The organism is Kitasatospora sp. NPDC004289 (assembly GCF_053602875.1).
The window spans coordinates 1-48,255 of sequence record NZ_JBSGEL010000059.1; the positions used below are offsets into that span (position 1 = coordinate 1).

At 72.8% G+C, this 48,255-nt stretch carries 46 protein-coding genes; 31 read left to right on the plus strand and 15 right to left on the minus strand.

Translation table 11 applies throughout. The annotated features are described in order from the left end of the window. Positions 1-135: 135 nt before the first annotated feature. Positions 136-390 carry a hypothetical protein gene (locus ACWEPF_RS30340; RefSeq protein ID WP_345282420.1) on the minus strand — a complete coding sequence of 85 codons (255 nt, stop codon included), beginning with the start codon at positions 388-390 and terminating at the stop codon, positions 136-138. A gap of 66 nt (positions 391-456) precedes the next feature. Between ACWEPF_RS30340 and holA the strand changes: the two genes are divergently transcribed. After that, positions 457-1,452, plus strand: a complete 996-nt coding sequence (holA, locus tag ACWEPF_RS30345) for a DNA polymerase III subunit delta (RefSeq protein WP_452175080.1) — start codon at positions 457-459, stop codon at positions 1,450-1,452. A 90-nt stretch (positions 1,453-1,542) separates the two neighbouring features. On the opposite strand, the gene ACWEPF_RS30350 is transcribed toward holA, so the two are convergent. The 3 genes from ACWEPF_RS30350 to ACWEPF_RS30360 all read right to left on the minus strand — a co-directional run bounded on the left by ACWEPF_RS30350 (position 1,543) and on the right by ACWEPF_RS30360 (position 3,285). Beyond that, positions 1,543-2,262 carry a hypothetical protein gene (locus ACWEPF_RS30350; protein WP_452175081.1) on the minus strand — a complete coding sequence of 240 codons (720 nt, stop codon included), beginning with the start codon at positions 2,260-2,262 and terminating at the stop codon, positions 1,543-1,545. A 313-nt stretch (positions 2,263-2,575) separates the two neighbouring features. Then, positions 2,576-2,833 carry a 30S ribosomal protein S20 gene (gene rpsT / locus ACWEPF_RS30355; RefSeq protein WP_345282430.1) on the minus strand — a complete coding sequence of 86 codons (258 nt, stop codon included), beginning with the start codon at positions 2,831-2,833 and terminating at the stop codon, positions 2,576-2,578. Positions 2,834-2,979: 146 nt separating this feature from the next. Beyond that, positions 2,980-3,285 (minus strand): antibiotic biosynthesis monooxygenase family protein, encoded by a 306-nt coding sequence (locus tag ACWEPF_RS30360; RefSeq protein WP_345282432.1) that lies wholly within the window; start codon positions 3,283-3,285, stop codon positions 2,980-2,982. A gap of 109 nt (positions 3,286-3,394) precedes the next feature. Here ACWEPF_RS30360 and lepA point away from each other — a divergent pair, with 109 nt between their 5' ends. Further along, a complete protein-coding gene (gene lepA, locus ACWEPF_RS30365) occupies positions 3,395-5,266 on the plus strand; it encodes a translation elongation factor 4 (RefSeq protein WP_452175105.1) in 1,872 nt (623 codons plus the stop codon). Between the two features lie 54 nt (positions 5,267-5,320). On the opposite strand, the gene ACWEPF_RS30370 is transcribed toward lepA, so the two are convergent. Genes ACWEPF_RS30370 through ACWEPF_RS30380 form a run of 3 tightly spaced genes read right to left on the minus strand, consistent with a single transcriptional unit; the run spans position 5,321 to position 7,895 of the window. Beyond that, a complete protein-coding gene (locus tag ACWEPF_RS30370; protein WP_452175082.1) occupies positions 5,321-6,409 on the minus strand; it encodes an NAD(P)/FAD-dependent oxidoreductase in 1,089 nt (362 codons plus the stop codon). A gap of 56 nt (positions 6,410-6,465) precedes the next feature. Beyond that, on the minus strand, positions 6,466-7,365 hold the full coding sequence (locus tag ACWEPF_RS30375) for a sigma-70 family RNA polymerase sigma factor (RefSeq protein ID WP_452175083.1): 900 nt from the start codon (positions 7,363-7,365) through the stop codon (positions 6,466-6,468). Positions 7,366-7,382: 17 nt separating this feature from the next. Then, entirely contained in the window at positions 7,383-7,895 is a 513-nt protein-coding gene (locus ACWEPF_RS30380) for a MarR family winged helix-turn-helix transcriptional regulator (RefSeq protein WP_452175084.1), read from the minus strand. 61 nt (positions 7,896-7,956) lie between these two features. Between ACWEPF_RS30380 and ACWEPF_RS30385 the strand changes: the two genes are divergently transcribed. Then, positions 7,957-8,892 (plus strand): EamA family transporter, encoded by a 936-nt coding sequence (locus ACWEPF_RS30385; protein WP_345282438.1) that lies wholly within the window; start codon positions 7,957-7,959, stop codon positions 8,890-8,892. A gap of 40 nt (positions 8,893-8,932) precedes the next feature. On the opposite strand, the gene ACWEPF_RS30390 is transcribed toward ACWEPF_RS30385, so the two are convergent. Together ACWEPF_RS30390 and ACWEPF_RS30395 are read right to left on the minus strand one after the other, a co-directional pair. Further along, positions 8,933-10,831, minus strand: a complete 1,899-nt coding sequence (locus tag ACWEPF_RS30390) for an ABC transporter ATP-binding protein (protein ID WP_452175106.1) — start codon at positions 10,829-10,831, stop codon at positions 8,933-8,935. A 128-nt stretch (positions 10,832-10,959) separates the two neighbouring features. After that, complete coding sequence (locus tag ACWEPF_RS30395; RefSeq protein WP_452175085.1) at positions 10,960-12,693, minus strand: ABC transporter ATP-binding protein; 1,734 nt, start codon at positions 12,691-12,693, stop codon at positions 10,960-10,962. Positions 12,694-12,974: 281 nt separating this feature from the next. On the opposite strand from ACWEPF_RS30395, the gene ACWEPF_RS30400 reads away from it, so the two are divergent. The 5 genes from ACWEPF_RS30400 to ACWEPF_RS30420 all read left to right on the plus strand — a co-directional run bounded on the left by ACWEPF_RS30400 (position 12,975) and on the right by ACWEPF_RS30420 (position 18,852). Further along, positions 12,975-14,870: an AMP-dependent synthetase/ligase gene (locus tag ACWEPF_RS30400; RefSeq protein WP_452175086.1), complete on the plus strand. Its 1,896-nt coding sequence runs from the start codon at positions 12,975-12,977 to the stop codon at positions 14,868-14,870. Positions 14,871-14,928: 58 nt separating this feature from the next. Continuing rightward, the gene (gene hemW / locus ACWEPF_RS30405) at positions 14,929-16,158 is read left to right on the plus strand and encodes a radical SAM family heme chaperone HemW (RefSeq protein ID WP_452175087.1); all 1,230 of its coding nucleotides are present in this window, start codon (positions 14,929-14,931) and stop codon (positions 16,156-16,158) included. A 169-nt stretch (positions 16,159-16,327) separates the two neighbouring features. Further along, entirely contained in the window at positions 16,328-16,879 is a 552-nt protein-coding gene (locus tag ACWEPF_RS30410; RefSeq protein ID WP_345282445.1) for an RNA polymerase sigma factor, read from the plus strand. After that, complete coding sequence (locus ACWEPF_RS30415) at positions 16,876-17,481, plus strand: hypothetical protein (RefSeq protein ID WP_452175088.1); 606 nt, start codon at positions 16,876-16,878, stop codon at positions 17,479-17,481. Before ACWEPF_RS30410 ends, ACWEPF_RS30415 begins: the two co-directional genes overlap by 4 nt. A gap of 87 nt (positions 17,482-17,568) precedes the next feature. Continuing rightward, positions 17,569-18,852, plus strand: a complete 1,284-nt coding sequence (locus ACWEPF_RS30420) for a glycosyltransferase 87 family protein (protein ID WP_452175089.1) — start codon at positions 17,569-17,571, stop codon at positions 18,850-18,852. Here ACWEPF_RS30420 and ACWEPF_RS30425 read toward each other — a convergent pair. Together ACWEPF_RS30425 and ACWEPF_RS30430 are read right to left on the minus strand one after the other, a co-directional pair. Continuing rightward, positions 18,840-19,679: a DUF3097 domain-containing protein gene (locus tag ACWEPF_RS30425; RefSeq protein WP_345282450.1), complete on the minus strand. Its 840-nt coding sequence runs from the start codon at positions 19,677-19,679 to the stop codon at positions 18,840-18,842. The genes ACWEPF_RS30420 and ACWEPF_RS30425 overlap by 13 nt on opposite strands. Positions 19,680-19,709: 30 nt before the next feature. Next, entirely contained in the window at positions 19,710-20,444 is a 735-nt protein-coding gene (locus ACWEPF_RS30430) for a DUF2785 domain-containing protein (protein WP_452175090.1), read from the minus strand. A 55-nt stretch (positions 20,445-20,499) separates the two neighbouring features. Here ACWEPF_RS30430 and ACWEPF_RS30435 point away from each other — a divergent pair, with 55 nt between their 5' ends. Together ACWEPF_RS30435 and ACWEPF_RS30440 are read left to right on the plus strand one after the other, a co-directional pair. Next, positions 20,500-21,177, plus strand: coding sequence for a GNAT family N-acetyltransferase (locus tag ACWEPF_RS30435; RefSeq protein ID WP_452175091.1), 678 nt, complete (start codon positions 20,500-20,502; stop codon positions 21,175-21,177). Between the two features lie 45 nt (positions 21,178-21,222). Then, positions 21,223-21,684 carry a DUF4440 domain-containing protein gene (locus ACWEPF_RS30440; protein ID WP_452175092.1) on the plus strand — a complete coding sequence of 154 codons (462 nt, stop codon included), beginning with the start codon at positions 21,223-21,225 and terminating at the stop codon, positions 21,682-21,684. Positions 21,685-21,696: 12 nt separating this feature from the next. Here the strand turns inward: ACWEPF_RS30440 and pspAB are convergent, their stop codons facing one another. Continuing rightward, positions 21,697-22,281, minus strand: a complete 585-nt coding sequence (gene pspAB, locus ACWEPF_RS30445; protein WP_449795500.1) for a PspA-associated protein PspAB — start codon at positions 22,279-22,281, stop codon at positions 21,697-21,699. A 17-nt stretch (positions 22,282-22,298) separates the two neighbouring features. Next, a complete protein-coding gene (gene htpX, locus ACWEPF_RS30450; protein WP_452175093.1) occupies positions 22,299-23,213 on the minus strand; it encodes a zinc metalloprotease HtpX in 915 nt (304 codons plus the stop codon). Positions 23,214-23,418: 205 nt separating this feature from the next. Here htpX and hrcA point away from each other — a divergent pair, with 205 nt between their 5' ends. The 4 genes from hrcA to ACWEPF_RS30470 all read left to right on the plus strand — a co-directional run bounded on the left by hrcA (position 23,419) and on the right by ACWEPF_RS30470 (position 29,854). Beyond that, on the plus strand, positions 23,419-24,450 hold the full coding sequence (hrcA, locus tag ACWEPF_RS30455; RefSeq protein ID WP_345282460.1) for a heat-inducible transcriptional repressor HrcA: 1,032 nt from the start codon (positions 23,419-23,421) through the stop codon (positions 24,448-24,450). 83 nt (positions 24,451-24,533) lie between these two features. Beyond that, complete coding sequence (dnaJ, locus tag ACWEPF_RS30460; protein WP_345282462.1) at positions 24,534-25,676, plus strand: molecular chaperone DnaJ; 1,143 nt, start codon at positions 24,534-24,536, stop codon at positions 25,674-25,676. A gap of 30 nt (positions 25,677-25,706) precedes the next feature. Next, entirely contained in the window at positions 25,707-26,456 is a 750-nt protein-coding gene (locus ACWEPF_RS30465) for a 16S rRNA (uracil(1498)-N(3))-methyltransferase (RefSeq protein WP_452175094.1), read from the plus strand. Positions 26,457-26,575: 119 nt separating this feature from the next. Further along, a complete protein-coding gene (locus ACWEPF_RS30470) occupies positions 26,576-29,854 on the plus strand; it encodes a S41 family peptidase (protein WP_452175095.1) in 3,279 nt (1,092 codons plus the stop codon). Between the two features lie 9 nt (positions 29,855-29,863). Here ACWEPF_RS30470 and ACWEPF_RS30475 read toward each other — a convergent pair whose 3' ends face one another. Further along, a complete protein-coding gene (locus ACWEPF_RS30475) occupies positions 29,864-30,091 on the minus strand; it encodes a hypothetical protein (RefSeq protein ID WP_449795495.1) in 228 nt (75 codons plus the stop codon). On the opposite strand from ACWEPF_RS30475, the gene ACWEPF_RS30480 reads away from it, so the two are divergent. The 11 genes from ACWEPF_RS30480 (at position 30,081) to era (ending at position 38,199) form a co-directional block, all read left to right on the plus strand. After that, complete coding sequence (locus ACWEPF_RS30480) at positions 30,081-30,434, plus strand: hypothetical protein (protein WP_452175096.1); 354 nt, start codon at positions 30,081-30,083, stop codon at positions 30,432-30,434. The two genes, ACWEPF_RS30475 and ACWEPF_RS30480, sit on opposite strands and share 11 nt — an antisense overlap. A 116-nt stretch (positions 30,435-30,550) precedes the next feature. Further along, positions 30,551-30,904 carry a histidine triad nucleotide-binding protein gene (locus ACWEPF_RS30485; protein ID WP_345282470.1) on the plus strand — a complete coding sequence of 118 codons (354 nt, stop codon included), beginning with the start codon at positions 30,551-30,553 and terminating at the stop codon, positions 30,902-30,904. A 4-nt stretch (positions 30,905-30,908) separates the two neighbouring features. Further along, positions 30,909-31,826, plus strand: coding sequence for a ribonuclease Z (locus ACWEPF_RS30490; RefSeq protein ID WP_345282471.1), 918 nt, complete (start codon positions 30,909-30,911; stop codon positions 31,824-31,826). A 188-nt stretch (positions 31,827-32,014) separates the two neighbouring features. Beyond that, the gene (locus tag ACWEPF_RS30495) at positions 32,015-33,124 is read left to right on the plus strand and encodes a PhoH family protein (protein WP_345282473.1); all 1,110 of its coding nucleotides are present in this window, start codon (positions 32,015-32,017) and stop codon (positions 33,122-33,124) included. Positions 33,125-33,138: 14 nt separating this feature from the next. Beyond that, on the plus strand, positions 33,139-33,633 hold the full coding sequence (gene ybeY / locus ACWEPF_RS30500; RefSeq protein WP_449795492.1) for an rRNA maturation RNase YbeY: 495 nt from the start codon (positions 33,139-33,141) through the stop codon (positions 33,631-33,633). Between the two features lie 13 nt (positions 33,634-33,646). Then, complete coding sequence (locus tag ACWEPF_RS30505) at positions 33,647-34,978, plus strand: hemolysin family protein (RefSeq protein WP_452175097.1); 1,332 nt, start codon at positions 33,647-33,649, stop codon at positions 34,976-34,978. Between the two features lie 47 nt (positions 34,979-35,025). Beyond that, positions 35,026-35,538 carry a DUF4383 domain-containing protein gene (locus ACWEPF_RS30510; protein ID WP_345282500.1) on the plus strand — a complete coding sequence of 171 codons (513 nt, stop codon included), beginning with the start codon at positions 35,026-35,028 and terminating at the stop codon, positions 35,536-35,538. 97 nt (positions 35,539-35,635) lie between these two features. Beyond that, the gene (locus ACWEPF_RS30515) at positions 35,636-36,625 is read left to right on the plus strand and encodes an aldo/keto reductase (protein WP_452175098.1); all 990 of its coding nucleotides are present in this window, start codon (positions 35,636-35,638) and stop codon (positions 36,623-36,625) included. Between the two features lie 71 nt (positions 36,626-36,696). Beyond that, positions 36,697-37,050 (plus strand): cytidine deaminase, encoded by a 354-nt coding sequence (locus tag ACWEPF_RS30520; RefSeq protein WP_452175099.1) that lies wholly within the window; start codon positions 36,697-36,699, stop codon positions 37,048-37,050. 30 nt (positions 37,051-37,080) lie between these two features. After that, positions 37,081-37,233 carry a hypothetical protein gene (locus ACWEPF_RS30525; RefSeq protein ID WP_380149979.1) on the plus strand — a complete coding sequence of 51 codons (153 nt, stop codon included), beginning with the start codon at positions 37,081-37,083 and terminating at the stop codon, positions 37,231-37,233. A gap of 36 nt (positions 37,234-37,269) precedes the next feature. Then, positions 37,270-38,199, plus strand: coding sequence for a GTPase Era (era, locus tag ACWEPF_RS30530; RefSeq protein WP_452175100.1), 930 nt, complete (start codon positions 37,270-37,272; stop codon positions 38,197-38,199). A 97-nt stretch (positions 38,200-38,296) separates the two neighbouring features. Here the strand turns inward: era and ACWEPF_RS30535 are convergent, their stop codons facing one another. Continuing rightward, entirely contained in the window at positions 38,297-39,298 is a 1,002-nt protein-coding gene (locus tag ACWEPF_RS30535; RefSeq protein ID WP_345282484.1) for a LacI family DNA-binding transcriptional regulator, read from the minus strand. A 133-nt stretch (positions 39,299-39,431) separates the two neighbouring features. On the opposite strand from ACWEPF_RS30535, the gene ACWEPF_RS30540 reads away from it, so the two are divergent. The 6 genes from ACWEPF_RS30540 to pstA form a co-directional block, all read left to right on the plus strand. Next, positions 39,432-40,664 (plus strand): MFS transporter, encoded by a 1,233-nt coding sequence (locus ACWEPF_RS30540; RefSeq protein ID WP_452175101.1) that lies wholly within the window; start codon positions 39,432-39,434, stop codon positions 40,662-40,664. Between the two features lie 38 nt (positions 40,665-40,702). Next, positions 40,703-41,416 carry an alpha/beta fold hydrolase gene (locus ACWEPF_RS30545; RefSeq protein ID WP_345282486.1) on the plus strand — a complete coding sequence of 238 codons (714 nt, stop codon included), beginning with the start codon at positions 40,703-40,705 and terminating at the stop codon, positions 41,414-41,416. Position 41,417: 1 nt separating this feature from the next. Further along, positions 41,418-43,934: a beta-glucosidase gene (locus ACWEPF_RS30550; protein ID WP_452175102.1), complete on the plus strand. Its 2,517-nt coding sequence runs from the start codon at positions 41,418-41,420 to the stop codon at positions 43,932-43,934. 163 nt (positions 43,935-44,097) lie between these two features. Next, positions 44,098-44,484: a hypothetical protein gene (locus ACWEPF_RS30555; RefSeq protein WP_345282488.1), complete on the plus strand. Its 387-nt coding sequence runs from the start codon at positions 44,098-44,100 to the stop codon at positions 44,482-44,484. Next, positions 44,481-45,497, plus strand: a complete 1,017-nt coding sequence (gene pstC, locus ACWEPF_RS30560; protein WP_452175103.1) for a phosphate ABC transporter permease subunit PstC — start codon at positions 44,481-44,483, stop codon at positions 45,495-45,497. Before ACWEPF_RS30555 ends, pstC begins: the two co-directional genes overlap by 4 nt. Then, positions 45,494-48,255: phosphate ABC transporter permease PstA (gene pstA / locus ACWEPF_RS30565; protein WP_452175104.1), on the plus strand; the 2,762-nt coding region annotated here is incomplete at its 3' end. The genes pstC and pstA, both read left to right, overlap by 4 nt.

Sequence of the window (48,255 nt, forward strand, 5' to 3'; positions counted from 1 at the left end):
AGGGCCGCGCCGACGGCCATCGCGCCGGTGAGGTTCGGTCCGGGGGCGCGGGAGAGGCGGCGGGCCAGCTGAGGGGCGGTCAGTGCGACGAAGGACCGGAGCGACGGGGGCCGGTGCGGTGGGGAGTGCCGGGGCTCAGGCCTCCTCCCGCCAGCCCTCCTGGTCGGTGGCCAGCTCGTCCAGGGCGCGCAGCTGGGCCGGGGTCCAGCCGTCCTCGGGGGCCTCCACGGCCACGACCCACTGGGCGTCCTCGGCGTCGTCCTCGCCGGCCAGGGCGTCCCGGGCCACCTCGATCTCGCCCAGGTCGGGCCAGCGGGCGGAGAGTTCCTCGGCGACCTCGTCGGCGGCGTCGCGGTCGGGGAACACAAGCAACTGTCGGGTGTCGTTCATGGTCACGGGGACCATTGTGCACAGCCGTCGGGATGCTGTCGGCAGCGCATGCGATCCTGGTAGGCGATGGCCAGGAAGAGTGCACCCGATGACCTGCTCGCCCCGCTGACCCTCGCGGTCGGCCAGGAGGAGCTGCTGCTCGACCGCGCGGTCGCGGCGGTGGTGGCCGCGGCCAAGGAGGCCGATCCGGACACGGACGTGCGGGACCTCCCTCCGGGCGGTCTCCAGCCCGGTGGCCTGGCCGAGTTGACCACCCCTTCGCTCTTCGCGGAGCGGAAGGTGATCGTGGTCCGCGCCGCCCAGGACCTCTCCGCCGACTCGGTCAAGGAGGTCAAGGCGTACCTGGAGGCCCCCGCCGAGGAGGTCATCATGGTGCTGGTGCACGCCGGCGGGGCCAAGGGCAAGGGTCTGCTGGACGCGGGGCGGAAGGCCGGCGGCCGCGAGGTGGCCTGCGCCAAGCTCACCAAGGCGGGCGAGAAGCTGGCCTTCGTCAAGAACGAGTTCCGCACGCTGGGCCGGTCGGCCACCCCGGAGGCCTGCCAGGCGCTGCTCGACTCACTCGGCAGCGACCTGCGTGAACTGGCCGCCGCCTGCAGCCAGTTGACCTCCGACGTCGAGGGGGCGATCGACGAGACGGTGGTCGCCAAGTACTACAGCGGCCGGGCCGAGGCCACCGGCTTCGAGGTCGCGGACCTGGCCGTCACAGGCCGGGCCGCCGAGGCCCTGGAGCGGCTGCGCTGGGCCCTGGCGGTAGGCCAGCCGCCCACCGGCATCACCTACGCGCTGGCCTCCGGCGTCCGCTCCATCGGCCGCCTCGCCACCGCCGGGCGGAACATGCGCCCGGCCGACCTGGCCCGCGAACTCGGCATGCCGCCCTGGAAGGTGGACCGGGTCCGCCAGCAGATGCGCGGCTGGACGGGCGACGGCGTGGCCGCCGCCCTGACCGCCGTCGCCCAGGCCGACGCGGCCGTCAAGGGCGGCTCCGACGACCCGGCCTACGCCCTGGAGCGCGCCGTGGTCGCCGTGGCCCGCGCCGCCCGCGCGGGCGCCCGCCAGTACTGACGGGGCCCGTCGCCGACCGCTGCTGACGGTCGTTCGGCCCGCCCTTCACCGCGCGGCCCGGTCCTCCGCCTCCGCCGAGGGGACGCCGGATCAGGCGCTGCTCTGCCCCAGGGCGCGCAGCAGGTCCCGGCTGTCCATCAGCAGCGCCTGCCGGATGGTCTCCCGGTCCGGCTCGACGCCCTTGCCCTCCTGGTAGGAGCCGGACCAGCTGAGGTAGTAGGTCAGCGCCCCGTCGCGGACGTAGAGCACCTGGGTGAGGTAGTGCCAGCTCCGGTCCGAGCTGCTGCGGTCGTCCAGGAAGCCGACGTAGGCCTGCTCGCCCAGCTCGGGCACCTCGGTGATCTGGTAGTGGCGCTGCCGCAGCCCGGACTGCTGGGCCTCGAACTCGGCCCGCGGGTCGACCCGCCGGTGCAGCTGGGCCTGCATGTAGAGGGAGGAGTACTCCGTCTCGCCGGCGCTCTTCTTCAGGTACTTGCTGCAGTACATGTCGTCCAGCGCCGCGTGCCGGGTCGAGTAGTGGTACGGCGTGCCGGACTGCGCGGGGTACAGCTGGGAGAAGCGGTTGAGCTTCGCGGTGGTGCACAGGTCGTCGACCACCCGGTAGGCCTTGAGGTCCGGCGCGAGCCCGTCCGGCAAGGCGACCAGGCCCGGCACGGTGAGCACCGCGGCGGCCCAGATCGCCGAGGCCAGTGCGGCGCCGGCGGCGCCCCAGACCAGGTGCCGGCGACTGCGGCGCGGCGGGCGCCGGTAGGGCGGCGGTGGTCCGTACGACCGGTCGCCGTCCGTCCGGGTCGGTACCTGATGCGTCATCTGATGAGCCCCCAAACCGGGATCCGCACGGAGCGCGTCGCACGAACCATATCGGTGACCAGGGCATGGCAGAACGTGAGGGAGCATCAGGTCCGCCCCCGGAAGGGCCCCGGGAACGCCGACAGGCGCCGCGGCCGGAGCCGCGACGCCTGTCGCTGTACCGCACCCGCGTGGCGAACGCAGGCCGCGTGCGGTACGGAGTCACTACGCCTCACGTGTTCCGGGTAGAGGGCCGGAAGTTGACGCGAGGGGAGTTGGGCGGCGGAGGCGGGTAGAGGGCCGCCGGTCACGCCACCCGGGGGGTGCCGTCAGATCAGGCCGCGACGAGCTTGGTGATCGCGGACTTCTTGTTGGCGGCCTGGTTCTTGTGGATGATGCCCTTGCTGGCGGCCTTGTCGAGCGCCTTGGAGGCGACCTTGGCCAGCTCGGCGGCCTTCTCGGTCTCGCCGGCGACAGCGGCCTCACGGGCCTTGCGCAGGGCGGTCTTGAGGGAGGACTTGACGGCCTTGTTGCGCAGGCGCGCCTTCTCGTTGGTCTTGTTGCGCTTGATCTGGGACTTGATGTTCGCCACGAAAGTGCCTCAGCTTTTGTCTGGAAGTTGAACGGGTCGCACCCGGCGGGCAGCTGAGAGGGCATACCTGTGCCGAGTGCAGCGGCCAACGCTACCAAAGCCCCCGCGCGCCCCCCAAACCGGCCGGGCCGTGACCGCGTCCGCGGCTACGCCGTGAGCAGCGCCTCGCCGTAGTGCTCGACCTCGGGGAACGGCTCGTAGAAGTGGTGCAGCAGCCGGCGCCACTCCTGGTACTCGGCCGAGCCGCGGAAGCCCTCGGTGTGGTCCTCCAGGGTCTCCCACTCCACCTGGAGCAGGAAGCGGGAGCCGCGCCCCTGGTCCAGGCAACGCCGCAGCTCCAGCGAGCGGAAGCCGTGCTGCACGGCGATCAGCGGGCGGGCCTCGGCGAAGGCGGCCAGGAAGGCCTCCTCCTGGCCGGGGCGGACGTCGAGCAGGGCACTCTCCAAGATCATGGCCCCTGATCCTGCCCCAGCGGGAGGAGTTGCGGAAGAGCTGAACGGCGGGCCGCACCGCGGCCGTGGGAGGATGGACGGAATCACATCGACCGCCCCGAGGACCAAGGTGCCCGCGATCCCGAGCAACGTGCCAGAGCCCAGCCGTACCGACCCGGCGCTGATCCGCAACTTCTGCATCATCGCCCACATCGACCACGGCAAGTCGACGCTCGCCGACCGGATGCTGCAGATCACCGGCGTGGTCGACCCCCGGCAGATGCGCGCCCAGTACCTCGACCGGATGGACATCGAGCGCGAGCGCGGCATCACCATCAAGTCCCAGGCGGTCCGTCTGCCGTGGGCGCCGAAGACCGGCGACCAGACCGGTCAGACGCACATCCTGAACATGATCGACACCCCGGGCCACGTGGACTTCACCTACGAGGTGTCCCGCTCGCTCGCCGCGTGCGAGGGCACCATCCTCGTGGTGGACGCCGCCCAGGGCATCGAGGCGCAGACCCTCGCCAACCTGTACCTGGCGCTGGAGAACGACCTCACGATCATCCCGGTGCTGAACAAGATCGACCTTCCGGCCGCCCAGCCGGAGAAGTACGCCGCCGAGATCGCGCACATCATCGGCTGCGACCCGGAGGACGTGCTCAAGGTCTCGGCCAAGACCGGCCTCGGCGTCGAGGAGCTGCTCGACCACATCGTCGAGAAGATCCCGGCCCCGGTCGGCGTCAAGGACGCCCCGGCCCGCGCGATGATCTTCGACTCGGTCTACGACTCCTACCGCGGCGTGGTCACCTACGTCCGAGTGGTCGACGGTCAGCTCACCAAGCGCGAGCGGATCGCCATGATGTCCACCGGCGCCACCCACGAGCTGCTGGAGATCGGCGTCATCTCGCCCGAGCCGAAGGTCGCCGACGGCCTCGGCGTCGGTGAGGTGGGCTACATCATCACCGGTGTGAAGGACGTCCGGCAGTCCAAGGTCGGTGACACGATCACCTCGATGCACAAGGGCGCCACCGAGCCGCTGGGCGGCTACAAGGACCCGCGTCCGATGGTGTTCTCCGGCCTCTACCCGCTGGACGGCTCGGACTATCCGCTGCTGCGCGACGCGCTGGACAAGCTGCGCCTCAACGACGCCGCCCTGGTCTACGAGCCGGAGACCTCGGTGGCGCTCGGCTTCGGCTACCGCTGCGGCTTCCTCGGCCTGCTCCACCTGGAGATCATCCGGGAGCGTCTGGAGCGCGAGTTCAACCTCGACCTGATCTCGACCGCGCCGAACGTGATCTACCGCGTGGTGATGGAGGACGGCACCGAGCACACCGTCACCAACCCGAGCGAGTTCCCCACCGGCAAGCTGGCCGAGGTGTACGAGCCGGTGGTGCGCGGCACCATCCTGGCGCCGAACGACTTCGTCGGCGCGATCATGGAGCTCTGCCAGGCCCGCCGCGGCAACCTCCAGGGCATGGACTACCTCTCCGAGGACCGGGTCGAGCTGCGCTACACCCTGCCGCTGGCCGAGATCGTCTTCGACTTCTTCGACCAGCTGAAGTCCAAGACCCGCGGCTACGGCTCCTTCGACTACGAGCCGATCGGCGAGCAGAGCGCCAACCTGGTGAAGGTCGACATCCTGCTGCACGGCGACGCGGTGGACGCGTTCTCCGCCATCGTGCACAAGGACAAGGCCTACAACTACGGCGTCATGATGGCCGGCAAGCTCCAGAAGCTGATCCCGCGTCAGCAGTTCGAGGTGCCGATCCAGGCCGCCATCGGCTCCCGGGTGATCGCCCGCGAGACGGTCCGCGCCATCCGCAAGGACGTCCTCGCCAAGTGCTACGGCGGTGACATCTCCCGCAAGCGCAAGCTGCTCGAGAAGCAGAAGGAGGGCAAGAAGCGCATGAAGATGGTCGGCCGGGTGGAGGTCCCCCAGGAGGCCTTCATCGCCGCGCTCTCCACGGACGCGGACGCCCCCAAGGGCGAGAAGAAGTAGTCCCGCGGTCAGTGCGAAGGGCCCCCTCCCGGCGGGAGGGGGCCCTTCGGCGTCTCAGCGCAGGCCCTTGATGATCACCTTGAGGATCAGGCTCTTGGTCCAGCGGCCGAGCGCGCCGGTCAGCACGGTGTCGCGCATCGAGTCGTCCGGGTGGACCAGCTGCACCAGCCCGTCCCGGCGGCCCAGGCTGATGCACTGGAGCTGGTACTTGAAGGCGAAGGGCTTGGCGGTCTTCCCGGTCAGCAGGTCGCCCAGGTAGCCGCCCTGGGGGAGGGCCGAGACGCAGCCCATCCGCAGTTCGCCGACGCCCTCCACCCTGACCTGGGCGGCGTCGCCGACCACGTGCACGTCCGGGTGCGAGACCGAGCGCAGGTACTCGTCCACCACCGCCCGGCCGTCGGCGGTGACGGCCAGCCCGGCCTCGGCGGCCAGCTCGCGGGGCTCGAAGGCGGCGGCCCAGGCGACCAGGTCGGCGTCGATCGCGCCCTCGTCGGTGCGCACCCCGGCGGCGGTCACGGCGGTCACCGCGCGGCCCTCGTGCGCCTCGACGCCGAGCCGCTCGAAGACCCGCCGCACGTGGGCCCGGCCCTTGACCGAGAGGTGGTGGCCGACCGGGGTGGCCGAGACGACGCGGACCTTCCAGGCGGGGTGGGCCTCGGCCAGCTCGGTGGCCAGCTCGATGCCGGTGAGGCCGCCGCCGACCACCGCGACGGTGCCGGGCTTCGCGGCCGCCCTCATCCGGGCGGCCAGCTCGGCGGCCCGCTCGGCCGGGTAGGCGTGCTCGGCGGCGCCGGGGACGCCGTGCCAGGCGGTGCGGCTGCCGAGCGCGTACACCAGGGTGTCGTACGAGAGCACCTCGCCCGAGTCCAGGAAGACCTTGCGGCCGTTCAGGTCCAGCTCGGTGGCGAGGGCCTGCTTGTGGGTCACCTGACGGTCCGCCAGCACCTCGGCCAGCGCGGGGCGGTGCTCCGGGTGGCCGGCGAAGGTCTCGTGCTGCCGGACCCGGTTGAGGAAGCGGGCTTCGGGGGCGACCAGGGTGACCCGGTGCTTCTTGCCGGCCCGGGTCGCCGCCGACAGGCCCGCGTAGCCGGCGCCGATCACGACGATGTGCTGCTGCTGGGTGGGCTGCTGCTGGGTGGTCATCCCGTCCTCCTGCGGAGCGCTTCTGGTTGCGTACGGCAGGAGGACGGGACAGCCGGTCAGGGTGTGACAGTGATCCGGGTCACATGGGTGAGCTTCTCCGGGTTGACCACGACGTGGGCCTCGGTGATCCGGCCGTCGGCCAGCTCGAAGACGACCACGCCGAAGACGGTGCCCGCCGCGTCGTGCCAGGCCATGCCGGGGACCCCGTTGACCAGGACGGTGGTCCAGCCGACCCCGGGCTCCGGGACCACGTACTTGGCGAACAGGCCCGTGACCAGCCGGGAGACCTTGTCCGCGCCGGTGATCGGGCGCACGCCCGCCGAGACGATGCCGCCGCCGTCGGAGTGCCAGACCACGTCCGGGTCGAGCAGCGCGACCAACCCCTGGATGTCGCCCTGGGTGGCCGCCGAGGCGAAGGCGGAGACCACCTCGCGGTGCGCGGCGCGGTCCACCGCGCAGCGCCGGCCGCCGTTCTTCATCCGGCGCCGGGCCCGGGAGGCGAGCTGGCGGGTGGCGTCGGGGGTGCGGTCCAGCGAGCCGGCGATCTCGTCGAAGCCGATCGAGAACACGTCGTGCAGCACGAAGGCGGTGCGCTCGGCGGGGGTGAGCTGCTCCAGCACGGTGAGCAGGGCCATCGAGACCTCCTCGCCCAGCTCGGCCAGGTGCGCGGGGGAGGCGTCCTCGGAGACCACCGGCTCGGGCAGCCACTCGCCGTAGTACGACTCGCGGCGGGACCGGGCCGAGCCCAGCTGGTCGTAGCAGAGCCGGGTGACCACGGTAGTCAGGAAGGCCCGCGGCTCCTGCACCTTGCTCCGGTCGGTGGCCCGCCAGCGCAGCCAGGCCTCCTGGAGGATGTCCTCGGCATCGCTCACCGATCCCAGCAGCCGGTACGCCACCGAGCCCAGGTAGCGCCGCAGCGCCTCGAACTCGTCCACCCCTGACGTGTCATCAATCACCCGGCCACCGTACCCAATCAGCCGCCGGCCGAGACCAGCAGGCGGCGCAGCAGGTCGTTGAGGGTGGCGGTCTCCTCGGGGGTGAGCACCGCGATGGTGCGCTGGTAGACGTCGACGCCGGGGCCGACCGCGCGCTCGACCATGCCCAGGCCCTCCTCGGTGAGGGTGATCCGCAGGCCGCGGCGGTCGTTCGGGTCGGGGGAGCGGGTGATCAGGGCGGCCCGCTCCAGCTTGTCCAGGCGACCCGTCATGCCGCCGGTGGTGACCATCAGGGTGGCGGTCAGCTCGCGGGGCGAGAGGGTGTACGGCGCGCCGGAGCGGCGCAGGGTGGCGAGCACGTCGAACTCGCCCCGGCCGATGCCGTGGCCGGCGTGCACCTGGCCGACCGCGTCGCTGACGGCGCGGGAGATCCGGCCCATCCGGCCGAAGACCTCCATGCCCTCGGTGGAGAGGTCGGGACGGACCGCGTTCCACTGGGCGGCGATGGCGTCCACGGCGTCGGGCGCGGGGGGAGGGGGCTGCTCGTTCATGCGGAAATTCTGCCACAGGAAAGTGACTTGACGGCAAGTAGCTTGATGGTAAGTTACTTTCATGCTTCCGAACTCGCGCACCCTGGCCCTCACCGCACTGGCCCCGCTCGCCTGGGGCTCCACCTACCTGGTCACCACCGAGTACCTGCCGCCGGACCGTCCGCTGCTCACCGCCACCCTGCGCGCCCTGCCCGCCGGACTGCTGCTGCTGGCCTTCGCCCGGCGGCTGCCCAAGGGCGCCTGGTGGTGGAAGGCGGCCCTGCTGGGCGCGCTGAACATCACCGTCTTCATGGCCCTGCTGTTCGTCGCCGCCTACCGCCTGCCCGGGGGAGTGGCCGGCGTCCTGGGCGCGATCCAGCCGCTGGTGGCGGCCGGGCTGGCCGTCCCGCTGCTCGGCGAGCGTCCCGGCGGCCGGGCCGTGCTGGCCGGGGTGGCCGGGGTCTTCGGGGTGGCGCTGGTGGTGCTCCGGGCCACCGCACAGCTGGACACCGTCGGGGTGCTGGCCGGGCTCGCGGGAGCCGGGGTGATGGCGCTGGGCACCGTGCTGACCAAGCGTTGGGGCCGTCCCGAGGGCGTCGGCCCGCTGGCCGTGACCGGCTGGCAGCTCACCGCCGGCGGCCTGCTGCTGGTGCCGATCGCGCTGCTGGCGGAGGGCGCTCCGCCCGCGCTGACCGGCACCAACCTGCTCGGCTACCTCTACCTCGCGGTGCCCAACACCGCGGTCGCCTACTGGGTGTTCTTCCGCGGTGTCGGCAAGCTGCCCGCCTCCTCGGTGGCCTTCCTCGGCCTGCTCAGCCCGGTCTCGGCCACCGTGCTCGGCTGGGTCTTCCTGCACCAGTCGCTGACCACCGTTCAGATGCTGGGCATGGCGCTGGCGCTGGGCAGCACCGTGGCGGGCGCGCTGTTCGCCGCCAAGCGCGGCGCGGCCGGCCGGGTGGTGGCGCAGGCGAAGCCCGCTCCGGTGGCCGCAAAGGTCCGGGCCCGCCTCGGAAGCTGAGACGGGCCCGGTACGCAGGGGGCGGTGAGGAGGCCTGGGTTCAGTCGACCTCGGCCACCGCCTGGCTGAACTGGGCCTGGTAGAGGCGGGCGTAGGCCCCCTCGGCCGCGATCAGTCCGTCGTGGGTGCCCTGCTCCACGATCGAGCCGTCCTCCATCACCAGGATCACGTCGGCGTCCCGGATGGTGGAGAGCCGGTGCGCGATCACGAAGCTGGTCCGGCCGCTGCGCAGCCGGGCCATCGCGCGCTGGATGAGCACCTCGGTGCGGGTGTCGACGGAGGAGGTGGCCTCGTCGAGCACCAGGATGGACGGCTGGGCCAGGAAGGCCCGGGCGATGGTGATCAGCTGCTTCTCGCCCGCGCTGACGCCGGTGCCCTCGTCGTCGATGACGGTGTCGTAGCCGTCCGGGAGCGTCCGGACGAAGCGGTCCACGTGGGCCGCCTTCGCGGCCTCCACCACGGCCTCCCGTGATGCTCCGTCAGCCCCGTACGCGATGTTCTCCGCGATGGTGCCGCCGAACAGCCAGGTGTCCTGGAGCACCATGCCGATCCCGGACCGGAGCTCCTCCCGGGACATCGCGGTGATGTCCACGCCGTCCAGGGTGATCCGGCCGGAGGTCGGGTCGTAGAACCGCATCAGCAGGTTGACCAGGGTGGTCTTGCCCGCCCCGGTCGGGCCGACGATGGCCACCGTGTGGCCGGGCTCCACCTTGAGCGAGAGCCCGTCGATCAGCGGCTTGGCCGGGTCGTAGCGGAACGAGACGTCCTCGAAGGCGACCAGCCCGCGCAGCTCCTCGGGGCGCTCGGGGCGGACCGGCTCGGCGGACTGCTCGGGGGCGTCGAGGAGTTCGAAGACCCGCTCGGCCGAGGCCACGCCGGACTGCACCAGGTTGGCCATCGAGGCCACCTGGGTGAGCGGCTGGCTGAACTGCCGGGAGTACTGGATGAAGGCCTGCACGTCACCGATGGAGAGCGCGCCGGAGGCCACCCGCAGACCGCCGACCACGGCGACGAGCACGTAGTTGAGGTTGCCGATCAGCATCATCGCGGGCTGGATGATCCCGGAGATGAACTGGGCCTTGAAGCTGGCCTGGTAGAGCGCCTCGTTCTCCTGGCGGAAGGTCTCGGCCGCCTCCTTCTGCCGCCCGAAGACCTTGACCAGGGCGTGCCCGGTGTACATCTCCTCGATGTGGGCGTTGAGCGTGCCGGTGCTCTTCCACTGGGCGATGAACTGCGGCTGCGCGCGCTTGCCGACCTTGGTGGCGACCACCACCGAGACCGGGACCGAGATCAGCGCGATCAGCGCCAGCAGCGGAGAGATCCAGAACATCATCGCCAGCACGCCGACGATGGTGAGCAGCGAGTTCACCACCTGGCCCATGGTCTGCTGCATCGACTGGCCGATGTTGTCGATGTCGTTGGTGGCCCGGCTGAGCACCTCGCCGCGCGGCTGCTTGTCGAAGTAGCTGAGCGGCAGCCGGGCGAGCTTGCCCTCGGCCTCCTCGCGCAGCCGGTACACCGCCCGGTTGATGGCGGTGGCGGCCAGCCGGCCCTGCACGATGCCGAACACCGCCGACAGCAGGTAGATCAGCAGCGTCCAGCCGAGCACGGTGCCGATCGCGCCGAAGTCCATGCCCTGGCCGGGGACGAAGTCCACCGCGCCGAGCAGGTCGGCCACCCCGCCCTGGCCGCTCGCCCGCAGGCCGTCCAGCACCTGGGCCTTGTCCACCCCGGGCGGGGTCTGCCGGCCGACCACCCCGGCGAAGATCAGGTCGGTGGCGTGGCCGAGCACCTTGGGGCCGGTCACGGCCAGCCCGATGCTCAGCACACCGAGCGTCAGCACCCCGGTCAGCAGAGCCCGTTCGGGCCGGAGCATGCCCAACAGGCGCTTGGAGGAGCCCTTGAAGTCCATCGACTTCTCGGTGCCCTGGCCGCCCATGAAGCGGCCCGGCCCGGCCGGCCCGCGGCGGGCGGCGGCGGTCTGCGAGTCGGAGCCGCCCGCCCCGTCCTTGGTCAGGTCCGGCTTCCCGCCCGGCTTCTGAGGACCCGTCGGCCCCTTCCCGGTAGTCACGCCGCCTCCTGCTCGGTGAGCTGGGAGAGCACGATCTCCCGGTACGTCGGGTTGTCGGCCATCAGCTCGTGGTGGGTGCCGGTGCCGACCACGGCACCCTCGTCCAGCACCACGATCCGGTCGGCGTCGCGGATGGTGGAGACCCGCTGCGCCACGATCAGCACCGCCGCCTCGGCGGTCTCCCGGGCCAGCGCGGCCCGCAGCCGGGCGTCGGTGGTGTAGTCGAGGGCGGAGAAGGAGTCGTCGAAGAGGTACACCTTCGGACGGCTGACCAGTGCGCGGGCGATGGCCAGGCGCTGGCGCTGACCGCCGGAGACGTTCGAGCCGCCCTGGGCGATCGGGGCGTCCAGCCCCTCGGGGAGGCGCTCGACGAAGTCCTTGGCCTGGGCCGTCTCCAGCGCCTGCCAGAGCTCCTCGTCGGTGGCGTCGGGCTTGCCGTAGCGGAGGTTGGAGGCCACCGTGCCGGAGAACAGGTACGGCTTCTGCGGCACCAGACCGACCGTTCCGGCGATCACCGCCGGGTCGAGCTCGCGGACGTCCACGCCGCCGAGCAGCACCTGGCCGCCGGTGGCGTCGAACAGCCGCGGCACCAGGCCGAGCAGGGTGGACTTGCCGCTGCCGGTGGAGCCGATCACCGCGGTGGTCTGCCCGGGACGGGCCACCAGGTCGACGCCGCGCAGCACCGGGGCCTCGGCGCCCGGGTAGCGGAACTCCACGTCGCGCAGCTCCAGCTGACCGCTGGTCGGCAGTTCGGTGACCGGGGCGGCGGGCGGGGCCACGCTGCTCTCGGTGCCGAGCACCTCCTCGATGCGCTCGGCGCAGACCTCGGCGCGCGGCACCATCATGAACATGAAGGTGGCCATCATGACGCTCATCAGGATCTGCATCAGGTAGGAGATGAAGGCGGTCAGCGCGCCGATCTCCATGCCGCCGGAGTCGATCCGGTGGGCACCGAACCAGATCACCGCGACGCTGGAGACGTTCACCACCAGCATCACGCTGGGGAACATGAAGGCCATCAGCCGGCCGACCCGGACCGAGACGTCCGTCAGGTCGGCGTTGGCACCGCCGAAACGATCCTGTTCGTGACGGTCCTTCACGAAGGCCCGGATGACCCGGATGCCGGTGATCTGCTCGCGCAGGATGCGGTTGACCGAGTCGATCCGGGTCTGCATCGAGCGGAACAGCGGCCGGACCCGCCTGATCAGCAGCAGCACCACGGCACCCAGCACCGGCACCACGACCAGCAGCAGCGCGGAGAGCGGCACGTCCTGGTTGAGCGCCATCAGGATGCCGCCGAAGCACATGATGGGTGCGGCCACCATCAGGGTGAAGCCCAGCAGCACCACCATCTGGACCTGCTGCACGTCGTTGGTGGTCCGGGTGATCAGCGAGGGGGCGCCGAAGGAGTTCAGCTCCCGGGCGGAGAAGCTCTGCACCCGGTCGAAGACCTCGGCCCGCAGGTCCCGCCCGACCGCCATCGCGGTGCGGGCGCCGTAGTAGACGCCGCCGACGGAGCAGAGCGCCTGGACGAGCGTGACGGCGATCATCACGCCGCCGAGCGAGAGGATCCGTCCGGTGTCCCCCTTCACCACCCCGGAGTCGATGATGTCGGCGTTCAGGGTGGGTAGGTAGAGGGCGGCCAGGGTGGCGACCAGCTGGAGCAGCACCAGCCAGCCGATCGGTCGGCGGTAGGTGCCCAACCGGGTCCGTAGGAGTTTGATCAGCACTGTGACACTTTCGTTGTCGGCCGAGGGAGTCGCAGCCCATTTTCGGCCTTCCGGCGGGGCGTCGGGGGGTTTACCGTGTGCCGACCAAGGGGTTTTGTACTGTCTTTGCACGGCGCGGAGAGCCGGGTGCCAGGTCCGTGTACCCCCTTACGGATCGGCGTCCGAGCCCCTAGGCTGCTGGAACCCAGCTTGTTACTCGCTGGTTAACCAGTCGGCCCGGTCGGCAGGCCCCCACGCCACCGAGCCCCACCCTCGGCCACCCGCCACCCCGGAGGTCCTCGTTGAGTTCCGCGCAGTCCACGATCGACCGGCGGCCGCCGTCGGTGGCCCACATCTTCCTGAACCGCGTCGAGGCCACTCCGAACGGTGAGGCGTACCGCTTCCCCGTCCCGGTGGACGAGCACGCGGCGGACGGTGCCCCCGGTGCCGAGCAGTGGCGCTCGCTGACCTGGAAGCAGACCGCCGAGCGGGTGTACGCGGTGGCGGCCGGCCTGATGACCCTGGGCATCGGCCCGGAGGACCGGGTCGCGCTCTCCTCCTCCACCCGGATCGAGTGGATCGTCGCGGACCTCGGCAACATGTGCGCGGGTGCCGCGACCACCACCGTCTACCCGAGCACCAATGCGGAGGAGACGGCCTTCATCCTGGCCAACTCCGGCAGCAAGGCGATGTTCGCCGAGAACGCCGCCCAGCTGGCCAAGGCGGTCGAGCGCAAGGCCGAGCTGCCCGAGCTGCGCACCGTGATCCTGTTCGACGCCCCCGGCGGCGAGCTGGAGACCGGCGGCCTGGAGGTGCTCACCCTCGACGAGCTGGAGCAGCGCGGCAAGGCCCACCTGGCCGAGCACCCGGACGCGGTGACCAAGGCCGTCGACGGGTTGGACCGCGAGCAGCTGGCCACCTTGATATACACCTCGGGCACCACCGGGCGCCCCAAGGGCGTCCGCCTGGTGCACGACTGCTGGGCCTACGAGGGCGTGGCCCAGGAGGAGAGCGGCCTGCTCCGCTCCGACGACGTGCAGTTCATGTGGCTGCCGTTGTCGCACGTCTTCGGCAAGACCCTGATCTCGGGTCAGATCCGCACCGGCCACGTGATGGCGGTGGACGGCCGGGTCGACCGGATCATCCACAACCTCCCGGCGATCCGGCCGACCCTGATGGCCAGCGCGCCGCGGATCTTCGAGAAGGTCTACAACGGCATCGCCGGCAAGGCCCGGGCCGAGGGCGGCGCCAAGTACAAGATCTTCCTGTGGGCCGCCAAGGTCGCCCGCGACCACGCCCGGACCAGCCAGGCCAACCGGATCGCCACCGGCCGCGACAGCGTGCCGTTCGCGCTGGGCCTGCAGCACAGGGTCGCCGACAAGCTGGTCTACGCCAAGATCCGGGCGGCCTTCGGCGGCCGGCTGCGCGGCGCGGTCTCCGGCAGCGCGGCGCTGGCCCCCGAGATCGGCTACTTCTTCAAGGGCGCCGGCGTCCCGGTCCTGGAGGGCTACGGCCTCACCGAGACCAGCGCGGGCTCCACGGTCAACCGGGCCGAGGACTTCCGGGTCGGCACCGTCGGCGTCCCGCTGCCGGGCACCGAGGTCCGGATCGCCGAGGACGGCGAGATCCTGCTCAAGGGCCCGGGCATCATGCGCGGCTACCACGACCTCCCGGAGCAGACCGCCGAGGTGCTGGAGGCCGACGGCTGGTTCCACACCGGCGACATCGGCGAGATCGAGAACGGCTACCTGCGGATCACCGACCGCAAGAAGGACATGTTCAAGACCTCGGGCGGCAAGTACGTCGCGCCCAGCGAGGTGGAGGGCAAGTTCAAGGCGGTCTGCCCGTTCGTCAGCAACATCCTGGTGATCGGCAACGGCCGCAACTTCTGCACCGCGCTGATCGGCCTGGACGAGACGGTGATCATGCCGTGGGCGGCCGAGCACGGCCTGGCCGGCAAGTCGTACGCCGAGGTGGTGGCCAGCCCCGAGGTGCACGCGCTGATCGACGGCTTCGTGCAGCGGCTCAACGGCGAGCTCCAGCGCTGGCAGACCGTCAAGAAGTTCACCCTGCTCCCGCGCGACCTGGACATCGAGCACGGCGAGCTGACCCCCAGCCTCAAGATCAAGCGCCCGGTGGTCGAGAAGACCTACGCCGACGCGGTCACCGCGATGTACGCGGGGGCCAACGAGGCCTGATCCCCCCGGGCCGGTCCCGGCGGTCCGGCGTTCGTCCGCCGTACCGGACAATGGGGTCATGCCCTCCGCACTTCCCGACGGCGAACCGCTGCCGTCCGACGGCTCGCTGCCCGACTCCGCGCTCGCGGAGCTCGGGCGGCGGCCGTTCGGCTTCTACCTGCACGTGCCGTACTGCGCCAGCCGCTGCGGCTACTGCGACTTCAACACCTACACCGCCACCGAGCTGCGCTCCTCCGGCGCCGTGGCCTCCCAGGACACCTACGCGGACAACCTGGTGAGCGAGATCCGGCTGGCCCGCAAGGTGCTCGGCGCGGCCGAGCTCCCGGTCGAGACGGTCTTCGTGGGCGGCGGCACGCCGACCCTGCTGCCCGCCGCCGACCTGGTGAAGGCGCTGGCCGCGATCCGCGAGGAGTTCGGCCTGGCCCCCGGCGCCGAGGTCACCACCGAGGCCAACCCCGAGTCGGTCGACCCGGCCTACCTTGCCGAGCTCCGCGAGGGCGGCTACACCCGGATCTCCTTCGGCATGCAGAGCGCCCGGCCGCACGTGCTCCAGCTGCTGGACCGTCACCACACGCCGGGGCGTCCCGAGGCCTGCGTGGCCGAGGCCCGGGCGGCGGGCTTCGAGCACGTCAACCTGGACCTGATCTACGGCACCCCCGGCGAGTCCGACGACGACTGGCGGGCCTCGCTGGACGCCGCCGTCGGCGCCGGTCCCGACCACGTCTCCGCCTACTCGCTGATCGTCGAGGACGGCACCAAGCTGGCCGCCCGGGTCAAGCGCGGCGAGCTGCCGATGATCGACGACGACGTGCACGCCGACCGCTACCTGATCGCCGAGGAGGCGCTCTCCGCCGCCGGGTACTCCTGGTACGAGGTCTCCAACTGGGCCACCACCGAGGCCGGCCGCTGCCGCCACAACGAGCTCTACTGGACCGGCGCCGACTGGTGGGGGGCCGGCCCCGGCGCCCACAGCCACGTCGGCGGGGTCCGCTGGTGGAACGTCAAGCACCCGGCCGCGTACGCGCAGGCACTCGCGGAGGGCCGCACCCCCGGGCAGGGGCGCGAACTGCTCGCCGCCGAGGACCGCCGGGTCGAGCGCATCCTGCTGGAGCTCCGGCTCCGGGACGGTTGCCCGCTCGCGCTGCTGACGGCCGACGGGCTGGCCGCCGCCGCCCGGGCACTCGCCGACGGACTGTTGGACGCGGCCGCGTACGCCGACGGCCGGGCCGCCCTGACGCTGCGCGGGCGGCTGCTGGCGGACGGGGTGGTCCGCGACCTGGTGGACTGAGCCTCCGAGCGTCGACCTCCGCCTGCCGCTCCTCCCTTTCCCGCCCCCTTCCGGCCCCCTTCCCGCCCCCTGCCCCGCGGTCCCCGCCGCCGCGGGTGAAACGCTTTCGGGTGCCGGAGCCAAGTACGGGGTGAGGAGGCCGTCGGGGCCTCCACGAGGGGAGGACGGCGTGGTCGACGCTCCGCCCGATCTCACGACCCCGGAGGGCTTCGGTGCCTTCTACCGGGAGCACGTTCATACCGTCCTGGGATTCGTCACCCGCCGCGTGACGGATCCGCACCTGGCGGCGGACCTGACGGCCGACATCTTCGTGGCCGCCCTGGAGGCCGCCTCCGGCTACCGCGCGGACCGGGGCACTCCCGTCGCCTGGCTCTACGGCATCGCGCGGAACGTCGTCGCGTCCCACGCCCGCGGCAGTGGCCGCGAGCGCGGCGCCCTGGCCAGACTCCAGGGCCGCCGCCTGCTCGACGACCAGGACGTGGCGGCCCTGGAGGAGCGGATCGACGCCCAGCGGGCCGTCCGCGCGCTGGCGGACCGTCATGCCGGCCTCTCCGAGCCGCTCCGCGCCGTCCTCGACCTGATGGTCCTGGACGGCCTCACCCCGGCCGAGACGGCCCAGGTCCTCGGCTTGAGCCAGGCCACCGTCCGGGTCCGCCTGCACCGAGCCCGCCGCATCCTGCGGGCCACCCCCGCCGCCCAACTGATCGAGGTAGCCCTGTGAACAGCACCGGGGCCGGCACCGGCCACCACACCGACCACTTCGAGCAGCGCCTCTTCGAGGAGTTGACCGCCCTCGCGTCCGAGCCCCGACCAGCCAGCCCGGCCCCGCGCCGGGTGCTGCCCCGGGTCCGCCCGGTGCCCGCCATCGCGGTGGGGCTGGCCGCCACGGTCGCGGCCGTCGCGCTGCCCGCCGTCCTGGCCGGGGAGTCCGGCGGGGCCGGAGCGGCCTACGCCGTGAGCCGGGGGGACGACGGCTCCATCGCCGTGGAGGTCCACGACCTCTCCGCGATCGACGCCGTCGCTGCGGAGCTCCGCCGCCTGGGCGTGCCCGCAGCCGCGGTGCGGGCCTCGGCCGACTGCCCCCTGCCGTTCCCCGAGGGGCCGGCCGCACGGTCGGTCCGGGCGTTCCCTCAGGACACCTCGGCCACGGTCCGGATCGACCCGAGCCAGGTCCCGTCCGGCAGCACCCTGCTGGTGATCGGTCAGCGGGAGGAGCCCGGGGCCGGAGCGGAGGTGGTCTCGGTCACGACCCGGGTGACGGGTGCGGTGCCCGCCTGCGTCCCCGTGCACGGTGGTGTGCGGCCCGTGGAGCCGGTCCGTTGACGGCGGGTCAGCGTCGGCCCGAGCGGCTCCACGGAGCCGGTGCTTCGTCCAGGAAGGATTCCAACTGGACCCGTTAGCCTTGGCCGGATGAGTGTGTTCTCCCCACGGCCGATCGGCCGCGTTCCGGTGCGCCCGGCGGCCGACCGGTGGTCGTCCTGGTGCCTGCCGCTGCTCCTGGTCAGCGCGGTCGCGGCGCTGGCGGTCGGGCTCTCCTCGCCGCCCGGGACGGCCCAGCGGTGGTGGGGCGTGTTCGCCGGGCCCGGCTACGGGGTGGCCGCGCTGGTGGCACTCGGTACCCGGGCGCGCTGGGGGCGGGCCGCTGCGGTGGTCGCGGTCCTCGGCTCACTGGTGGTGCCGCTGGTCTGGCTCACCGTGCTCGGGCGGGCCCAGATGGAGGTGGGGGTGATCGAGCGGGGTGCCCGCCTGCTGCTCGACACCGGTACTCCGTACCTGCACGCGCCGCAGGCGGTGAAGGAGTTCAACCCGTACCTGCCCGGGATGTCGCTCTTCGGGCTCCCGGCCGCGCTGTTCGGCGGCGGGGCGCTGACCGGAGCCAGGCTCTGGTTGGTGCTGGGCACCCTGGCGGCGCTGGTGTGGTCGGTACGGCTGGTCGCCACCGGGCCGTCAGCTGACGGCGCGTCAGTGGGGCCGGACCGGCTCACCCGGCTGCTCTGGATCGTGGCCTGCCCGGTGGTCGCGCTGCCGCTGGCGATCGGCGGGGTGGACCCGCCGGTGATCGCGCTGCTCTGCCTGGCCCTGGCCTTCGCCCAGCGCGGCGAGGCCGGCCGGGCCGGGGTGGTCGCCGGTCTGGCGGCGGCGTTGAAGTGGACGGCCTGGCCGGCCGTGCCGGTGCTGCTGGTGCTCCTCGCGGTCCGGTCCGGGCGCCGCGCGGCGCTGCGGTTCACCGCGGCCGCCGGGGCGGTCGCGCTGGTCGCGGTGGTACCGGTGCTGGTGGTCGATCCGGAGGCCTTCCGGCAGAGCGTGCTGCTCTACCCGTTCGGCCTGAGCGGCACCACCTCCACCGCCGCCAGCCCGCTGCTCGGGCAGTTGCTGGTCACGCTGCTGCCCGAGCACGGCAAGGCGGTCGCGGTGGTGCTGATCGGGTTGAGCGCAGTGGCCGTCGGGGTCTCCCTGGTGGTCCGGCCGCCGCGTGACGTGACGGCGGCGGCCGGTCGGCTGGCGCTCGGGCTGCTGCTGGCGATCCTGCTCTCGCCGGCGACCAGGATCGGCTACGCGGTTTACCCGGTGGTGCTGTACCTCTGGCCCCGGCTCTTCGTCACCAACCGCACCGTAGCTGCCGACCGCACCGACCGCGCCGACCGCCGCCCCGTGGGGGCTCGTGCCGACAGCCGGGCGGCTCAGCCCTCCTGACCCGCCGTCACGAAGTCGATCAGCTCCTCGACCCGGCCCAGCAGCGCCGGGTCGAGGTCGCGGAAGGAGTTCACCGAGGCCAGGATCCGCTTCCAGGCCGCCGGGGTGTCCTCCGGCCAGCCCAGCCGACGGCAGACCCCGAGCTTCCACTCCTCCCCGCGCGGCACCTCCGGCCAGCCGGGGATGCCCACGCTGGACGGCTTCACCGCCGCCCAGACGTCGATGTACGGGTGGCCGACCACCAGGACGTCGGCCCCGGTCACCTGCTGAGCGATCCGGTGCTCCTTGGTCCCCGGCAGCAGGTGGTCGACCAGCACCCCGAGCCGCCGCCCGGGCCCCGGGCCGAACTCCGCGACGATGGCCGGGAGGTCGTCGACGCCCTCCAGGTACTCCACCACCACGCCCTCGATCCGCAGGTCGTCGCCCCAGACCCGCTCGACCAGTTCGGCGTCGTGCCGCCCCTCCACGTAGATCCGCGACTCCCGGGCCACCCGGGCCCGAGCCCCCGGCACCGCCACCGAGCCCGAGGCGGTCCGTCCCGGCCCCTGCGGCGGCCCGGTCCTGGCCGCCACCGGCCGGACCAGGGTGACCACCCGGCCCTCCAGCAGGAAGCCGCGCGGCACCATCGGGAAGACCCGCTGCTTCCCGAACCGGTCCTCCAGCGTGACGGTGAACCCCTCCGCGGTCTTCTCGCACCGCACCACCGCCCCGCAGTACCCGGTGGCCGCCTCCTCCACCACCAGGTCGCGCTCCGCCGCCACCTCGGGCGCCGGCTGCTGCCGCTTCCACGGCGGGGTCAGGTCGGGTCCGTACTCCTTGCTCCGCATTCCCCGGAGTCTACGAGCCGCCCCCGCCCGTCACCCCGCATACGGTGCCGCGATCCTCAGCACGCCGGCCACCGCCTCCCGCACCGCCGCCCGGTGACGGAGCATCAGCGGCTCCCCCTGGTGCCCGCGCGGCCGCACCCCGCGGTCCGCCAGCAGGTAGACCACCCGGAGGGTGCGGAGGGTGTTCGACGCGAACGGCGGCATCGGCCCGGGCTCTCCCCGGCCGAACTCCTCGGCCACCAGGTCCAGCCACCCCACCGACTCACGCTCCGTCAGCTCCGCCCGGGTCAGCACCACCCCGAGCGCACAGCCGATCCGGTCGTCCTCCATGGAGTCGAAGACCTGCCCCGTCGGCGCCAGCAGCCGCCGCGCCCCCAGCTCCAGCAGCGGCGCGGGCTCCACCGCCGGGTGCCGGCCGAAGGCGGCCAGCAGGTCCGCCCCGTGCGCGGCGGCGTGCAGCCAGCCGAGCCCGGCGTCGTACCCGCGCAGGTCGGGCTCCGCGGGGTACCAGCGCGCGAACTCCTCCACCCACTCCGCCCGGTGGGCACCGGCCTCCACCAGCCGGGCCAGCACCAGCGCGGCGAAGCTCCGCACGTGCACCTCGGGATCGCCGAACCACCCGGCCAGCTCGTCCCCGAGCCGGGACCGCTCGGCCTCCTCCAGGCCGGGGACCAGCTCCGCCAGCCGGACGTAGGCGTGGTCGTCCCGGACGGCCGGATCGGGGGAGCGGAGGGCGCGCAGCAGGCCCGGAAGGTCGGATCTCATGGGCCGTCAGGGTACGGCGCGGTGTTCGGACGGGTGCGGTAGGGTCCGGGCCGTCGTGCACCGGATCGGGGGGCTGGGGATGACCGGGAGTTGGGCGCTGCGTCGCGTACCGGGACGGGGCTGCGGTGACGGGCGGCACTGGATCAGGACGGGGCACTTCGACCTCTACACGCCGCGGACCGTGCTCGACGTGATCGTGCTGGACGCCATGAGCGCGGACGAGGAGGCCCGGGAGCAGCTCGGTCTGGTGCGGGACGAGGCGTACACCGAGGAGCTGGTCGCCGACCTGCTGCGGCTGGGGAACGGCCGTTTCACGGCGGAGCAGCGCCGTCGGTTGAACCCCGGGCTGCGTCGGCCGACCCCGCTGACCGCCGGCCTCGTCGGCCTGCTGACGGTGGTGCACCGGAAGGACCGGCGCTACGCGGGGATGGCCTCCCTGAACCTGGAGGCCCGGGAGATCGGCGGGTGGCTGGCTCCGGACTACCGGTACCGGGGCTTCGGGGCCGAAGTCGCGGCGGCGGTCACCGACCTGGCGCACCGTCACTTCGGCCTCGCCACCGTCCGGGCCGGGACCGCCGTCACCAACCGGGCGGGCCTCCGGACGCTGGAGGCCGCCGGGTTCGTCCCGGCCGAGGGCCCGGCCCGGCACGTCCTTCCGAACGGCCGGGAGGTCGCCGCCGCCTGGTACCGGCACGGGGCGGACCACGTCCGCAGGTGCCGGGCACTGGGCTGACCGGACCCCTCCCGCTCGGTGCCATTGCACTGTTACTGTCCGGGCATGTCTTCGAACGACGCGGCCTCCAACGACACGGCCTCGAACGGCGCGGCCCCCGGCGACGGAGCCAAGCGCGAGATCGACGCCCTGACCGCCGAGTTCTTCGGCGCCTTCGACAACCGGGACGGCAAGCCCGCCGACGTCGGGCGGATCCGCCGGTTGATGGTGCCGGGCGGGGTGATCGTGGTGACCGGGCCGAGGTACACCGTCTACTCCGTCGAGGAGTTCGTCGCTCCCCGCGAGGAGTTGCTCGCGAACGGCCGCCTGACCGAGTTCCACGAGTGGGAGACCAGCGAGCGCACCGACATCGCCGGCGACATCGCCTGTCGCTTCGGCGAGTACGCCAAGTCGGGCTTCCTCGACGGCGCCGTGTACGAGGGCACGGGCACCAAGACGATGCAGTTCGTCCGCACGCCCCGGGACGGTTGGAGGATCACCGCCTTCTCCTGGTACGACCGTCCCTGAGCCGACGCCCCGTCACAGCCCGGGTGCTCCCCAGACGGGGAACCAGCGGTTGAGCTCCGGCTCCACCTTGAGGTCGTCGGCGAGCAGCGCCTTCACCTGGAGCTCCAGTGCGTTGTCGCGCCGTTCCACTCCGCCCGCCAGCGGGGCGAAGGGGTAGAAGGTGCCGCGCTTGTAGAGGTAGACCAGCCCGAGCGGCCGGTCGGCGCCGTCGCGGAACGAGACGATGGAGCACAGCAGTTGGGGCCCGAAGCCGTTGGCCTCCAGCTCGCCGTTGACCGCGTGCAGGTCGTTGACCAGTTCGGGGAGCTCCTCGGGGGCGTGCCGGGCCAGCAGCCAGGAGTAGCCGTAGGAGTCCCGGGAGGCCTCGACCGGGGTGCCGCCGCGGCCGGTGTCGGCGTCGAGCAGGGCGGTGACCTGGCGGGTCACCTCACCGAAGGCGCCGCCTTCGACGGCGGCGAAGCAGACCGAGCCGAGGCCGGTCGGGCGGAAGCCGGCGCCCGCCTCCAGGGTGAGGGCGGCGGAGGGGACGGCGAACAGCTGGTCCAGGTCCGGGCGGACGGGCTTGCTGCGGCCGAAGAGCGAGTCGAGGAATCCCATGGCGCGTGCGGCTCCCCTCAGCGGCCGAGTTCGGCGGAGATCCGCCCGAGCTGGTCGAGCCGCTGCTCCAGCGACGGGTGGGTGGACATCAGCTGACTCGCCGTCTCCCGGGCGCTCAGCGCGGGTGCGAAGTAGAAGGCGTTGTACGGCTGCGCCCGGCGCAGGTCCTCGGTGGGGATGGCCGAGATCTGGCCGGTGACCTTGGTGAGGGCGGAGGCCAGTGCGCTGGGGCGGCCGGTGAGCTGGGCGGCGGCGCGGTCGGCGGCCAGCTCGCGGTAGCGGGAGAGCAGGCGGGTGAGCAGGAAGCTGGCCGCGTAGACCACCATGCTGACCAGGGGGATCAGGATCATCGCGATGGCGGCGTTGTTGTCCTTGCTGCCGCGCCCGTTCAGGAAGCCGCCGTAGAGCGCGATCCGGGTGATCACCCCGGCCAGCACGCCGAGGAAGCCGGCGATGGTCATCACCGCGACGTCCCGGTGGGCGACGTGCGAGAGCTCGTGGGCGAGCACGCCCTCCAGCTCCTCGGGCTCCAGCCGTCGCAGCAGGCCGGTGGTGACGCAGACCACCGCGTTCTGCGGGTTGCGGCCGGTGGCGAAGGCGTTGGGCATGTCGGTGTCGGTGACCGCCACCCGGGGCTTGGGCATGTCGGCCAGGGCGCAGAGCCGGTCCACCGTGCCGTGGAGCTGCGGGTACTCCTCGGGGGTGACCTCGCGGGCGCCCATGGCGCGCTGGGTGATCCGGTCGCTGAACCAGAACTGCGCCACGAAGAGCCCGCCGGAGATCAGCACCACCAGCGGCCAGGCCCCGCGGAGCAGCACGATCAGCACCCCGGTGAAGCCCACGTACAGCAGCCCGATGACGAACATGGTGGTGACCATCCGGCCCGTCAGACCTCGGTCCGGGGCGAAGCGGGTGCGCCGTCCTGATGACATGTCTGCTCCTTGTATCCCGGTATGTCCGCTTTCGATGCTGCCACTACCGGACCGCCCCCGGGGCGAGGCCCAACTGACGGAGCAACGAGGATCACCTGAGCGCCCCGTTCCTGCCGTCACCCATGGGCCTTACACTGGCTGGTACTGCCCTGGCACTCTGCCCGTCTGAGTGCCAGCGGGCCTGGCCGAGAGGGAGGTGGGTGCCATGTACGGCGAGCGGCCGTTGGACGACCGCAAGCTCGCGGTGCTGCGCGCCATCGTCCAGGACTACGTCGGGACGGAGGAGCCGGTGGGCTCCAAGGCCCTGGTCGAGCGGCACAACCTCGGCGTCTCCCCGGCCACCGTGCGCAACGACATGGCGGCCCTGGAGGAGGACGGCTACATCCACCAGCCGCACACCAGTGCGGGCCGGATCCCCACCGACAAGGGGTACCGGCTGTTCGTGGACCGGCTGGCCGAGGTCAAGCCGATGAGCTCCCCGGAGCGCCGGGCCATCCGGCACTTCCTGGACGGCGCGGTGGACCTGGACGACACGGTGGCCCGCACGGTCCGGCTGCTGGCGCAGCTGACCAGGCAGGTCGCGGTGGTCCAGTACCCCTCGCTGAGCCGTTCGACGGTCCGTCACGTCGAGCTGGTGGCACTGGCCCCGGCCAAGGTGATGCTGGTCCTGATCACCAACACCGGCCGGGTCGAGCAGCGGATGGTGGACTGCCCGGGCGCGGTCGGCGAGACGGTCCTGGCGGACCTGCGCTCCCGGCTCAACGCCCAGGCGGTGGGCCGGCCGCTGCCGGAGGTCCCGGGCCTGCTGGAGGACCTCCCGTCCACCTTCGAGCCCGCCGACCGGCCGACGGTCTCCACCGTGCTGGCCACCCTGTTCGAGACCCTGGCGGAGCAGAACGAGGAGCGGATCATGCTGGCCGGCACGGCCAACCTGACCCGCTTCGGCCATGACTTCCCGCTCACCATCCAGCCGGTGCTGGAGGCCCTGGAGGAGCAGGTCGTCCTGCTCCGTCTCCTGGGTGAGACGGCGGACGCGGGGATGACGGTCCGGATCGGCCACGAGAACGCCTACGAGGGCCTCAATTCCACCTCGGTGGTCTCGGTCGGTTACGGTTCGGGCGATCAGAGTGTCGCGAAGCTGGGCGTGATCGGACCGACCCGGATGGACTACCCGGGCACAATGGGGGCGGTGCGAGCGGTGGCGCGGTACGTGGGCCAGATCCTGGCCGAGTCGTAGGCGAGTCGTAGGAACAGCTCGAAGATCAGCACTGTTCAGGACCAGTCGCAGCACTTCTAGAGGCGGAACAAGCGGAGCATTTGGTGGCCACGGACTACTACGCGGTACTCGGCGTCCGACGGGATGCGGGGCAGGACGAGATCAAGAAGGCGTTCCGGCGCCTCGCCCGCGAACTGCACCCGGACGTCAACCCGGACCCCAAGACGCAGGAGCGGTTCAAGGAGATCAACGCCGCCTACGAGGTGCTCTCAGACCCGGCCAAGCGCCAGGTCTACGACCTCGGCGGCGACCCGCTCTCGCCCAACGGCGGTGGCGGGGCCGGCGGCTTCGGCGCGGGCGCGGCGGGCTTCGGCTTCTCCGACATCATGGACGCGTTCTTCGGTGCGGCCTCGGGCCAGCGCGGCCCGCGCTCGCGCACCCGGCGCGGCCAGGACGCGATGATCCGCCTGGAGATCACCCTGGAGGAGGCCGCCTTCGGCACCACCAAGGAGCTCCAGGTCGACACCGCCGTCACCTGCACCACCTGCAACGGTGAGGGCGCGGCCCCCGGCACCTCGGCGCAGACCTGTGACATGTGTCGCGGCAAGGGCGAGGTCTCCCAGGTCACCCGGTCCTTCCTGGGCCAGGTCATGACCTCCCGCCCCTGCCCGCAGTGCCAGGGCTTCGGCACCGTCGTGCCGACCCCGTGCCCCGAGTGCGCCGGCGACGGCCGGGTCCGCGCCCGCCGCACCCTGACGGTCAAGATCCCGGCCGGTGTGGACAACGGCACCCGGATCCAGCTGGCCGGCGAGGGCGAGGTCGGCCCCGGCGGCGGCCCCGCCGGTGACCTCTACGTCGAGATCGCCGAGACCAGCCACGCGGTCTTCCAGCGGCGCGGGGACGACCTGCACTGCACCGTCACCATCCCGATGACGGCGGCCGCGCTCGGCACCCAGGTGCCGCTGCAGACCCTGGACGGGCTGGAGGAGGTCGACATCCGGCCCGGCACCCAGTCCGGCCAGTCGATCCCGCTGCACGGTCGGGGCATCACCCACCTGCGCGGCGGCGGCCGGGGCGACTTGATAGTGCACGTCGAGGTGCAGACCCCGACCAAGCTCGACCCGGAGCAGGAGGAACTGCTCCGGCGGATCGCCGTGCTCCGCGGCGAGGAGCGGCCCTCGGGTCAGTTCGCACCGGGCCAGCAGGGCCTGTTCTCCCGCCTGAAGGACGCGTTCAACGGTCGCTGAGACGGCGATCCGACCGAGGAGTAGCACCGCATGACCGCCCCCGTGTTCGTCGTGGAGTCCACACTGCTCGCCGGGGCCGCCCCCGGCTCGGTGGTGCGGCTGGACGGGCCCGAGGGGCGGCACGCGGCGGCCGTCAAGCGGCTGGAGCCCGGCGAGGCCGTCACCCTGGCGGACGGGCTCGGGCTCGGCGTCGAGGGTGCGGTGCGCGCCGTGCACGGCAAGGACGCGCTGGACGTCGAGGTGCTGGCGGTCCGTCAGGAGGCGGAGCCGGCGCCCCGGATCGTGGTGGTCCAGGCCCTTCCCAAGGGCGACCGGGGCGAGCTCGCGGTCGAGACCATGACCGAGGTCGGGGTGGACGTGGTGATCCCCTGGGCCGCCTCCCGCTGCATCACCCAGTGGAAGGGCGACCGGGGCGCCAAGGCGCTGGCCAAATGGCGCTCCACCGCCCGGGAGGCCGGCAAGCAGTCCCGCCGCCTGCGCTTCCCCGAGGTCCGCGACCTCATGACCACCCGTCAGCTGGCCCCGCTGCTCGCCGCCGCCTCCTTCGCCGCCGTCCTGCACGAGGAGGGCTCCGAGCCGCTGGCCACCGCCGCCCTCCCGGCCGCGGGGGACCTGGTGCTGGTGGTCGGCCCCGAGGGCGGGGTCTCCCCGGACGAGCTGGCCGCCTTCGCCGAGGCCGGGGCGAAGCCGCACCGTCTGGGCGCGTCCGTCCTGCGCACCTCCACCGCAGGCGTCGCGGCGGGCGCCCTCCTGCTCGGCCGCACCGGCCGCTGGGCCTGAGTCACCCGCCCCGGGCCGCCCATCCCGAGCCGCCGAACCCCGACCGTCGGCGGCGCCTCCGGCGCCCCAAGGTTCGCTGACAAAGAAACGCATGGCCCCCGGCCGACCCCCTGCATAGGGTGGCCGCCGTGACGACCTCTGCCGGCGCCTACCTGCGCCACCCTCACCTGCACGGCGACCTGCTGACCTTCGTCGCCGAGGACGACATCTGGCTGGCCCCGATCGACGGCGGCCGGGCCTGGCGCCTGACGGCGGACCAGGTCCCGGTGAGCCACCCCCGGTTCTCGCCGGACGGACGGCACGTCGCGTGGACCTCCACCCGGGACGGTGCGTCCGAGATCCACGTGGCGCCCGCCGACGGCGGCCCGTCCCGGCGCCTGACCCACTGGGGCGCGCCCCGCACCCGGCTGCGCGGCTGGACCGCCGACGGCCGCCCGGTCGCGGTCAGCCCGGCCGGGCAGGAGACGATGCGCCGCAGCTGGGCGTTCGCGATCCCGCTGGACGGCGGCGAGCCGGAGCGGCTGCCGTTCGGGCCGATCGGCGGGCTGGCCGAGGAGCCGGGCGGCCCGCGGACGCTGCTGCTGGCCCCGCTGACCACCGAGCCCGCCTACTGGAAGCGCTACCGGGGCGGCACCGCCGGGAAGCTCTGGATCGGCGAGCGCGGTGGCGAGTTCACCCGCCTGCACTCCGAGCTGGACGGCAAGGCCAACATCGACTCCCCGCTCTGGGTCGGCGACCGGATCGCCTTCCTCGCCGACCACGAGGGCACCGGTCAGCTGTACTCCAGCCTCCCGGACGGCTCCGACCTGCGCCGCCACACCGCCGACCAGGGCGGCTTCTACGCCCGCAACGCCACCACCGACGGCACCCGGGTGATCTGGCACAGCGCCGGCGAGCTGTGGCTCCTGGACGACCTGGACGGTGCCGAGCCGCGCCGCCTGGAGGTCACCCCGGCCGGCCCGCGCTCCGGCCGCCGACCCCACCCGGTCGCCGCGGCAGGGCAGTTGGAGACCGTCGCGCCCGACCGCACCGGCCGCGCCAGCGCCGTGGTGGTCCGCGGTTCGGTGCACTGGCTGACCCACCAGGAGGGTCCGGCCCGGGTGCTGGACGAGACCCCGGGGGTGCGCAACCGGCTGGCCCGGGTGGTGCCCGGGGCCGAGGGCGAGGACGGCGCGAAGGGCCCGCAGGGTGCGGTGTGGATCACCGACGCCCAGGGCGACGACGCCCTGGTGCACGCCCCCGAGGTGCTGGGCGCCGAGCGCCGGGTGCTGGCCGCCGGGCAGCTCGGCCGGGTGCACTCGATGGTGGTCTCCCCGGACGGCGCCAGCCTGGCGCTGGCCGTGCACGACGGCCGGGTGCTCCAGCTCCTGCTGGCCGACGGCACCGTCCACGAGCTGGCCCGCAGCGGCCAGGGCGAGGTCACCGGCCTGGCCTTCTCACCGGACTCGCGCCACCTGGCCTGGTCCCAGCCGACCCTCGGCGCCGAGTCGCTGCGGCAGATCGTGCTGGCCGACCTGACGGACCGTTCGGTGGCCGAGGTCACCCCGCAGCGCTTCGTCGACTACGCCCCGGCCTTCACCGCCGACGGCAAGCACCTGGCGTTCCTCTCGGTCCGCAACTTCGACCCGGTCTACGACGCGCACGTCTTCGACCTCTCCTTCCCGACCGGTGCCCGCCCGTACCTGGTCACCCTGGCCGCCGACACCCCCTCGCCCTTCGGCCCGCAGCGGGCCGGGCGCTCGCTCACCGGCGAGGACGAGGAGCCGGCCGCCAAGAAGAAGGACGAGGAGAAGAAGGACGGCGAGGAGGCGAAGGAGCAGGACAAGGAGAAGGCCCCGGAGACCAGGGTCGACCTGGAGGGGATCGCCGACCGGATCATCGCCTTCCCGGTCGAGGGCGGCCAGTTCGGCGGCCTGCGCGCGGTCAAGGACGGCGTGCTCTGGACCAGGTACCCGCTGCTCGGCATGCTCGGCGACAACGCCGCCTCGCTGGACGACGACGAGGCCCGCCCGGTGCTGGAGCGCTTCGACTTCAAGAAGCGCCGGGCCGAGGAGCTGGTCTCCGAGCTGGACGGCTTCGCGCTCAGCGGCGACGCCGGCCGGGTGGTGGTCCTCGACCAGGGCACCGTCCGGGTGGTCCCGGCGGACCACAAGGCCGGTGAGGACGACGACCTGACGGTGGACCTGGACCGGCTGCGGATCACCGTGGACCCGGCGGCCGAGTGGCGGCAGATGTTCGACGAGAACGGCCGCCTGATGCGGGACAACTTCTGGCGCGCCGACCTGGGCGGGGTGGACTGGGCCGGGGTGCTGGACCGCTACCGTCCGCTGGTGGACCGCCTCGGCAGCCACGACGACCTGGTGGACCTGCTCTGGGAGACCGTCGGCGAGCTGGGCACCTCGCACGCCTACGTGATGCCGCCCGGCCGGGGCACCGAGCCGGCGCGCCGTCAGGGCCTGCTCGGCGCCGACCTGGTGAAGGACGGCGAGGTCTGGCGGGTGGCCCGGGTGCTGCCCGGCGAGTCCTCCGACCCGCGCGCCCGCTCCCCGCTGGCCGCCCCCGGTGCGGCCGTCCGGCCCGGGGACGCGCTGCTCGCGGTGAACGGCCGCCCGGTCGACCCGGTCACCGGCCCGGCCCCGCTGCTGGCGGGCACCGCCGGCCAGCCGGTCGAGCTCACGGTCGCGGGCCCGGACGGCACCGAGCGACACCCGGTGGTGGTGCCGCTGGCCGACGAGGAGGCGCTGCGCTACCACGACTGGGTGGCCGGCCGGCGGGCCGCCGTCCGCGCGCTCTCCGACGGGCGGCTCGGCTACCTGCACGTCCCGGACATGCAGGTGGGCGGTTGGGCCCAGATCCACCGCGACCTGCGGGTCGAGATGTCCAAGGAGGGCGTGATCGTCGACCTGCGGGAGAACCGCGGCGGCCACACCTCCCAGCTGATCATCGAGAAGCTCACCCGCAAGGTGGTCGGCTGGGACTACGCCCGCGACCTGGCCACCCCCGCCCCGTACCCGCAGGACGCCCCGCGCGGCCCGGTGGTGGCGCTGGCCGACCAGTTCTCGGGCTCGGACGGCGACATCGTCAACGCGGCGATCCAGGCGCTCGGCATCGGCCCGGTGGTCGGCACCCGTACCTGGGGCGGCGTGATCGGCATCGACGGCCGCTACAGCCTGGTCGACGGCACCGGCGTCACCCAGCCCAAGTACTCGTTCTGGCTGGAGGGTTACGGCTGGGGCGTGGAGAACCACGGCGTGGACCCGGACGTCGAGGTGCCGATCGCCCCGCACCAGTGGGCCAACGGCGAGGACCCGCAGCTGGCCGAGGGCGTCCGCATCGCGCTGGCCGCACTCGCCGAGCGCCCGGCCGTCACCGCCCCGGAGCTGCCCGAACTGCCCTAGGGCCTGGCTCTAGCGGCGGCGGGCCCGGCGGACCAGGAAGAGCACCAGGCCGCCGATCAGCAGCACCGGGAGCAGGAGCAGCAGGAGCAGCAGCCCGCCGAGGCCGCCGAGGAAGGAGGACTTCTTCTTCTTGGCCGGAGCGGGCTGCTTGCTGACCACCAGCGGAGTCGGGGACGCGGAGGAGGAGGCGGGGGCGGGTTGCCGGGTCGCACCGAGACCGGTGGTGGTGCCGCTCACGCCGCTGCTCGGGGTGCTGTTCGAACTGCTGCTCCCCGAGGTGGGCTTGGACACCCCGCCGGTGGTGCCGCTGGTGCCGCTCACGCCGCTGCTCGAGGTGCTGTCCGAACTGCCGGTCCCCGAGGTGGGCTTGGACACCCCGCCGCTGGTGCCGCCGGTGGACGACGAACCGCCGGTGGACGAACCGCCCGAGCTCGTCGTCCGGCTCTTCGAACCCCCGCTGCTGCTGCTCTTGCTGCCGCTGCTGCCCCCGGTCTTCGCCTCGGTGGGCACGGCCGCACCGGCCAGCAGCACCCCGACCAGGGCGGTGGTGCTCAACAGGGCGGGCAGGCGGCGCATGTGACGCTCCGTGGGGGTGGGGCGGTGGACGGCCGGGAAACGTACCACAGGGCCCCACCCGGGAGGCAGGCCCTGGGCTAGGCTGCGACCGTATCCGGAACGATCAGCGAGGAGACCGTGATGGCCGGCGAGCCGCAGTCCGACTGCCTGTTCTGCAAGATCGTGGCGGGGGAGATCCCGGCCACCGTGGTCCGCAAGACCGAGCGCACGCTCGCCTTCCGGGACATCAGCCCGCAGGCCCCCACGCACGTCCTGGTGATCCCGCACGCGCACTACCCGAACGCGGCCGAACTCGCCGCCGCCGAGCCGGAGATCGCCGGCGAGCTGCTGGCCGAGGCCGGCGAGGTGGCCAGGGACGAGGGCCTGGACTCCTACCGCCTGATCTTCAACACCGGTGCGGGCGCGGGCCAAACGGTTTTCCACGCCCACGTGCACGTGCTCGGCGGCCGCAAGCTCCACGAGGGCCTGGTCTGATCCCGTGTCCCAGCGCGAACTCGTCGTCCTCGGCACCGCCAGCCAGGTGCCCACCCGGCACCGCAACCACAACGGCTACCTGCTCCGCTGGGACGGCGAGGGCCTGCTGTTCGACCCCGGCGAGGGGACGCAGCGTCAGATGCTGCACGCCGGGGTCTCCGCCACCCAGCTGACCAGGCTCTGCGTCACGCACTTCCACGGCGACCACTCGCTGGGCCTGGCCGGGGTGATCCAGCGGATCAACCTCGACAAGGTCCCGCACCCGGTGGACGCCTACTACCCGGCCAGCGGCCAGGTCTTCTTCGACCGGCTCCGGCACGCCACCGCCTTCCACGAGACCGCCGAGCTGCGCCCCCGGCCGATCGAGGAGCCCGGGCCGCTGACCGCCCCGGGCGCCGCCTTCGAGCTGAGCGCCGTCCGGCTCTCGCACCCGGTCGACTCCTTCGGCTACCGGCTCGCCGAGCCGGACTCGACCCGGCTGATCCCGGCCCGGCTGGCGGAACTCGGCATCGCCGGCCCGGCGGTCGGCCGCCTCCAGCGCGCCGGCTCGGTCGAACTGGACGGGCGGACCGTCACCCTGGCCGAGGTCAGCGAACCCCGCCCGGGGCAGCGGTTCGCCTTCGTGATGGACACCCGGCTCTGCGACGGGGTGGGCGAACTCGCCCAGGACGCGGACCTGTTGGTGATCGAGGCGACCTTCCTGGAGTCCGAGGCCCACCTCGCCGAGGAGCACGGCCACCTCACCGCCGCCCAGGCCGCCCGGGTGGCCGCCGAGGCCGGGGTGCGCACCCTGGTGCTGACCCACTTCTCCCAGCGCTACCCGGACCTGAGCGGTCATCTGGCCGAGGCCCGCAAGCACTTCGACGGCGAGCTGGTGGTTGCCCAGGACCTGGCCCGGGTAGCCGTACCGCCGCGACGGTGAGCCGGCGGAGGCATCCGCGGGCACCCGGAGGCGCACGGAAAACCACTCGCATCCGCACGCTTCCTCCCGGACCATCGGAAGCCGCGTCACCGCAGTGACCCGGTGCGCGGCGTACCCTGGTGACCCCGGAGAACCGAGCGGCACCCCTAGACGACGGATGGGATGAGGCAGGCCCGAGCGGCCGACCCATGACTGAGACACCGCAGACCCGTACCAACGGACAGTCGCGTCCCCACGGGGACGCCGCCGCCACCGCCCGGATCACCATCCCCGAGAAGCACCCCATGGTCACCCTGCTCGGGGCGACCGACTCGCTGCTCCGGGTGATCGAGCAGGGCTTCCCGGACGCCGACATCCACGTCCGCGGCAACGAGGTGACCGCGACCGGCGCCCGCGCCGAGGTCGCCCTCGTCCAGCAGCTGTTCAACGAGATGATGCTGGTGCTGCGCACCGGCCAACCCCTGACGGAGGACGCCGTGGAGCGCTCCATCGCCATGCTCAGGAGCGCCGCCGACGACCCGGCCCACCCGGCCCCGTCCGAGGTCTTCACCGCGAACATCCTGTCCAACCGGGGCCGCACCATCCGCCCCAAGACGCTCAACCAGCAGCGCTACGTCGACGCGATCGACAAGCACACCATCGTCTTCGGCCTCGGCCCGGCCGGTACCGGCAAGACCTACCTCGCGATGGCCAAGGCCGTCCAGGCCCTCCAGGCCAAGGAGGTCAACCGGATCATCCTGACCCGGCCGGCCGTCGAGGCGGGGGAGCGGCTGGGCTTCCTGCCCGGCACCCTCTACGAGAAGATCGACCCGTACCTGCGCCCGCTCTACGACGCGCTGCACGACATGATGGACCCGGACTCCATCCCCCGGCTGATGGCCGCGGGCACCATCGAGGTCGCCCCGCTCGCCTACATGCGCGGCCGGACCCTGAACGACGCCTTCATCATCCTGGACGAGGCCCAGAACACCTCGCCCGAGCAGATGAAGATGTTCCTCACCCGCCTGGGCTTCAACTCCCGGGTCGTGGTGACGGGTGACACCAGCCAGATCGACCTCCCCGGCGGCACCCGCTCCGGTCTCAAGGTGGTCCAGGAGATCCTCGTCGACGTGCCGGACATCCACTTCTCGGTGCTCACCAGCACCGACGTGGTCCGGCACAAGCTGGTCGGCCGGATCGTGGACGCCTACGAGCGCTGGGACGCCCAGCAGGAGGCCGCCGAGGCCCCGGCACCCCGAAAGCCCGTCCAGCGGAAGGGCGCCCGTGCCCCCCGCCAGTCCCATCGCACCGAAAGCTGAGTAACCAGCCCGTCATGTCGATCGACATCGCCAACGAGTCCGACTGGGAGGTCGACGAGGAGTCCATCCTCGACGTCGCCCGCTACGCCCTCGACCAGATGCGGATCCACCCGCAGGCGGAGCTCTCCGTCATCCTGGTCGACAGCGCCCAGATGGAGGAGCTGCACATCCAGTGGATGGACCTCCCCGGTCCCACCGACGTGATGTCGTTCCCGATGGACGAGCTGCGCCCCGGCAAGGAGGGCGAGGACCTTCCGCAGGGCCTGCTCGGTGACATCGTGCTCTGCCCCGAGGTCGCCAAGCAGCAGGGCCTGGACGCCCCGACCAAGCACGCGATGGACGACGAGCTGCAGCTGCTCACCGTCCACGGGGTGCTCCACGTGCTCGGCTACGACCACGAGGAGCCGGAGGAGAAGGAGGTCATGTTCGGCCTCCAGAAGCGGATCCTGGACGACTGGCGGGCCGGCCGCGGCCTCTCCGCCATCTCGCCCGCCCCGACCACCCACTGAGGCGCGGCCTCCTGTGAGTGGCAACAGTACGAGCCTCCTCGTCGGGGCTCTCCTCCTCGTCGTGCTCGGCTGGCTGGCGGCCTGCGCCGAGGCCGGCATCTCCCGGGTCTCCCGGTTCCGCGCCGAGGAGGCCGTCCGGGCCGGGCGGCGCGGGGCCGACCGGCTGCTGACGCTGGCCTCCGACCCGATCCGCTACCTCAACCTGGCCACCCTGATCCGGGTGTCCAGCGAGATGGCGGCCGCCGTCCTGGTCACCGTGGTCTGCGTGCGCAGCATCGAGGTGACCTGGCAGGCGGTGCTGCTGGCCTTCGCCGTGATGGTGCTGGTCTCCTTCGTCGCGGTCGGCGTCTCGCCCCGCACCATCGGCCGCCAGCACCCGCTGACCACCTCGACCGCGGCCTCCTTCGTGCTGCTCCCGCTGGCCGGGGTGCTCGGGCCGATCCCCAAGCTGCTGATCCTGCTGGGCAACGCGCTCACCCCGGGCAAGGGGTACAAGGAGGGGCCGTTCGCCTCCGAGGCAGAGCTGCGGGCCCTGGTCGACCTGGCGGAGAAGGACGACCTGATCGAGGACGAGGAGCGCCGGATGGTGCACTCGGTCTTCGAGCTGGGCGACACCATCGTCCGCGAGGTGATGGTGCCGCGCACCGACCTGGTGATGATCGAGCGTCACAAGACGGTCCGTCAGGCCCTCACCCTCGCCCTGCGCTCCGGCTTCTCCCGGATCCCGGTGGTGGGCGAGAACGAGGACGACGTGGTCGGCATCGTCTACCTCAAGGACCTGGTCCGGCGCACCCACATCAACCGGGACTCGGAGTCCGAGCCGGTCTCCTCGGTGATGCGCCCGGCGGTCTTCATCCCGGACTCCAAGCCGGCCGCCGACCTGCTGCGCGAGATGCAGCAGATGCGCTCGCACGTGGCGATCGTGATCGACGAGTACGGCGGCACCGCCGGGCTGGTGACGATCGAGGACATCCTGGAGGAGATCGTCGGTGAGATCACCGACGAGTACGACCGGGAGGTCCCGCCGGTCGAGGACCTCGGGGACGGCTCGTACCGGATCACCGCCCGCCTGCTGGTGGAGGACTTCGGCGAGCTGTTCGGCCTCCAGCTGGAGGACGAGGACGTGGAGACGGTCGGCGGCCTGCTGGCCAAGCACCTCGGCCGGGTGCCGATCCCGGGCTCCTCGGTCGACCTCCCGGTGCCGGAGGACTCCGGCTCGGACCTGACCGCGATCCGGCTCACCGCCGAGAGCGCGGCGGGCCGGCGCAACCGGATCGGCACCGTGCTGGTCGCCCCGCTGCGGGAGCAGGACGAGCCCGGGGAGGGCACCGACCCCGAGGAGTAGCGTGGACAGCGGGGTCCCCGCCGCACTCCCTCGGGAGGTACGCCGTGTTGAAGCTCAAGGACGACCTGCCGGTCGACCACCGGCTGGCGCAGGTCTACCGCTTCGGGGCCGGGTTGGGCGGGGTCTTCCTGCTGTTCTTCGGCATCCTCGGACTGCTGGACCGCCCGGGCTTCCTGGACACCCAGGGGGACCGGGTGGCCGGCATGAGCAGCAACGGCCTGCTCGGGCTGCTCTCGGTGGTGGTCGGCCTGGTGCTGATCGCCGGCGCCGCGATCGGGGGCAACGTGGCCTCCTGGATCAACATGGTGGTCGGCACGGTCTTCGTCGGGGCCGGCTTCGTCGGGCTGATGATCCTGGACTCGGACGCCAACTTCCTGGCATTCGGCATGTCCAACGTGATCTTCAGCTTCCTGTTCGGCCTGACGGTCGCCACCTTCGGCATGTACGGCCGGGTCAGCCGGCACCTGCCGCACGACAACCCCTACTGGCGCGAGCGGCACGCCCGTTACGCCGAGGCCCTGCGCGGCCCGACCGGGCCGCCCGCGGTGCCCGGCCACTGAGACGGGCCCGCCGGTTCCGAGAATTCACCTGACGGGTCGTCAGTTCGAGCGGTAGGAAGGGATCTTCACGTACGTCTTCCACGCACGAGGAGATCCGATGACCGCCCGCACCCTGGGTACGCTCAGCACCGCCCCGATCGGCTTCGGGGCGATGGTGCTCTCGCCCGGCATGTACGGGGAGACCGACGACGACCGCGGCGAGCGGGCGGTGCTCGCCGCCCTGGACGCCGGGGTCACCATGTTCGACACCGCGGACGGCTACGGCGCCGACGGCCACAACGAGCGGCTGCTCGGCCGGGCGCTGGCCGGGCGGCGGGACGAGGTGGTGCTGGCCACCAAGTTCGGCTTCCGGATCCCGGAGGGCGCCGAGGCGCACCGCTTCCCGGTCAGCTACGCCTTCGGCGAGCTGGCGGTCAACGCCGAGCCGAAGCACGTCCGGGGCTACGCCGAGCAGTCGCTGCGCAACCTGGCCACCGACGTGATCGACCTCTACTACCCGCACTTCCCGGACCCGCAGGTGCCGCTGGCCGACACCGTCGGCGCGGTGGCCGAGCTGGTGGAGGCCGGGCTGGTGCGCCACCTGGGGCTGTCCAACGTGACCGCCGCCCAGCTGCGCGAGGCGCACGCGGTGCACCCGGTGGCCGCGGTGCAGGTGCAGTGGTCGATGTGGCAGCCGGCCGACCCGGAGCTGCTGGCCGCCGCCCGGGAGCTCGGCGTCGGGCTGGTGGCCTGGAGCCCGCTCGGCGGCGGCTTCCTGACCGGCACCGTGCAGCAGCTGAAGGAGGGCGACTTCCGGAAGAACCTGGAGCGCTTCGACGAGGCCAACCTCAAGGCCAACAACGACCACTACGCGCCGGTGCGGGCGATCGCCGCCGAGCTCGGCCTGAGCGCCGGTCAGCTGGCGCTGGCCTGGCTGCTGCACCAGGACGACCACGTGGTCCCGATCCCGGGCAGCCGCACCCCGGCGCACATCGCCGACAACACCGCGGCGGCCGAGGTCCGGCTCTCGGCGGCCGACCTGGCCCGGGTGGACGCGGCGCTGGCCGCCTTCGCGCCGGCCGGGAAGGGCGACCTGCTGGACGCCTGAGCGGCGGCCGGGAAGGGTGCTCTGCCGGACGCCCGAGCGGCGGCCGGTGCGGGTCTCCTATGCTCAGCGGCATGACCGATCAGACTGAGCAGACCCAGCTGGACCCCGAGGACAAGAAGATCATCACGCTGGCCCGCTCGGCCCGCGCCCGCAACGGCGTGGCCGAGGGGGCCGCCGTCCGCGACGAGACCGGGCGGACGTACGTGGCGGGCAGCGTGGAGCTGCCCTCGCTGCGGCTGACGGCGCTGCAGACCGCCGTGGCGATGGCGGTGGCCAGCGGGGCCAAGGGCCTGGAGGCCGCCGCCGTGGTCACCGCGGCCGACGCCCCGGCCGAGGGCGACCTGGCCGCCGTCCGCGATCTGGGCGGCCCGTCCGCCCCGGTGCTGCTGGCCGGCCCGGACGGGACCTTCCGGCAGGCCTTCTGAGGGTGTCGGCAGATCGATAATCTGACCGGCATGGGTGGATGTGCTTTCCTCGCGGGTGTGTTGCTGACCCTGATGGGGTTGGGGCGGTGGCACGAGACCGGATCGCCGTACTGGCTGATCGGGTCTCTGCTGCTGTTCGTCCTGCTACTGGTGGGCGCGGCGACGGGCAAGAAGGCCCGCTGACCGAGTCCGGTCGGACGATCAGGGAGAATGGTGCGCATGAGTAGCCCTTCTTCCCCGTACCGCTCCGGGTTCGCGTGCTTCGTCGGCCGCCCCAACGCGGGCAAGTCGACCCTGACCAACGCCCTGGTCGGGACGAAGGTCGCGATCACCTCCGACCGTCCGCAGACCACCCGGCACACCGTGCGCGGCATCGTGCACCGTCCGGACGCCCAGCTGGTGCTGGTCGACACCCCCGGCCTGCACAAGCCCCGCACCCTGCTCGGCGAGCGGCTGAACGACCTGGTCCGCTCGACCTGGGCCGAGGTGGACGTGATCGGCTTCTGCCTGCCCGCCGACCAGAAGCTCGGCCCCGGCGACAAGTTCATCGCCAAGGAACTGGCCGAGATCAGGAAGACCCCCAAGGTCGCGATCGTCACCAAGACCGACCTGGTCGACTCCAAGCGGCTGGCCGAGCAGCTGATCGCCGTCCACCAGCTCGGCGCCGAGCTGGGCATCGAGTGGGCCGAGATCATCCCGGTCTCCGCCGTCGGCGACCAGCAGGTCGAGCTGGTCGGCGAGCTGATCACCAAGCTGCTCCCCGAGGGCCAGCCGCTCTACCCGGACGGTGACCTCACCGACGAGCCCGAGCAGATCATGGTCGCCGAGCTGATCCGCGAGGCCGCGCTGGAGGGCGTCCGGGACGAGCTCCCGCACTCGCTGGCCGTGGTGGTCGAGGAGATGATCCCCCGCGAGGACCGTCCGGCGGACCGGCCGCTGCTCGACATCCACGCCAACGTCTACATCGAGCGGCAGTCCCAGAAGGCCATCGTGATCGGCGCGAAGGGCTCCCGCCTCAAGCACGTCGGCACCACCGCCCGCAAGCAGATCGAGGCCCTGCTGGGCACCCCGGTCTACCTCGACCTGCACGTCAAGGTCGCCAAGGACTGGCAGCGCGACCCGAAGCAGCTGCGCAAGCTCGGCTTCTGACGCCCCGTAGCACCACGACGGCCCGTACCCCCGGTGGGGTGCGGGCCGTCGCCGTGTTCCGTGCCGACCCGGCCGCGGTCCGCCGCGTGGCGGCCGGTCAGGCCGATTCGCGGGGGATCAGACGGGCCGTCAGGAGGTTGTCGACGGCGGGGGTGCTGTGGGGGTTCTCGATCAGCAGGTCGATCAGGTCCGCCAGGGTGCGGCCCTCGGGGAGGGTGAGGCGGACGGTGGTGAGGCGGGGGCGCAGCAGGCGGCCGAGGAGGAGGTCGTCGGCACCGATCAGGGCGGTCCGTTCGGGGACGGGGACGCCCAGGTCCTGGAGGGAGCGCAGCAGCAGCATGGCGTACTCGTCGTTGTAGGCGAAGACGCCGTCCAGGCCGAGCTCGCGGCAGCGCAGGGCGGCGGCGGCCCCGGACTCCTCGGTGTAGTCGAGGGGGAGCGGGGTGACCGCGTCCGGCAGTCCGGCGGAGGCGGCGGCGGCCCGGACCCCGGCCAGGCGGGGGCCGCTGAACTGGTCGAGGCCGGCATCGGTGGGGACGACCACGCCGAGCCGGCGGCGGCCGGAGGCCAGCAGGTGGGCGCCGGCCGCGGCACCCACCTCGCGCTGGTCCATGATCAGCGCGTGCGCCCCGGGGACGGGCGCGGTGCCCAGGGTGAGCACCGCCCTGGTCCCCGAGCGGTGCAGCAGCTCGACCCCGGCGGGGGTCAGCACCGGCTCCAGGCAGAGCACCGCGGCGGGCCTCAACTCGGCCCAGGCGCGGGCGGGTTCGTCCCCTTCGCCGGTCGGCCCGTAGAGCACGCTGGTGTGGCCGCGCTCGCGCAGGGCGCCCTGGAGCTCGCGGTAGAAGCCGCTGAACAGCGGGCCGATCGGGGCGGAGGAGCCGCCGATCAGGACGATGCCGGTGCGGCCGGCCCGCAGGGAGCGGGCGGCGGCGTGCGGCACGTAGCCGAGCTCGGCGGCGGCGGCCCGGACCTTCTGCCGGGTGGCCTCGCCGACCCGGCCGCCGGCGGTGTCGTTGAGCACGAAGGAGACGGTGGCGCGGGAGACGCCAGCGAGGCGGGCGACGTCGGCGCTGGTCGGGGGCGGGGGGCTGCTCATAACGGTTCGAATCTTTTCACGTCCGGGGGCTGGCCGAGGGCGGGGACGCCAGGTTACATGGCTGCTTACACGTGTAAGCGTTACACGTGTAACCTCGTCAACGACTTCCCCCACGAGAGTCATGGAGGGCAACGTGGCCCTTACCCCCACCCCCACTGACGTCCCCGCCCCCACCACCCGCACCACCCGCGGCCTGCTGCCGCTGCTGTTCACCGGCAACACCGCGATGTACGCGCTCTACCTCGGTGTCGGCTCCGTGCTGCTGCCGATCCAGGTCGAACGGATCGACCCGGCCGAGAAGGTGGCCAACCTGGGCCTGGTGGCCGGGGTGGCGGCCGTCTTCGCGACCTTCTTCAACCCCTTCGCCGGTGCGCTCTCCGACCGCTCCGGCCGCCGCAACCCGTGGATCCTCGGCGGCGGCCTGGCCACCGTGGCCGCCATGGCGCTGCTCGGCAGCGTGGACACCGTGCTGCTGGTGGCCATCGCCTGGTGCCTCGGCCAGGCGGTGATGAACTTCTACCAGGCCGCGCTCACCTCGGTGGTGCCCGACCGGGTCCCGGCCGCGAGACGCGGCGCCGCCTCGGCGGCGGTCGGCCTCGGGCTGCCGGTCGGCTCCACCGTCGGCGTGGTGACGGCCTCCGCCTTCGCCGACCACTACCGCACCGGCTACCTGGTGCTCGGCCTGCTCGTGGCCGTGGCGGCGCTGGTCTTCACCCTCGGGGCGAAGGAGCAGCGGATGGAGCCCAAGGCGCCCGCTCCGCTGCGGGAGCAGGTGGCGGCCTTCCTCGGGGTGCTGCGCGAGCACGACTTCCGCTGGGCCTTCATCGGGCGCTGGCTGCTGGTGCTCGGCTACTTCGCCGTGGTGGGCTACCAGTTGTACGTCCTGCAGGACCACATCGCGCTGCCCGCCGGGCTGGAGCCGGCCGAGGCGGTGGCGATCCTGACGCCGGTCTCGGCCGTCACCATGGCGCTCTCCACGGTGGCCGGCGGCGTGCTCTCCGACCGGATGGACCGGCGCAAGCTGTTCGTCGGCCTGTCGGCGGCGCTCTCCGGGGTCTCGCTGCTGATCCCGGTGGTCAGCCCGACCTGGGGCGGGATGCTGGTCTTCTCCGCCGTCAACGGCCTGGCCTTCGGCTGCTTCATGGCGGTGGACACCGCGCTGGTCACCATGGTGCTGCCGCGGGCCGAGGACGCCGCCCGGGACATGGGCGTGCTGAACATCGCGAACGCCGGACCGCAGATCCTCGCCCCCTTCGTCGCCTCCGCCGTGGTCGGCATCGGCGGCTACACCCCCCTCTTCGTGTTCGGCGCCGTGCTCGCCCTGGCCGGGGCGCTCGCCGTCCGGCCCATCAAGGGCGTCCGCTGAGAGCCGACATGTCGACACATCAGAAAGGCAATGGAGCAATGAAGCTGCACACCCATGAATGGGGCACCGGCGACCGGGTCGCCCTGCTGGTGCACGGGATCATGTCGGACCACCGCACCTGGCGGCGGTTCGGCCCGGCGCTGGCCGAGCGCGGCTACCGGGTGATCGCGGTGGACCTGCGCGGCCACGGTCTGAGCCCGCGCGGGGAGGGGGAGACGCCGGCCGAGAGGTACGGGCCGCGGCAGTACGCCGACGACCTGGTGGAGACCCTGCCGGTGGGCGCGGAGCTGGCGGTCGGGCACTCGCTCGGCGGGCTCTCGCTGCGCTGGGCGGTGGAGCGGCTGGCACCGCGGCGGGCGGTCTTCTCCGACCCGGCCTGGCTGTTCGACCAGCCGGGGATCGACCCGGAGCTGTTCGTCGGCTTCGCCGAGACCGCCACCGCCGAGCAGGTGGCGGCGATGAACCCGCGTTGGGAGGCCGAGGACGTCGAGACCGAGCTGGCCACCCTGGCGCTCTGGGACCGGGACACCGCCCGCTCGCTCACCGCGCACGGCGGGTACGCCGGTCTGCCGGAGGCCCCGGTGGTGCCCTCGCTGGTCCAACTGGCCGATCCCAGCTTCCTGGTGAACGAGCAGCAGGCCGAGGAGCTGCGCGGCCGGGGCTTCGAGGTGCGCACCGTGGCCGGGGCCGGCCACACCATCCACCGGGACGACTTCGCGGGCTTCCTGGGCTCGCTGGAGGGGTGGATCTGAGATGACCGACGAGAGCACGACCGACGACAGCACGACCGACGAGGGCAAGGAGCAGCGCGAGATGACCGACACCGCCCGGGAGGCCGCCGTCGAGGCCGCCCTCGCCAAGCTGGACCTCACCGCCAAGGTGGCGCTGCTGGCCGGGGCCGACATGTGGTCGCTGCCGGCCGACGAGGAGATCGGCCTCGGCCGGCTGGTGATGTCGGACGGCCCGGCCGGTGTCCGCGGCGAGCACTGGACCGCCGACGACCCCTCGGTGGCGATCCCCTCGCCGACCGCGCTGGCCGCCAGCTGGGATCCCGAACTGGTGCGCAGAGCCGGGCGGTTGCTGGCCCAGGAGGCCCGCCGCAAGGGCGTCCACGTGGTGCTCGCGCCCACCGTCAACCTGCACCGCAGCCCGCGCGGCGGCCGGCACTTCGAGTGCTGGTCCGAGGACCCGCTGCTGACCGGTGAGCTGGGCGCCGCACTGGTGGCCGGGGTGCAGGACGGCGGGGTGGCCACCACCCCCAAGCACTGGGTCGGCAACGACTCGGAGACCGACCGCTACACGGTGGACGTTCGGGCCGACGAGCGCACCCTGCGCGAGCTCTACCTGGCCCCCTTCGAGACCATCGTCGCCAAGGCTCACCCGTGGGGCCTGATGGCCGCGTACAACGCCGTCAACGGCACCACCATGACGGAGCACCAGGAGCTCAACCTCCGGGTGCTGCGCGAGGAGTGGGGCTTCGACGGGGTGCTGGTCTCGGACTGGACCGGCGCGCGCGACACCGTCGGCTGCGCGCTCGGCGGGATGGACGTCGCCATGCCGGGCCCGGCCACCGTCTACGGCGAGCACCTGGTGCGGGCGGTCCGCGAGGGCCTGGTGCCGGAGGACACGGTGGACGAACTGGCCCGCCGCGTCCTGCGGTTGGCGGCCCGGGTGGGGCTGCTGGAGGGCGCTCCGCCGGTGGTGGCGGCCGAGGAGCTGCCGGTGGAGCTGGACGGGGACGCGGTGGCCCGCGAGCTGGCCGCCCGCTCCTTCGTCCTGCTGCGCAACGAGGGCGGTGTGCTGCCGCTGGCCCCGCGGACCGGGATCGCGCTGATCGGGGCGGCCGCGGCCGAGGCCCGGATCGGCGGCGGGGGCAGTGCCCAGGTCTTCCCGACCTCGGTGGTCACCCCGCTGGAGGGGCTGCGGGCCGCGCTCGGCGAGCAGGCCGTGGTCTACGAGGTGGGGGCGGACCCGCGGACCTTCGTGCCGCCGGTGGCCTTCCCCGGCACGGCCGAACTGCGCGGTGCGGAGGGCGAGGTGCTCGGTACGGCGGCCACCGCCGACGGCACCGTGCGCTGGCTCGGCGCGCTGCCCGGCGGGGTGGGCTTCGACGCGCTGCGCGAGGTGGTGCTGCGCACCACCGTGGTGCCGGAGCGCGCGGGCGAGCACCTGGTGGCGGTGCGCGGGGTCGGCCGGTACCGGCTGGAGTGCGCGGGGCGGGTGCTCTTCGACGACGTGCTGCTGCCGTCCGGCGAGGACCCGGCGGCGGCCTTCCTGAACCCGCCGGAGCGGCGCTTCCCGGTCGAGCTGGCCGGCCCGGCCGAGCTGACCCTGGTGCACACCCTGCCGGAGGCCGGCGGCTTCGCCGGGTTCGGGCTGGTCTCCTTCGCCCTCGGGCACTCCGAACCGGTGGGCACCGCCGACGAGCTGATCGAGCGGGCGGTGGCGGCCGCCCGGGCCGCCGAGGTGGCCGTGGTGGTGGTCGGCACCACCGAGGAGGTGGAGAGCGAGGGCGTGGACCGCGACGGCCTGCGGCTGCCGGGCCGTCAGGACGAGCTGGTGGCCCGGGTGGCGGCGGCCAACCCGCGCACCGTGGTGGTGGTCAACGCCGGCTCGCCGGTGCTGCTGCCCTGGCGCGAGCAGGTCGCCGGGCTGCTGCTGGCCTGGTTCCCCGGCCAGCAGGCCGGGGCCGCGCTGGCCGGGGTGCTGCTCGGCGAGGCCGAGCCGGGCGGGCGGCTGCCGACCACCTGGCCGGCCGAGGAGGCCGACGTGCCGGTCTGGACGGTGGAGCCGGTGGACGGCCGACTGCCGTACGAGGAAGGGCTGTTCATCGGCTACCGGGCCTGGCAGCGCCGGGCCGCGGCCGAGCCGGCGTACTGGTTCGGCGCCGGCCAGGGGTACACCAGCTGGGAGTACCAGGGCGTGGCGGCCCGCCTCAGCGCCGAGCCGGGCGTGCTGGCCGAGGTCACCGTCCGGGTGCGCAACACCGGGGCCCGGGCCGGGCGCGAGGTGGTGCAGGTCTACCTGGCCACCGACGGCGTGGACCGCAGCCGGCCCTCCCGTCAGCTGGCCGGGTTCGCGGTGGTGGAGGCCGCAGCGGGGGAGTCGGCCACCGCCAGGGTGACGCTGGCCGAACGGGCCGTGCAGACCTGGGGCCCGCAGGGGTGGGAGCTGCGCCCCGGGACGTACACGGTGGAGGTCGGCCGGAGCGCGGCGGATCGCGTCCTGACGATGGCCCTGGAGGTCAACGGAACCCCTCCGACCAGCTGACACTTCGTCAGAACGGAATCTTCGGTGTGTGATCCGTGTGGGTTTCGCGCACGGTTCGTTCAGCAGCCCCGTGTCCGGCGTTCATCTGGCCGCATCTGAGCGGTACTTCTGAGCCGAGACGGTCTCTTCCGGCCAAGGCAGCGCGGAAGGGCGGGCACCGGCAATGGGGCATCCCAGATTCCTGATCGTCAACAGACCGTCCCGCCCCGACCTCGGTTCGGGCGGGACGGTGTGGCGGCTGCTCGGCGCCAACAACCGGCACCTGGGCCAGAGTCAGGACACCTTCCGGGACGCGGTGGCCTGTCGGGCCGCGATCGAGGACTTCCAGTCCAGGGTGGACCAGGGGCGGGCCACCATCAGCTCGCTGGACCGGGGCCAACTCTGGCTCTGGCGCCTTGAGTTGGACGGCCGCACGGTGGCCTGCTCGGCCCGCGGCTACCGCCGTCAGCGGGAGTGCCAGTACAACCTGGCGCGCTTCATGGCGGGGGCGCGCAGCGCGGCCGAGGTGGACCGCGGCGGCGCGGGCACGACCGTGGACGGTGCGGCGTGACCACCGTGGCCGCTCCGGTCGAGGACGCCCGCGAGGAGGACGTCCCCCGCCCGATCACCGCCAACCCCGGTCTGCCGGACCGGATCTTCCTGGCCTGGGCCAAGGGCAGCGGCGCCTTCGTGCTGGTCGTGATGCTCGGGGTCGGCGGCTACCTGGCGGTGCGCGCCTCCGAGGCGCTCTCCACGGCCGGCTTCTCCTTCCTCACCACCGAGAGCTGGAACCCGGACGGCGGCAAGGGCCAGTTCGGCATCGCGGCCGTACTGGTCGGCACCCTGCTGGTCGGCGGGATCGCCGTGCTGCTGGCGGTGCCGCTGGCGCTCGGCAGCGCGCTCTACATCAGCGAGTACGCGCCCCGGAAGCTGCGCCGGACCCTGATCGGCATGGTCGACCTGATGGCCGCCGTGCCCAGCGTGGTCTACGGCGTCTGGGGCTACAAGCTGCTCCAGTACCAGCTGGCCGGGGTGGCCCGCTGGCTCTCCACCTGGCTGGACTGGATCCCGCTCTTCAAGGTGAACGGCGTGGACCCGAACGACCCGCTCACCCCGCCGCTGGTCTACACGGCGTCGAGCCTGATGGCCGGCACGGTCGTCGCCTTCATGATCACGCCGATCATGTGCTCCATCATGCGCGAGGTCTTCGACCAGGCCCCGGCCGGCGAGCGCGAGGGCGCGTACGCGCTGGGCTCCACCCGCTGGGGGATGATCCGCTCGGTGGTGCTCCCGTTCGGCCGCGGCGGGATCATCGGCGGCACCATGCTGGGCCTGGGCCGCGCGCTCGGCGAGACCATCACGGTCTACCTGATCCTCTCGATGGCCTTCGAGATCCAGCCGCACGTCCTGCAGACCGGCGGCAGCGCGGTGGCACCGATGATCGCCCTGCGCTACGGCGACTCCACCCCGTTCTCCATCTCCGCGCTGATGGCGGCCGGCCTCGCGCTCTTCCTGCTGACCCTGGTGGTCAACTTCGCCGCGGCCGCCGTGGTCGCCCGCAGCCGTTCGGGGGCCAGTTCGTGACCACCACCGTTCCGCACGCCGAGTCCGGGACACCACTGCCCGAGGTGCCCGCGTCCGAGGTGCCGCTCGACAAGGGGCCGCGCACCACCGTGGTGGGGCGTCCCGACGCGTCGGCCCCGCCGCAGCGCCCGCGCCGGATCGCACCGCGCCGGGCCTCGGACCACTACGCGTTCTGGGGCAGCCTGGCGGCCTCGGTGGCGATGACCGCCCTGCTGTTCCAGCGCTTCGCGCCGTTCAGCGGCGGCTTCGGCTTCGTGATCTGCGTCTGGCTCGGCTTCCTCGGCCTGTACGCCCTGCTGGTCTCCCGGGACGAGAACGGGCTCGCGGTCCGGGACCGGCTGGCCTCGGTGGTGGTGCACTCCATCGCCGCCCTGCTGCTCGGCGTGCTGGTCTGGGTGGTCGGCTACGTCTTCCTCAAGGGCTGGGACGCGCTCAGCCACACCAACTTCTACACCCAGGACCTGTCCCAGGCCGGGCCCACCGACCCGCTCGACAAGGGCGGCGCGCTGCACGCCATCGTCGGCACGCTGATCCAGATCACCATCTCGCTGGCCATCACCATCCCGGTCGGGATCAGCTGCGCGGTCTTCATGAGCGAGGTGCCCGGCCGGTTCAGCCGGCTGGTGCGCACCCTGGTTGAGGCGATGACCGCGCTGCCCTCGATCCTGGCGGGCCTCTTCATCTACGCCGTGCTGGTGCTCGCGCTGGGCTTCCCGCGCTCGGGCCTGGCGGCCGGGGTGGCCCTCTCGGTGATGATGCTGCCGATCCTGATCCGGGCCACCGACGTGGTGCTGCGCCTGGTGCCGGCCTCCCTCAAGGAGGCCTCCTACGCGCTCGGCGCCGGCCGTTGGCGCACCGTCTGGACGGTGACCCTGCCGAGCGCCCGCTCCGGCCTGGCCACCGCCGTCATCCTCGGCGCGGCCCGCGGCATCGGCGAGACCTCCCCGGTGCTGCTCTGCTCCGGCTACACCAAGAACCTCAACCCGGACCCGACCAGCGACCCGCAGGCCTCGCTGCCGCTGATGGCGTTCACCCTGATCAAGTTCCCGTCCCAGCTCCACATCACCAGGGCCTTCGGCGCCGCCGCGGTGCTGCTCGGCCTGGTGCTGCTGCTCTTCGTGGTGGCCCGCACGCTCGGTGGCCGCGGCCCCGGCGACCTGACCTCGCGTCAGCGCGAGCGCCGGGCCCGGCAGTCCGCCGCCGACCTGGCCCGGATGACCGGCCCCGCCACGTTCCCCGCCGTCCGGAAGGCACCCGTGCTCACCCGCATGCTGACCCGTACCCTCACCCTCCTCACCGCGCTCGCGGTCGTGGCTGGTTCGCTGCTGCTCGGCGCGGCGCCCCGGGCCGAGGCCGCCGACTACCGCCGGATCAGCGGCGCCGGCTCCACCTGGAGCAGCAACGCGGTGGACGCCTGGGTCACCAACGTCCGCCAGTACGGCATGACCATCGACTTCGACGCGCAGGGCTCCAGCTACGGCCGCAACCAGTTCAAGAACCAGGCCACCGACTTCGCGGTCACCGAGATCCCGTACGGCCTCACCGACGGCGGGCAGTTCGACGCGCCGCCGCCGTTCCCGATGGCCTACCTGCCGATCGTGGCCGGTGGCACCTCGTTCATGTACAACCTGAAGATCAACGGCAAGCGGGTCGACAACCTGCGGCTCTCCGGGGACACCCTCACCAAGCTCTTCACCGGCGTGATCACCAAGTGGAACGACCCGCTGGTGGCGGCCGACAACCCCGGCCTGGCGCTCCCCAACGTGGCCGTCCGCCCGGTGGTCCGCTCCGACGGCTCCGGCACCACGGCGCAGCTCACCACCTGGATGAGCAAGCGTCACCAGGGCACCTGGGACGCGTACTGCGCCAAGACCAGCCGGCACGCGCCCTGCGGGGTCACCTCGTTCTACCCGCTGCTGCCCGGCTCGACCTGGCAGTCGCTCGGCACCTCGATCGCGGTGGCCAACGCGGTGGCCACCGACTCCAACAACGGCGCGATCACCTACGTCGAGTACTCCTACGCGCTCAACGCCCGCTTCCCGGTGGTGAAGGTGCTCAACGACGCGGGCTACTACGTGGAGCCGACCGCCCGCAACGTCTCGGTCGCGCTCGGGCACGCCGGGATCAACCAGGACCTCACCCAGCGGCTCGACGACGTGTACAGCTCGCCGGAGAAGAACGCCTACCCGCTCTCCAGCTACAGCTACATGGCCGTGCACACCAGCGCCACCCAGAGCTTCCCGGACGAGAAGGGCAAGACGCTCAGCGCCTTCGGCTACTACTTCCTCTGCGAGGGCCAGCGGCAGGCCGACAAGCTCGGCTACTCGCCGCTCACCCAGCAGCTGGTCCGGTCCGGGTTCGAGCAGCTGGCCAAGGTGCCGGGCTCCGAGGGCAGGGCCTTCGACGCCAACGCCTGCACCAACCCGACCTTCGGGCCCAACGGCACCAACCCGTTCGCGGCCGGGGCGCCGATGCCCCAGGAGTGCGACAAGAAGGGCGCCCAGATGTGCGGCACCGCCACCGGCGGCGCCGGTGCCTCGGGCGGCTCCAACTCCTCTGGCGGAAGCGGTGGTTCGGGCAGCGCGGCGGGCGGTGGCACGGCCGGCTCCGGCGGTACCCGGGGGACGGCCGCCGGTGGTGCGGGCAGCACCGGGGGAGCGGGCGGCTCCGAGGTCTACAACCTGACCGCCACCTTCATGCAGCAGGGGCCGGTCATCGCCTTGGTGCTGGAGGGCTACGACGCCATCGCCACGGTCCG

Bases quoted from the DNA above. Each gene is read 5' to 3' on its own strand.
- ybeY (WP_449795492.1), top strand. From the start codon at position 33,139: ATGTCGATCGACATCGCCAACGAGTCCGACTGGGAGGTCGACGAGGAG.
- ACWEPF_RS30525 (WP_380149979.1), top strand. From the start codon at position 37,081: ATGGGTGGATGTGCTTTCCTCGCGGGTGTGTTGCTGACCCTGATGGGG.
- ACWEPF_RS30340 (WP_345282420.1), bottom strand. From the start codon at position 390: ATGAACGACACCCGACAGTTGCTTGTGTTCCCCGACCGCGACGCCGCC.
- ACWEPF_RS30495 (WP_345282473.1), top strand. From the start codon at position 32,015: ATGACTGAGACACCGCAGACCCGTACCAACGGACAGTCGCGTCCCCAC.
- ACWEPF_RS30550 (WP_452175102.1), top strand. From the start codon at position 41,418: ATGACCGACGAGAGCACGACCGACGACAGCACGACCGACGAGGGCAAG.
- ACWEPF_RS30420 (WP_452175089.1), top strand. From the start codon at position 17,569: ATGAGTGTGTTCTCCCCACGGCCGATCGGCCGCGTTCCGGTGCGCCCG.
- ACWEPF_RS30440 (WP_452175092.1), top strand. From the start codon at position 21,223: ATGTCTTCGAACGACGCGGCCTCCAACGACACGGCCTCGAACGGCGCG.
- ACWEPF_RS30430 (WP_452175090.1), bottom strand. From the start codon at position 20,444: ATGAGATCCGACCTTCCGGGCCTGCTGCGCGCCCTCCGCTCCCCCGAT.
- holA (WP_452175080.1), top strand. From the start codon at position 457: ATGGCCAGGAAGAGTGCACCCGATGACCTGCTCGCCCCGCTGACCCTC.
- ACWEPF_RS30350 (WP_452175081.1), bottom strand. From the start codon at position 2,262: ATGACGCATCAGGTACCGACCCGGACGGACGGCGACCGGTCGTACGGA.
- ACWEPF_RS30535 (WP_345282484.1), bottom strand. From the start codon at position 39,298: ATGAGCAGCCCCCCGCCCCCGACCAGCGCCGACGTCGCCCGCCTCGCT.
- ACWEPF_RS30390 (WP_452175106.1), bottom strand. From the start codon at position 10,831: ATGGGCGGCCAGGGCACCGAGAAGTCGATGGACTTCAAGGGCTCCTCC.
- ACWEPF_RS30380 (WP_452175084.1), bottom strand. From the start codon at position 7,895: ATGAACGAGCAGCCCCCTCCCCCCGCGCCCGACGCCGTGGACGCCATC.
- ACWEPF_RS30545 (WP_345282486.1), top strand. From the start codon at position 40,703: ATGAAGCTGCACACCCATGAATGGGGCACCGGCGACCGGGTCGCCCTG.
- ACWEPF_RS30360 (WP_345282432.1), bottom strand. From the start codon at position 3,285: ATGATCTTGGAGAGTGCCCTGCTCGACGTCCGCCCCGGCCAGGAGGAG.
- ACWEPF_RS30465 (WP_452175094.1), top strand. From the start codon at position 25,707: ATGACCGCCCCCGTGTTCGTCGTGGAGTCCACACTGCTCGCCGGGGCC.
- ACWEPF_RS30485 (WP_345282470.1), top strand. From the start codon at position 30,551: ATGGCCGGCGAGCCGCAGTCCGACTGCCTGTTCTGCAAGATCGTGGCG.
- ACWEPF_RS30515 (WP_452175098.1), top strand. From the start codon at position 35,636: ATGACCGCCCGCACCCTGGGTACGCTCAGCACCGCCCCGATCGGCTTC.
- ACWEPF_RS30425 (WP_345282450.1), bottom strand. From the start codon at position 19,679: ATGCGGAGCAAGGAGTACGGACCCGACCTGACCCCGCCGTGGAAGCGG.
- htpX (WP_452175093.1), bottom strand. From the start codon at position 23,213: ATGTCATCAGGACGGCGCACCCGCTTCGCCCCGGACCGAGGTCTGACG.
- era (WP_452175100.1), top strand. From the start codon at position 37,270: ATGAGTAGCCCTTCTTCCCCGTACCGCTCCGGGTTCGCGTGCTTCGTC.
- hrcA (WP_345282460.1), top strand. From the start codon at position 23,419: ATGTACGGCGAGCGGCCGTTGGACGACCGCAAGCTCGCGGTGCTGCGC.
- pspAB (WP_449795500.1), bottom strand. From the start codon at position 22,281: ATGGGATTCCTCGACTCGCTCTTCGGCCGCAGCAAGCCCGTCCGCCCG.
- ACWEPF_RS30385 (WP_345282438.1), top strand. From the start codon at position 7,957: ATGCTTCCGAACTCGCGCACCCTGGCCCTCACCGCACTGGCCCCGCTC.
- ACWEPF_RS30370 (WP_452175082.1), bottom strand. From the start codon at position 6,409: ATGACCACCCAGCAGCAGCCCACCCAGCAGCAGCACATCGTCGTGATC.
- ACWEPF_RS30520 (WP_452175099.1), top strand. From the start codon at position 36,697: ATGACCGATCAGACTGAGCAGACCCAGCTGGACCCCGAGGACAAGAAG.
- hemW (WP_452175087.1), top strand. From the start codon at position 14,929: ATGCCCTCCGCACTTCCCGACGGCGAACCGCTGCCGTCCGACGGCTCG.
- ACWEPF_RS30555 (WP_345282488.1), top strand. From the start codon at position 44,098: ATGGGGCATCCCAGATTCCTGATCGTCAACAGACCGTCCCGCCCCGAC.